Annotated in this window: 45 protein-coding genes (1 of these 45 running past the window's edge); 38 read left to right on the top strand and 7 right to left on the bottom strand. The window is 69.1% G+C overall.

Translation table 11 applies throughout. The annotated features are described in order from the left end of the window. Positions 1-499 carry the 5' portion of a glycosyltransferase 87 family protein gene (locus NGR01S_RS12550; protein ID WP_063036389.1) on the bottom strand. 788 nt of this gene lie to the left of the window's left edge, so the window shows 499 of its 1,287 coding nt (coding positions 1-499); it begins with the start codon at positions 497-499; its stop codon lies beyond the left edge, outside the window. Positions 500-667: 168 nt separating this feature from the next. On the opposite strand from NGR01S_RS12550, the gene pheS reads away from it, so the two are divergent. From pheS to NGR01S_RS12530, 4 genes are all read left to right on the top strand, one after another. Further along, entirely contained in the window at positions 668-1,741 is a 1,074-nt protein-coding gene (pheS, locus tag NGR01S_RS12545; protein ID WP_063036388.1) for a phenylalanine--tRNA ligase subunit alpha, read from the top strand. A gap of 30 nt (positions 1,742-1,771) precedes the next feature. Continuing rightward, positions 1,772-4,273: a phenylalanine--tRNA ligase subunit beta gene (gene pheT / locus NGR01S_RS12540; RefSeq protein WP_063036387.1), complete on the top strand. Its 2,502-nt coding sequence runs from the start codon at positions 1,772-1,774 to the stop codon at positions 4,271-4,273. 68 nt (positions 4,274-4,341) lie between these two features. After that, positions 4,342-4,854, top strand: coding sequence for a hypothetical protein (locus NGR01S_RS12535; protein WP_063036386.1), 513 nt, complete (start codon positions 4,342-4,344; stop codon positions 4,852-4,854). A gap of 38 nt (positions 4,855-4,892) precedes the next feature. Continuing rightward, on the top strand, positions 4,893-5,933 hold the full coding sequence (locus NGR01S_RS12530; protein ID WP_063036385.1) for a hypothetical protein: 1,041 nt from the start codon (positions 4,893-4,895) through the stop codon (positions 5,931-5,933). A 9-nt stretch (positions 5,934-5,942) separates the two neighbouring features. Here NGR01S_RS12530 and NGR01S_RS12525 read toward each other — a convergent pair whose 3' ends face one another. Together NGR01S_RS12525 and NGR01S_RS12520 are read right to left on the bottom strand one after the other, a co-directional pair. Beyond that, positions 5,943-6,218 carry a hypothetical protein gene (locus NGR01S_RS12525; RefSeq protein ID WP_157107237.1) on the bottom strand — a complete coding sequence of 92 codons (276 nt, stop codon included), beginning with the start codon at positions 6,216-6,218 and terminating at the stop codon, positions 5,943-5,945. Further along, positions 6,202-9,585, bottom strand: coding sequence for an FHA domain-containing protein (locus NGR01S_RS12520; protein ID WP_063036383.1), 3,384 nt, complete (start codon positions 9,583-9,585; stop codon positions 6,202-6,204). The genes NGR01S_RS12525 and NGR01S_RS12520 overlap by 17 nt, the downstream gene beginning before the upstream one ends. Positions 9,586-9,770: 185 nt before the next feature. Between NGR01S_RS12520 and NGR01S_RS12515 the strand changes: the two genes are divergently transcribed. Then, positions 9,771-11,444, top strand: coding sequence for a WXG100 family type VII secretion target (locus NGR01S_RS12515; protein ID WP_063036382.1), 1,674 nt, complete (start codon positions 9,771-9,773; stop codon positions 11,442-11,444). A 208-nt stretch (positions 11,445-11,652) separates the two neighbouring features. Here the strand turns inward: NGR01S_RS12515 and mscL are convergent, their stop codons facing one another. Then, positions 11,653-12,087, bottom strand: a complete 435-nt coding sequence (gene mscL, locus NGR01S_RS12510; RefSeq protein ID WP_063036381.1) for a large conductance mechanosensitive channel protein MscL — start codon at positions 12,085-12,087, stop codon at positions 11,653-11,655. A gap of 258 nt (positions 12,088-12,345) precedes the next feature. On the opposite strand from mscL, the gene NGR01S_RS12505 reads away from it, so the two are divergent. The 5 genes from NGR01S_RS12505 (at position 12,346) to NGR01S_RS12485 (ending at position 18,678) form a co-directional block, all read left to right on the top strand. After that, positions 12,346-12,702, top strand: coding sequence for a PNPOx family protein (locus NGR01S_RS12505; RefSeq protein ID WP_063036380.1), 357 nt, complete (start codon positions 12,346-12,348; stop codon positions 12,700-12,702). 264 nt (positions 12,703-12,966) lie between these two features. Continuing rightward, positions 12,967-14,124: a Cmx/CmrA family chloramphenicol efflux MFS transporter gene (locus NGR01S_RS12500; RefSeq protein WP_063036379.1), complete on the top strand. Its 1,158-nt coding sequence runs from the start codon at positions 12,967-12,969 to the stop codon at positions 14,122-14,124. Positions 14,125-14,322: 198 nt separating this feature from the next. Then, on the top strand, positions 14,323-15,129 hold the full coding sequence (locus tag NGR01S_RS12495; RefSeq protein ID WP_063036378.1) for a hypothetical protein: 807 nt from the start codon (positions 14,323-14,325) through the stop codon (positions 15,127-15,129). 165 nt (positions 15,130-15,294) lie between these two features. Further along, a complete protein-coding gene (ppc, locus tag NGR01S_RS12490; RefSeq protein WP_063036377.1) occupies positions 15,295-18,096 on the top strand; it encodes a phosphoenolpyruvate carboxylase in 2,802 nt (933 codons plus the stop codon). 90 nt (positions 18,097-18,186) lie between these two features. Further along, the gene (locus tag NGR01S_RS12485) at positions 18,187-18,678 is read left to right on the top strand and encodes a pyridoxamine 5'-phosphate oxidase family protein (RefSeq protein WP_063036376.1); all 492 of its coding nucleotides are present in this window, start codon (positions 18,187-18,189) and stop codon (positions 18,676-18,678) included. A 13-nt stretch (positions 18,679-18,691) separates the two neighbouring features. On the opposite strand, the gene NGR01S_RS12480 is transcribed toward NGR01S_RS12485, so the two are convergent. Together NGR01S_RS12480 and NGR01S_RS32485 are read right to left on the bottom strand one after the other, a co-directional pair. After that, complete coding sequence (locus tag NGR01S_RS12480; protein ID WP_063036375.1) at positions 18,692-19,015, bottom strand: AzlD domain-containing protein; 324 nt, start codon at positions 19,013-19,015, stop codon at positions 18,692-18,694. Then, entirely contained in the window at positions 19,012-19,611 is a 600-nt protein-coding gene (locus tag NGR01S_RS32485) for an ABC transporter permease family protein (protein ID WP_245664560.1), read from the bottom strand. The genes NGR01S_RS12480 and NGR01S_RS32485 overlap by 4 nt, the downstream gene beginning before the upstream one ends. Positions 19,612-19,845: 234 nt before the next feature. Here NGR01S_RS32485 and NGR01S_RS12470 point away from each other — a divergent pair, with 234 nt between their 5' ends. The 24 genes from NGR01S_RS12470 to NGR01S_RS12350 all read left to right on the top strand — a co-directional run bounded on the left by NGR01S_RS12470 (position 19,846) and on the right by NGR01S_RS12350 (position 48,440). Then, positions 19,846-20,238 (top strand): SAV_6107 family HEPN domain-containing protein, encoded by a 393-nt coding sequence (locus tag NGR01S_RS12470; RefSeq protein WP_063036374.1) that lies wholly within the window; start codon positions 19,846-19,848, stop codon positions 20,236-20,238. 193 nt (positions 20,239-20,431) lie between these two features. Further along, on the top strand, positions 20,432-20,863 hold the full coding sequence (locus tag NGR01S_RS12465; RefSeq protein WP_063036373.1) for an SCO2097 family morphological protein: 432 nt from the start codon (positions 20,432-20,434) through the stop codon (positions 20,861-20,863). Positions 20,864-21,348: 485 nt separating this feature from the next. After that, entirely contained in the window at positions 21,349-21,780 is a 432-nt protein-coding gene (gene mraZ / locus NGR01S_RS12460; protein ID WP_063036372.1) for a division/cell wall cluster transcriptional repressor MraZ, read from the top strand. Positions 21,781-22,060: 280 nt separating this feature from the next. Continuing rightward, positions 22,061-23,038, top strand: a complete 978-nt coding sequence (rsmH, locus tag NGR01S_RS12455) for a 16S rRNA (cytosine(1402)-N(4))-methyltransferase RsmH (protein ID WP_063036371.1) — start codon at positions 22,061-22,063, stop codon at positions 23,036-23,038. Between the two features lie 229 nt (positions 23,039-23,267). Beyond that, a complete protein-coding gene (ftsL, locus tag NGR01S_RS31520) occupies positions 23,268-24,173 on the top strand; it encodes a cell division protein FtsL (RefSeq protein WP_245664558.1) in 906 nt (301 codons plus the stop codon). Next, entirely contained in the window at positions 24,170-26,137 is a 1,968-nt protein-coding gene (locus NGR01S_RS12445) for a peptidoglycan D,D-transpeptidase FtsI family protein (protein ID WP_157107236.1), read from the top strand. Before ftsL ends, NGR01S_RS12445 begins: the two co-directional genes overlap by 4 nt. Positions 26,138-26,226: 89 nt before the next feature. After that, positions 26,227-27,843 carry a UDP-N-acetylmuramoyl-L-alanyl-D-glutamate--2,6-diaminopimelate ligase gene (locus NGR01S_RS12440; protein WP_084480784.1) on the top strand — a complete coding sequence of 539 codons (1,617 nt, stop codon included), beginning with the start codon at positions 26,227-26,229 and terminating at the stop codon, positions 27,841-27,843. Beyond that, entirely contained in the window at positions 27,840-29,393 is a 1,554-nt protein-coding gene (locus tag NGR01S_RS12435) for a UDP-N-acetylmuramoyl-tripeptide--D-alanyl-D-alanine ligase (RefSeq protein ID WP_084480783.1), read from the top strand. Before NGR01S_RS12440 ends, NGR01S_RS12435 begins: the two co-directional genes overlap by 4 nt. After that, positions 29,390-30,466, top strand: a complete 1,077-nt coding sequence (mraY, locus tag NGR01S_RS12430; protein WP_030523849.1) for a phospho-N-acetylmuramoyl-pentapeptide-transferase — start codon at positions 29,390-29,392, stop codon at positions 30,464-30,466. Before NGR01S_RS12435 ends, mraY begins: the two co-directional genes overlap by 4 nt. Before the next feature lie 49 nt (positions 30,467-30,515). Further along, positions 30,516-31,982: a UDP-N-acetylmuramoyl-L-alanine--D-glutamate ligase gene (gene murD / locus NGR01S_RS12425; RefSeq protein ID WP_063036370.1), complete on the top strand. Its 1,467-nt coding sequence runs from the start codon at positions 30,516-30,518 to the stop codon at positions 31,980-31,982. Next, positions 31,979-33,415, top strand: coding sequence for a putative lipid II flippase FtsW (gene ftsW / locus NGR01S_RS12420; RefSeq protein WP_063036369.1), 1,437 nt, complete (start codon positions 31,979-31,981; stop codon positions 33,413-33,415). Before murD ends, ftsW begins: the two co-directional genes overlap by 4 nt. After that, positions 33,412-34,557 (top strand): undecaprenyldiphospho-muramoylpentapeptide beta-N-acetylglucosaminyltransferase, encoded by a 1,146-nt coding sequence (gene murG / locus NGR01S_RS12415; RefSeq protein ID WP_063036368.1) that lies wholly within the window; start codon positions 33,412-33,414, stop codon positions 34,555-34,557. The genes ftsW and murG overlap by 4 nt, the downstream gene beginning before the upstream one ends. Positions 34,558-34,568: 11 nt before the next feature. Beyond that, the gene (murC, locus tag NGR01S_RS12410; protein ID WP_063036367.1) at positions 34,569-36,065 is read left to right on the top strand and encodes a UDP-N-acetylmuramate--L-alanine ligase; all 1,497 of its coding nucleotides are present in this window, start codon (positions 34,569-34,571) and stop codon (positions 36,063-36,065) included. Positions 36,066-36,071: 6 nt separating this feature from the next. Beyond that, positions 36,072-36,764, top strand: coding sequence for a cell division protein FtsQ/DivIB (locus tag NGR01S_RS12405; protein ID WP_084480781.1), 693 nt, complete (start codon positions 36,072-36,074; stop codon positions 36,762-36,764). Between the two features lie 385 nt (positions 36,765-37,149). Then, positions 37,150-38,442, top strand: a complete 1,293-nt coding sequence (ftsZ, locus tag NGR01S_RS12400; protein ID WP_063036366.1) for a cell division protein FtsZ — start codon at positions 37,150-37,152, stop codon at positions 38,440-38,442. A 125-nt stretch (positions 38,443-38,567) separates the two neighbouring features. Beyond that, entirely contained in the window at positions 38,568-39,299 is a 732-nt protein-coding gene (pgeF, locus tag NGR01S_RS12395) for a peptidoglycan editing factor PgeF (protein ID WP_063036365.1), read from the top strand. Between the two features lie 160 nt (positions 39,300-39,459). Further along, positions 39,460-40,278 (top strand): YggS family pyridoxal phosphate-dependent enzyme, encoded by an 819-nt coding sequence (locus tag NGR01S_RS12390; RefSeq protein ID WP_084480841.1) that lies wholly within the window; start codon positions 39,460-39,462, stop codon positions 40,276-40,278. A 268-nt stretch (positions 40,279-40,546) separates the two neighbouring features. Then, entirely contained in the window at positions 40,547-41,323 is a 777-nt protein-coding gene (locus NGR01S_RS12380) for a cell division protein SepF (RefSeq protein ID WP_063036363.1), read from the top strand. A 90-nt stretch (positions 41,324-41,413) separates the two neighbouring features. Next, positions 41,414-41,716, top strand: coding sequence for a YggT family protein (locus tag NGR01S_RS12375; protein WP_030523839.1), 303 nt, complete (start codon positions 41,414-41,416; stop codon positions 41,714-41,716). A gap of 63 nt (positions 41,717-41,779) precedes the next feature. After that, positions 41,780-42,625 carry a DivIVA-like cell division protein Wag31 gene (wag31, locus tag NGR01S_RS12370; protein WP_063036362.1) on the top strand — a complete coding sequence of 282 codons (846 nt, stop codon included), beginning with the start codon at positions 41,780-41,782 and terminating at the stop codon, positions 42,623-42,625. A gap of 56 nt (positions 42,626-42,681) precedes the next feature. Next, on the top strand, positions 42,682-42,879 hold the full coding sequence (locus tag NGR01S_RS12365) for a hypothetical protein (protein ID WP_063036361.1): 198 nt from the start codon (positions 42,682-42,684) through the stop codon (positions 42,877-42,879). A 362-nt stretch (positions 42,880-43,241) separates the two neighbouring features. Beyond that, positions 43,242-46,379 (top strand): isoleucine--tRNA ligase, encoded by a 3,138-nt coding sequence (gene ileS / locus NGR01S_RS12360; protein WP_063036360.1) that lies wholly within the window; start codon positions 43,242-43,244, stop codon positions 46,377-46,379. A 323-nt stretch (positions 46,380-46,702) separates the two neighbouring features. Continuing rightward, positions 46,703-47,644 (top strand): hypothetical protein, encoded by a 942-nt coding sequence (locus NGR01S_RS12355; protein ID WP_157107235.1) that lies wholly within the window; start codon positions 46,703-46,705, stop codon positions 47,642-47,644. Between the two features lie 316 nt (positions 47,645-47,960). Beyond that, positions 47,961-48,440 carry an NlpC/P60 family protein gene (locus NGR01S_RS12350; protein ID WP_157107245.1) on the top strand — a complete coding sequence of 160 codons (480 nt, stop codon included), beginning with the start codon at positions 47,961-47,963 and terminating at the stop codon, positions 48,438-48,440. A 33-nt stretch (positions 48,441-48,473) separates the two neighbouring features. Here NGR01S_RS12350 and NGR01S_RS12345 read toward each other — a convergent pair whose 3' ends face one another. Further along, positions 48,474-49,349, bottom strand: coding sequence for a UTP--glucose-1-phosphate uridylyltransferase (locus NGR01S_RS12345; RefSeq protein ID WP_063036358.1), 876 nt, complete (start codon positions 49,347-49,349; stop codon positions 48,474-48,476). Positions 49,350-49,746: 397 nt separating this feature from the next. On the opposite strand from NGR01S_RS12345, the gene NGR01S_RS12340 reads away from it, so the two are divergent. The 4 genes from NGR01S_RS12340 to NGR01S_RS12325 all read left to right on the top strand — a co-directional run bounded on the left by NGR01S_RS12340 (position 49,747) and on the right by NGR01S_RS12325 (position 57,595). Next, entirely contained in the window at positions 49,747-51,183 is a 1,437-nt protein-coding gene (locus tag NGR01S_RS12340) for a DNA polymerase IV (protein WP_245664572.1), read from the top strand. A 96-nt stretch (positions 51,184-51,279) separates the two neighbouring features. Beyond that, positions 51,280-51,786 (top strand): WKL family lipoprotein, encoded by a 507-nt coding sequence (locus NGR01S_RS12335; protein WP_063036542.1) that lies wholly within the window; start codon positions 51,280-51,282, stop codon positions 51,784-51,786. Between the two features lie 135 nt (positions 51,787-51,921). Then, complete coding sequence (locus tag NGR01S_RS12330; RefSeq protein ID WP_084480777.1) at positions 51,922-55,134, top strand: arabinosyltransferase domain-containing protein; 3,213 nt, start codon at positions 51,922-51,924, stop codon at positions 55,132-55,134. Positions 55,135-55,168: 34 nt separating this feature from the next. Beyond that, on the top strand, positions 55,169-57,595 hold the full coding sequence (locus NGR01S_RS12325; RefSeq protein ID WP_063036356.1) for an HAD-IC family P-type ATPase: 2,427 nt from the start codon (positions 55,169-55,171) through the stop codon (positions 57,593-57,595). Positions 57,596-57,671 lie beyond the last annotated feature (76 nt).

The following is a 57,671-nucleotide window of genomic DNA, read 5'->3' as shown; positions in this document are numbered from 1 at the left end:
GGATCAGATTGACCTGGCCGAAATCCAGGGTCGACCAGACCGGCTCCAGCAGTAGTGCGAGCGGAGTCGCGGTCGCGGTGACCACCAGTGCGAGTTTGCGCTGGTCCTGGCGGGGCCAGAGCTGCCGGGCCACCAGGAACAGGGTCATCGCCAGCGCGCCGATGGAGACCACCAGATAGGTGATCACCGACGCGGCCCACGGCAGCAGTGCGTAGAGCCCGAGCGCCAGCGCGGCGAACGGCGGGTAGATGAACGGGAGGCTGATATCGGCGGCCGTCTCCGGGAGATGGCCGTAGAGATCGCCGCCGGCCCGCCATTCCTCGACCCCGAGCCGATAGACCTCGAGGTCGATGTACTCGCCGCTGATGCCGCGGAACGGATCGATCGGGCGCGACATACACACCCACGTCACGACCACCGCCAGCAGCGGCAGCAGCCAGACCGCCTGCCGGCGGGCACGTCCGGCGAGCGTCTCGGTGCGGGTCAAGGCGTTCGTCATCGGAGGGGACTTTACCGGTTGAAGGTGTCGGAGTACCGGGCAGTGAGCGGCGGGGGATATCGGCGTGAGCCCGGCGGGGGCCATCGAATACGATTCCACCAGCAGCAATACGGGCGTCGGAGCCGACCGCGCCCGCTCACCGATGCCCAGGGGAGAGACGAGTAGACCGTGGCCGACGACACCGACGCAGGCGCAGCGACCGGCGGGCAGGAATCCGCCCTCACCGAAGAAGCCCTGGCCGCCGCGGCCGCGGCGGCCGAGAAGGACTTCGCGGCCGCTGCCGATCTGGAGGCGCTCGCGGGCGCGAAAACCGAGCATATGGGCGGCCGGTCGCCGATCGCGCTGGCCCAGCGGTCGCTGGGCTCGCTGCCCAAATCGGAGAAGGCCGACGCCGGTAAGCGGGTGAACAAGGCGCGGGCGCGGGTTTCGGAGGCGTTCGAGGAACGGCAGCGGGTGCTGCTCGCCGAACGTGATGCCGCGGTACTCGTCGCCGAGGCGATCGATGTCACGCTCCCGGCGGACCGGCGCCCGGTGGGTGCCCGGCACCCGATCACCGTCATCTCCGAACAGGTCGCCGATGTGTTCGTCGGAATGGGCTGGGAGATCGCCGAGGGACCGGAGGTGGAGACCGAGCACTTCAACTTCGACGCGCTCAACTTCCTGCCCGACCACCCCGCCCGCACCATGCAGGACACCTTCCACATCGCACCGGCCGGTTCGCGCCAGGTGCTGCGCACCCACACCTCGCCGGTGCAGGTGCGGTCCATGCTGGAACGCGACCTGCCGATCTATGTGGTGTGCCCGGGGCGTACCTTCCGCACCGACGAACTCGATGCCACCCACACTCCGGTGTTCTCCCAGGTCGAGGGGCTGGCCATCGATAAGGGACTGACCATGGCGCATCTGCGCGGCACGCTGGACGCGTTCGCGCGGGCCCTGTTCGGCCCCGAGACCACCACCCGGATCCGGCCCAACTACTTCCCGTTCACCGAACCCTCGGCCGAGGTCGATGTCTGGTTCCCGGACAAGAAGGGTGGCGCCGGCTGGGTCGAATGGGGCGGCTGCGGCATGGTCAATCCGAAGGTGCTGATCGCCAGCGGGATCGACCCCGACGAGTACAGCGGCTTCGCGTTCGGTATGGGTCTGGAGCGCACGCTGCAGTTCCGCAACGGCATTCCCGATATGCGCGACATCGTCGAGGGTGATGTGCGGTTCACCCTGCCCTTCGGTATCCGGTCCTGACCTTTTTCGAGCGAGAGAGCGAACGTCACAGTGCGAGTAGCGCAGTCCTGGCTGACCGAAACGATCCGCCGCACCGTCCCCGACTGGGAGGTGACGCCGGAGGAACTCGACGCCGGATTCGTCCGGGTCGGGCTCGAGGTCGAAGAGGTCGACGAGCTGGAACGGGTGAGCGGGGATATCGAACACCCGCTGGTGGTCGGCCGGGTCGCCGAGATCACCGAGCTCACCGAGTTCAAGAAACCCATTCGGTTCTGCAAGGTCGATATCGGCGCGGAGCAACTTCAGGAGATCGTCTGCGGAGCCACCAACTTCGCGGTCGGTGACCTGGTCGTCGTCGTGCTGCCCGGCGGTGTGCTGCCGGGCGGTTTCGCCATCTCCTCCCGCAAGACCTACGGCCATATCTCCCACGGCATGATCTGCTCGGTCGCCGAACTCGGGATCGGCAAGGACCACTCGGGCATCCTGGTGCTGGAACCCGGTACGGCCGAACCCGGTACCGACGCCAACGACCTGCTCGGTCTCGGCGATACCGTGATCGAACTGAACATCACGCCCGATCGGGGCTACTGCTTCTCGGTGCGCGGCCTGGCCCGCGAACTGGCCTGCGGTTTCGATCTCGACTACGCCGACCCGGCCGTGCGCACCCTGCCCGAGGGGCCCGATGCGTGGCCGGTGGATGTGGCACCGGAATCGGGCTGCACCCGCTTCGGTGTCCGCCGGGTCACCGGGATCGATCCGCACGCCGTGAGCCCGTGGTGGTTGCAGCGGCGGCTGCTGCTGGCGGGTGTGCGGCCGATCTCCCCGGCGGTCGATGTGACCAATTACGTGATGCTGGAACTCGGGCAGCCGCTGCACGCCTTCGACGCCGCGAAACTCGGCGGCGGCCTGGTGGTGCGCCGCGCGCACCCCGGTGAGACCCTGCGCACCCTGGACGAGGTCGAACGCGAACTCGACGCCGAGGATGTGGTGATCGCCGACGACACCGGGGTGGTCTCGCTCGCCGGCGTGATGGGCGGCGCGTCCACGGAGGTGAGCGCGGAGTCCACCGATATCGTCCTCGAGGCCGCCACCTGGGATCCGCTGTTCATCTACCGCACCGCCCGCCGCCACAAGCTGGTGTCGGAGGCGAGTAAACGATACGAGCGGGTGGTGGACCCGGAACTGAACCTGGCCGCGCTGGACCGGGCCGCGTCCCTGCTCGCGGAGATCGCCGGCGGCACGGTGGAGCCCACGCTCACCGATATCCGGCTGCCGCTGACCCCGCCGGAGCCGATCCGGATGGATATCGATCTGCCCGACCGGGTGGCCGGTGTCCAATACGCCCCCGGTACGTCCGCGCGGCGCCTCACGCAGATCGGCTGCCATGTCGAAGTGGCGGTCGACGAGACCAGCGGCCACGGTCAGCTGGTGGTGACCCCGCCGAGCTGGCGGCCGGATCTCGCCCAGCCGGCCGATCTGGTGGAAGAGGTGCTGCGGCTCGAGGGCCTGGAACGGATTCCGCTGGTGCTGCCGCAGGCGCCCGCCGGGCGCGGCCTCACCGCGGTGCAGCGCCGCCGCCGCGCGGTGAGCCGGGCGCTGGCCTTCGCCGGCTGTATCGAGGTGCCGCCGCCGGTGTTCCTGCCCGCGGATGTCTTCGATACCTGGGGGCTGGACGCTGACGACCCCCGCCGCACCACCACCCGGGTACTGAACCCGCTGGATGTCGAACGCGCCGAACTCGCCACCACGCTGTTGCCGGGTCTGCTGGAGATCGCGGCCCGCAATATCTCCCGCGGCGCCCGTGATCTATCGCTCTACGGGATCGCCCAGGTCGTCCTGCCCGGCCCGGACACCGCACCGGTGGCACCGCTGCCGGTGGACCGACGTCCGACCGACGCCGAGTTCGCCGAACTGCTGGCCTCGCTGCCCGATCAGCCCCAGCACGTCGCGGTGGTGCTCACCGGCCGCCGGGAACCCCGCGGTCCGTGGGGTCCGGGGCGGGCGGCCGAAGCCGCCGACGCGTTCGCGCTCGCCGATGTGGTCGCCGAGGCCGCCGGGGTCGAACTCGTACGCCGGCCCGGTAAACATCTGCCGTGGCATCCGGGGCGGTGCGCGGAGCTGACGGTGGACGGTGTCGTGATCGGCTACGCCGGCGAATTGCATCCCGGAGTACTGGAACGGTCGGGCCTGCCGCCGCGCACCTGCGCCCTGGAACTGGATCTGGACGCCCTGCCGCTGCGCGAAGCGCGGCCCGCGCCGGCCATTTCCCCGTTCCCGGCCGTGCTGCAGGATGTCTCGGTGAGCGTCGCGCACGATATTCCGGCGGCGGAGGTGGAGACGGCGCTGCGATCCGGTGGCGGGGAGCTGCTCGAAGATATCGCACTGTTCGACGTGTACGCGGGCACACAGGCCGGGGAGGGCCGTAAATCGCTCACCTACGCCCTGCGTTTCCGGGCTGCCGACCGGACACTCACCGAGGACGAGGCCAGCGCGGCGCGCGATGCCGCGGTGGCCGCCGCGTCGGACGCGGTGGGCGCGGTGATCCGTTCCTAGGAGAGCCGTTCTCCGGCAACGTGGTCGGTCCGTCCGAACGGGCGGACCGGACGTCGTAGGCTGGTCGCATGACTGAATCCAGCACAGGCGATCCGGGGGCGCTCGCCGCGCGGTTGGCGGCCCTGCCCGACGAGCAGTTGCTGGCCGTCCTGGTGGTGGCCGCCGCGGGCCGCGACAAGCTGGCCCCGCTGTACGAAGCCGCCACCCGGCTGCTGGCGGAAACCGGGCAGAGCGCGGCGGTGCCCGGTGTGATTCCCGGCACCTCGGGCACCCCCGGCTATGGGACCGCGGCCGACCTCGGTTCGTCCGCGCAGGTGGGCGGGGGTGTCGGCGCGGCCGCCGGGCCGGGCGGGGGAGCGGCCGGTTCGGCCGCCGGCTACAGCGCTTCCGGTGTGCCGACGTTCGGGTCCGTACGCGATAAGGTCGAGCGGCGTTTCGGCACCGCGTTCGGTGCGCGGGCACTCGGTAGGCAGAGCCCGGCCGGCCGCGGCGCCGACGAACAGTGGGAAGCGCGTGAACAGGCCGCGCGGGAACGTCTGGCACAGATTCGCACCTCCTTGCACGAGGGCGAAGGGTCCTGATCCCGCCCGGCCCGCGCCGGAGCGACAGGGATGGACCCATGACCGACACCGCCGATACCGCACGCGTACTCGCCGGCCGGCTGCTCGACGCCCAGGTGCAGTGGCTGCTCGACGAGGTGAGCGGGGACCGGTTCGCCGAAGTCGTCGCCCGGGACGTGGCGGCCGCGCTCGAGGTCGCGGGTACGGTGCGCGCGGGCGAGGTGGTCGACGTCGAACAGCTCGAGCAGACCGTGGCCACCGTGGTCGACAGGGTCGGCGGCAGCGCGGTCCTGGCGGAGACCGCCGGTCTGTTCGCCGACGCGATCTATGACAGTATCGCCGCCAACGAGGATCACACCTTGGGTGAACTGGTCGAACGCGAACCGGTCGAGGCGCTGCTGCAGAAGATCGTGGATATGCACCAGACCCAGGAACGGCTCCTGGAACGATTGACCGACAGTCCTCTGGTGGCCACCGTCGCCTCCAAGTTCGTCGACAAATTGGTCGGCGATTTCGTCGAGGCCAACCGGCAGCGCGCGGAGAAGATCCCCGGTATGGGCACGCTCATGTCGATCAGCCAGTCCGCCGCCGATCGCGCCCGTAAGGTGGCGGAATCCAACTCCATCCTCGGCGATATCGCGGGCAGGGGCGCCCTGTACGCGCTCAAACGCACCAACAACGCGATCCGCGAAATGTTGCGCGAAGCCCCCGTGCACGACGCCACTATGGAGTTCTGGGATCTGCACGCCGACGAACCGATCAGCGGTCTGCGGGAGTACCTGACGAAACAGGATCTCCACGAACTGGTCGGGTTGTGCTACCGGATCGCGGTGACCACCCGGGAGAAGGAGTACTTCGGCCTGCTGGTGGCCGAATGCGTGCAGGTGTTCCATGAGAAGTACCGGGATCACACGCTCGCCGCGCTGCTCGCGGAGGTCGGGCTCACCGGTGACGATATCGTCACCGAGATCCTTCGGTACGGTCCGGCGGTGGTGGAGACCGCCAAACGGGACGGCGTGCTGGCGGGATTGATCCGGAAACGGTTGGAACCGTTCTACTATTCCGATGAAATCTTGAAGATTCTGGCCCCGGCCGGGTAGGCACAGCTATCAGGAATCCGCACCGCGTTCGACGTCGAAACCGGAATCCCGCAGGATGAGCTCGCGGGTTTCGGGATCCACCGGACGCTCTGGTGGTTCCTCCGGCTCGACGGGATTGGACCGCGCGATCGGCAAAAGTTCGTCGTAGCCCTCCTCGCCGGGGCGCAGTTCCTCGTACCCGCGGTAGTAGATACCGTTTTCGGTCCTGCCCCGGAGCGGGAGCCGGATGGTGACACCGTCCGGGGCGAGCATGGGCGGGCTGCTGTCGTCAGAGTAAGCGGTCAAAATAGGCTTTCAGTCGGTCGGCGAGGGCTCTGTCACCCAGGGTGAACTCCCTCAGTTTAGAGTCCCCACCATGCATCCAGGCGGTGAAGGCCTCGGCGAATGCTTCCGACCTTCTGTCGTAATAACTGTTCCAACCCCGCTTGACAAAAGGGATCCATCCCCAGCGTCGCATATCCGAGTGGATGCCGATCCACTCGGCGCTGTCGCTCAGCCGTTGTCCGTCTGTCCCGAAGGCGGCATCTGTGGCATGCCCGTACTCGTGCCACACGACGTTGGCACTACCGGAGTTGCCGCCGCTATTGATGATGATCCGCCGCGACTCGGTCAGGTACACGCCTTGGACGGTGTTCCAGCTGGTCCCCGGCTTCCGGCCGTATGGTGTGTGTCCACGCAGCTCGTACCCACCGGGTAGGTCCAGCAACTGTCGATTGCCGATGACGATCCCGCCTGTGGGGACGGCGTTCATATATTCGCTCACCCGCTGGTAGATGGGAGAGGGCACGCGGGTGAGGTTTTCCCGCATCTGCTTCGACGTGACCGTCTCGTCGATTACGTCGATGAGCGGTCTACTCTCCGGCGCGGTTTCACCGGAGAAGAATTCAGCACTGCCCACCCAGTCCCCGAAGCGGACGAGATCGCCCGACCGCATCGGCACCGGTGGCCCGGCCGGGTCGACTCTCACCCCGTTGAGATAGGTACCGTGCTCGGAATAGTGGTCCCGCAGCATCAGGTTGCCGTATTGATCCCGGAAGATCGTCGCATGCCTCGGCGACACCGAAGGGTCCGTGGAAAGCTGTTCGGCCATCGGTGAATTCCGGTCCCGGCCGATAAGTAATTCTTCGCCGCGGCGCAGATGCAGTGGCGGTATGCGCTGGTTGTCGGCGAGACGCAGCGAGAGCGGGCGCTCCTCGCCCACTTCGAGCCGGGATCGCGAACCGCCGAACGACAGACTGTCCTCGGGACCCACATAAGTTTTCTCCCCCGTCGCCAGCGCTCGGTCGTTCACCCGGGTGGGCGGACGCAGTTCCGGCTGCGGGTCGCGTACCCATACCCGGCCGTCCGGATCTCGTCCGACGAAGACGTCGCGTTCCCCGATTCTGGCTCCCTGCGGACCGCCCCCACGGGCATCCGCTTCGCCGACGATATAGCGCACCGGAACTGCGATTTCCTGTCCCGGTGCCAACCGCATCGGCTCGAGCCGCAGGTGCGGTGCGAAATGCAGGACTGCGGGGGGCTGGTCGGACTCGCGACCGATATGCGCCGTCGCCATGATGCGGGCACCGAGTGCGTCCTGATCCCCGTCCTTCAGAGGCGCCCGGTGGTCCGAGGAATCGGCGTACGACTCTTTCCTCGGTGCCGTGCCCGCGGTGTGTTCGTCTGGTGCGAAACGTACGTCGACAGTGCCGGGCGGCCGGGTGGATCCGGAGCCACTGGTGCGATCTCCGCGCGAGTGGTTGTCTCCGGTGTCGACTCGGGGCACCGCGCGATCCTGCCGCGCGGGTGGCCGGACCTGGTTGCGCTGGTCTCCGGCCTCGGGCCGGCCGTCCCGCGCCGGGGTCCGGTTGGTGCTCCGATCGGCCGGAACAGGCTGCTGCGAATCCACTGTCGTCGGGCGGGCCTGCCCGGAGGCGTCGCCGGGGCCCTGGTGCGGTGGAACGACGAACCCCGAGTCCGCGGGATGTGGGGGCGGGGCTGCGTCCGCCATCCCGTCCAGTCGCTGGACAACTCCTGCGTGCCAGTCGTTGCGCCCCAGAGCGGAGAAAACCGGCTGTAGCTCTTCGACGCGTTGCCGGATCTCCGCCACCTCGGTGCGCGAGTAACCGTGCTCTTTCCACTGCACCGTTCCCTCGGCCGGCCCGTAATCCAGGAACTGCTTCGCGAAGGCGCCGATACGGCCGTCCGGCGCAAAGGCCAGGCTGTGGTCGATGCCCCAGACATCGCCGGTCGGATCGATCATCCAGTTCTCGGCGCCGCGATCGGGGACATCGATCAGGGCGTCGAGCAGGCCGAGCCGGTTCCCCGAGGGCGTTCCGTGGAACTGTGTTTCCGGCGTCCAATCGCCCGGATACGCGTCCTGCGCGTTCTTGCCGGGAACAACCTCCATGTAGACGTGGCGCCCGTCGATGTGTACGGCGGGTACCCGGGCGCCGACCGCGTCGCCGACGACCGAGGCGAGGAATTCCGCGTGCGCGTGCCGCGGGTCGGAGACGACCTTGTGCACCACTCGGGTGCCGTCCGGGAAGGTCAGCACCTCCGCGGTTCTCGCGGAATTCTCCTGAGTGCTGTGTCGTGCCAGGGGTTCCGCGGCCGGGGGCTCGCCCGTGAGCAGCCGGTCGACACGCCTGCCGAAATCCGATTGCCGCCGAGCTATCGGCGGCAGGTCGGTATTCCCGCGCACGCCGTCGACCCCGGCCCGGTGTACCCGCAGCGCGCTACCGGCCGCGCCGACGAAACCGCCCCCGAAGCCGACGACCGCGGATTCGCGCACCATCTTGAACATATCGCCGAAGTTGTGGATGTCCTTGTGGTGGATGATCAAGGACGGGACCGCGCCCGCGATTCCACCGGTGATGCCACCCGCGCCGCCGATCAGCATGGTGCCGCCGAGATGAGCGGTGAAACGGCCGATATCACTGGTGGCCCGGCCGCCCAGGCGTTCGAGTACCCGTGGTGCGGCCCGCCGTCCGACTTCCGCGCCGACAATGCCACCGATGACGCCGCCCGCGACCATCTCGGCCAACGAGCCCATATCGAATTCATCGCGGACCCCGGTCTCGAGATCCCAGACCTGTGCGCCGACACCGATCGCCACGCTGGTGAGGGCGCCTATCTTGGCAGCGTGGATCGCCCCGTGCAGGGCCGCCCGGCGCGCCGCCCCGGCCGCGGCGCGGGTGGCCACGGTCGTCGTCAGTCTCGTGATCGCCGCGCGCATCGCCTGCTCGGCCGCCAGACGGTCGGCCAGTGCTTTGAACCCGCCGCCGTAGAGGAACAGCAGCGCGTCGTAGGCGAGCTGCACACCGAGGACTATGCCGGTGACGATGAGCAGATGTTGCGTCTGCTCGGTGACATCGGCCACGTCATGGCACTGTCGGCCCATGTCCTCGCAGACCGCGGCTTGGTTGCGCATGGTGGCGACCACGGTGCGATTACGCTCGGACAGAGCCGACCGGGTAGCCCCCCCGACCGACTCTTCGGCGTCCCGGCATTCCGTCTCGTAACTGACCGCCGCCGCACCGAGTCCGCGGCCGGTGTCGAGGTAACAGTCACCACGGGCGCGCATGCAGTCCACGTCGAGTTCGGGCCAATGTCCGATGACCAGGTCGCGCACCGCGGCCGGGACCTCGGCCAAGAGTGCGCTCGTATTCATCCCGGCCCGCCTCCCGGGATCCGTCGGGCCTGCTCAGGTGCCCTCGTCATTACCTGTCAAGAAGTCGATACTCGCATATCGGCCGGGGTGCTGCCTGATTTGCCTGCCTCCTGTCAATTCCTGCGGGTGGGGATATGGCATCATCGGCAATGAATTCATGCGTCGGTCGGAAGGCGGGCCGCATTGTGGGAAATGAATTTCGCGCCGATCCCGACCGGCTACGCGCGAAGGCTCCGGCCTTCGAGCAGCTGGGTGCCGAGGTCGAGGCACTCGTACAGCGTTTACACGACCTGGTTTCCGCGGATTCCGCTCCCTGGGGCGGTGACGATTCCGGCAAGGCCTTCGCCGAGAGTTTCGTCCCCGAAGAGGAGCGGACGATATCCAATCTGCACAGCCTCACCGAGGTGGTGCGGCAGGCAGGTCCGGATCTGCGGCAGGTGGCTGCGAATTTCGAGCAGCAGGACCTGATGAGCGCCCGAGAGGTGCGGAGGGCCGATCCGGTCCTCTCCTCCCACCCGGATATCGCCTCGGACGGCCCCGCCGCCCCGGTCGGCGATCGAGGATCCGCTACGTCGGCTGCCGCCACCACAACTCCGGCGGCCGATGTCGCGCCGGCCCGCGAACCGGGTAGCGACCTCGCCGGCCCGCGGAGTCGAGAGTCGGCGAACGCACCCGTGGAAGGAGCGGCGGCGCAGCGGTTCCCCCTCGGCGGTTCGGGCTCGCCGGATGACGCATCTGCTGTATCCGATTCGCGGCAGCGGCCGGTCGAATCGGCACAGCACCCCGCCGACCTGGGCCGCGGGAATCGGGCGCAGGCCGAGCGTGACGGCGCGCCTACCGCACCGCACCCGACCGCGCCCCCCGCGGCGGTCGCGGCACAGCCTGCGACCGCGGAAGCGCAGCGGACCCAGGTGCCTCCGCACCGCACACCCATACCGGCGAAGGCGGCTGTAACCGCACCCTCCGGAACCGTTCCCGCCACCCCGACCTCCCCGTGGTCGAAATCCGGTTCCGGCGGACCCCCTCGGGTCACCGCCCCCGGACCGGGCAGCTCCGATGCTCCGCCGCGAATGCCGAATCGCGCGCCACAGCGACCCGTCGACAAACCCGCGGAACCGGAACGCCGGCCCGGTGAAGCGGCCGTCGAGCCGATTGCTTCGCGCCTGGCGCGGGAACTCGCCGAGCGGCACGGCATTCTGGCTTTCGGATTCGATACACCCGGAATCCCCCGGGAGGTGTTGATGGAGATGGTCGCCGCGGTGAACGACGTCCTGCCCCGCCATCCGGCCCTCCCGCTGGGCGCCATCGGTATCGATGATCTGCCGGAAGGAACGACGATACGACTGGATTCGGAGCCGGCGGATTCCGGGTCGCGACGGTCGGGCGCTGCGACCACCGGCTACACGGCCCGCATCACCCTGGCGGCTCGGGCGGCCGTCGATCCGGTGGGGCTGGAGCGCGCGGTGCGCGCGGACGAGGCGGCAGGTCTGCTCGCCCCCGGTTGTGCCCAACGGCCCGTGTACTCCTCCGTGGTGCGTGAAATGGGGCGAGCACTCGACGCGGCAGGCGACTTCCGGGCCCGCGCCGCGACCAGGCGCGCGCTCGTCGCCGCCTACCTTCCGCTAACGAGCCGGGACACCGTCGGTTCGCTGGCGCGCACGGTCGCCGGGTTCGCGGTATGGCGAGCGCAGCTGGCCGGTGGTGTCCGGGCCGGTCGATTCGATCCGGAGGCGGCGTTGGCCGAGGCATTCACCGAGGTGGTATTGGACGCGTCCCGGGCCTCTCAGCCGGCCCACACCCTGCACAGGCTGCTGGTCGATACCGCGGACGCTGCGCGGACCCGGTCGGATTCGCCGTGAGCGGCCGGGACACGACCACCGCACATCGCGGCCGTGACCGTCCGATCCACCGCGTCGACGGCGATATCGCCGATTCTGCCGGTCCGGCCGCAGCACGGTCACCGGCACCATGAAGTCGGTGCGGTCGGCGCCCGAGGCGTCGATCAGCGGGAACGAGCCGTGTTTCGAGCGGTCGGATGGTTACCGCCGGCACCAGGACGTCCTGCGGCTAGGAGGAGCGCACCTGCGCGGTGTCCTTCTTGTCCAGTTCGGCACGTTCGGCGAGCAGATCGCGAATTTCGGTGAGCAAGGCGATATCGGCCGGGGTGGCCGGTTCGGCATCCACATTGTTCCGGGCATAGAAGCGTTTCTGCATGGTCTTCATCGGCAGGATGAGCGCGAAGTACAGCACCGCCGCGACCATGACGAAATCGATGGCAGCGCTGATGATCGGACCGAGTGCGATGAAGGTCGCGGGTTTGCCCGCGAGCAGCGTGATACCGAAACCGAACTGGCCGCTGCCGCCGAGTACGGCCAGCAACGGCTCCACCACGCCCTTGGTCACCGAACTCACCACCGCGGTGAACGCGGTGCCCATGACGACGGCGACGGCCAGATCGATGACGTTCCCGCGCATAAGGAAGTCTTTGAAACCTTTGAGCATCAATCCACTCCGTATCGAACGCTGCTGTTCACCGCCGGTCCCGGTCCCGGCCGCTGAGCGGTACCGCGGCGATCGAGGTTTCCGGCGCTACACCGCAGGTGATAGTCGCAGCCGGGCTTGCGCCGCGCAAACCGGCGGCGACCGGATGCGCGCTGTCCCCGCCGGTATCCGCGCCGGGTGGCGTCGCCGGACCGGCGGCCCGCGCCGAGCCACACTAGAGTCGAGGCAGCTCGGGGGAACAGCTATCAGGAGGAAACCGTGGCATCGACGACACTGCTGGGCCGGGCGGTCCGGGGCTTCAATGCGGGAGTGGTCGCTCTGCTCGACGCGCCGGTGCTCGGCCCGCTGCTGGGTAAGGGGTTCGTGGAGATCGAGTATGTGGGGCGCCGGTCGGGCCGGACGTTCCGGACCCCGGTGAACTACCTGCAGAAGGACGGCGGCCTGCTCATCGGTGTCGCCATGCCCGATAAGAAGACCTGGTGGCGCAACTTCCTCGGTGAGGGCGCGCCCATTGTGCTGCACTTCCGCGACGGCGATCGGCGCGGGCACGCGACCGCCCGGCGTGACGAGAAGGGTCGGGTCGGCGTGCGGGTCCGGTTCGACGAACCGGGCTGAGTCCCGCGCGGGCATGGAGAGCGCGGGCGGATCGTTTCGGGGAGCGCGAGAAACAGGCATGCGGCAGGACGCGCGAGCCGGTAGTGTTCCGGCCGTGTCGAGCCCGGAGGCATCCAGAGCAGGGCTGCCGGTCATCCCCGTCAGCCCCTGACCTTCCGCTACCCGTTCGCCGTGTCGCCTTCCGGCCGCACGGTAATGCGGTGATTCCCGGGCGCTGACCGGGGTGACGAGATGTTTCCTGTCTCTTCCACCTCGGAGCCCTTCATGCCTTTTGCTCTCTACCTGCTCGCCCTGGCGGTTTTCGCCATGGGCACTTCGGAGTTCGTGCTCGCCGGTCTCGTACCGGATATCGCGGCCGATCTCGGTGTGGGTCTCGGTGCCACCGGCCTTCTCACCTCGGCGTTCGCCATCGGAATGATGGTGGGCGCACCGCTGATGGCGGGTCTCGCCCGGAACTGGCCGATCCGGTCGACCCTGCTGTGTTTTCTGCTGCTCTTCCTGGCCGCGCATATCGCCGGAGCGGTAACCGGCAGTTTCGCCGTCCTGGTGGTCACCCGGGTGGTGGCCGCCGTCGCGAACGCCGGATTCCTCGCGGTCGCGTTGACCGCGGCCGCGGCGCTGGTCCCCGCCGGACGGCAGGGCCGGGCGCTGGCGATCCTGCTGGGTGGCACCGCCCTGGCCACGGTGGCGGGGGTGCCGGGCGGGGCGCTGCTGGGGACGATGCTCGGCTGGCGGGCCACCTTCTGGGCGATCGTGTTGCTGTGCCTGCCGGCCGCGGCCGGTGTTCTGGCCGGAATCCCCGGGCGCTCGGGGCAGGCCGCCGCCCCCGACCTCCGTGGTGAACTCGCGCAGTTGCGACGTCCGCGATTGCTCACGGTCATGCTGCTGGCGGCGCTCGTGAACGCGGCCACGTTCGGCAGTTTCACCTTCCTCGCGCCGTTGGTCACCGGGACGGGTGAGCTGGGCCCGCTCTGGGTGCCGGTGGTGCTGGTGCTGTTCGGCACGGGTTCTTTCGCCGGCGTGACGGTCGCCGGGCGGTTGTCCGACCAACACGCCGCGGCGGTGATCGCGGTCGGCGGCCCGCTGCTGTGCGGTGGCTGGTTCGCGCTCGCGCTGACCGCCGGCTGTCCCGTCGCCCTGCTCTTCCTGGTGTGCCTGCTGGGAGCGCTGTCGTTCGGGGTGGGGAGCACCCTGATCGCGCGCGTGCTCTACGAGGCCGCGGATGCCCCGACCATGGCGGGCTCCTATGCGACGGCGGCGTTGAATGCCGGTGCCGCGGCGGGACCCGCGATGGCGGGGTTCGCCCTGGCGACCGGTTGGGGCGACCGGGGGCCGATGTGGGTGAGCGGTGTCCTGGTGGGAGTGGCGCTGCTGCCGGCGCTGCGGTTCCGCACGATACTCACCGCGGCGGCGGACCGATAGGACGGCAGAGCCGCTGCGCGAGTGTGGTGTACCGGCCGGTTGACAGCAGGTGGTGTAAACGGAACGTAACAGTGTCCAGAGTTCGACAACACACGACCGGGATCGGTGTGCCGACCCCCTGCCGTTCGTTGATCTCACCCCACCATCCGGATCGGCCGAGTGGTGTGGCGCAGCGGCCAGGGGTGATGGAGGTCGAGCGTGTCGCGGGCGGGGCGCGACGGCAACGAATCCGGGGGACCCGGCCGTCCGCGGGGAGAATCCGACGGCCGCGACGGCAGTATCCTGGCCACCGGTCCCGGCCCACCGCGGCCGGAAAGGATTCCCGTGCTCGCCTCCCTGCTCTTCGCAGTACTCGCCGCGGGTCAGCTGGCGCTCGCCGGCCGGTGCGTGCTCCGGTATCGGGTAACCGGTGACCGGCTGCTCCTCGTGCCCGCCGTGGTGTGCGCGGCCCTGGCCTACGACAACGGGGTACTCGCGGCGGGCCGCTGGATCGGCGCCGGTGCGACGCTGGAGAGCTGGTCGACGCCCCGGTTCATCGCCCATATCGTGCTCACGCCGCTGTTGATGCCGTGGGCGTGCGCCGCCGCGGCCCGAGCCGGGGTCGGCTGGGCGCGGACCCGGTGGACGCGGACGACAATCGCGGCGGTGACGGCGGTGGTGATCGTACTGGGGGTGGCCGCCGAACTGACTCCGCTCACGCTGGCACCGCGGGAGTGGGCGGGCACCATGCGCTACACCACCGCGCACGCGTCGGTGGCCGGCCTGTTGTCGCCGGTGGTGACGGTGGTGGTCGTGCTGGTGGCGGCCGTGGCGGTATGGCGGGCACGGGGCTACCGACTCTGGACCGTGACCACGGTGATCATGACCGTGGTCGCGGCGGCGATGCCACCCATGTTGCTCACCAATGGCGCCGAACTGGTGTTCACGGCGGGCGTGGTCGTGACCGCGGTATGGCTGGCGGAGCCGTTCCGGGTGCCCGGTGCCGCCGCGGGTGCTGCGCACTGAGCGAATCCCCCGGGGAGACTTCCGGCGTTTTCTCCCGGCCTGGGCCGAGGGACGGGGTCGGACCTGCGCCGATAGCCGGATTCCGCGCCGTCCGGCGCCTACAGTCGGCCCCGGCCGTGTGCGTCGTCACAGCTACCGGTGCGGTGGCCGTCCATACTTCTGATCATGGGCGATGCGCAGACCGCTGAAGGAAACGACGCGACCCTGCCGTTGCGCGAGGATATCCGGTTCCTCGGCGGCGTGCTCGGCGACACCATTCGCGATCACGAGGGCCCCGAGGTCTTCGACCTCGTGGAGCGGGTGCGGGTGGAGGCGTTCCGGGTCCGGCGGGAGGAGGTGGAGCGCAGCGCGGTCGGTGAAATGCTGTCCGGGGTCGACATCACGGTGGCACTACCGCTGATCCGGGCATTCAGCTATTTCGTCCTGCTGGCCAACCTCGCCGAGGACATCCAGCGTGACCGCCGCCGCGCCGCGCACGAGGCGGCGGGCGAAGCCCCGCAGGACTCCTCGCTGGCCGCCACCTACCGGAAAATGGACGCGGCCGCGGTACCGGGGGACCGGGTCGCCGAACTGCTGGACGACGCGCTGGTGTCCCCGGTGATCACCGCGCACCCCACCGAGACCCGGCGCCGTACGGTGTTCGACACCCAGGCCCGGGTCACCGAACTGATGCGCCGCCGGCAACGGGCCCCCGAATCCGAACGGGAACAACTCGAGCTCGAGATCCGGCGGCAGGTGCTCACCCTCTGGCGTACGGCGCTGATCAGGTTGTCGCGGCTGCGTATCCAGGACGAGATCGCCGTCGGCCTGCGGTACTACGAACTCACCTTGTTCGATGTCATCCCCGCGATCAACGCGAGCGTGCGTACGGCGCTGGGGTCGCGCTGGCCCGAACATCGGTTGCTGGTCAAGCCCATGCTGCGGCCCGGTTCGTGGATCGGCGGGGACCGGGACGGTAACCCCTATGTCACGGCGGACGTGGTGCGCACGGCGGCGGCGCAGGCCGCGGGTGTGGCGTTCGCGCGCTACCTGCGCGAACTGGTGCAGTTGGAGAAGACGCTGGCGCTGTCGGCGCGGCTGGTCCCGGTGACCCCGGAACTGCGCGCACTCGCCGACCGCGGCTATCCGGACCCGAAGACCTACGCCGACGAACCGTACCGGCGGGCACTGTACGGCATCCGGGTCCGGCTCACCGCGACCGCGCGGCGGGCCGTCGCCGCGCTGGATCCCGAAGCAGCGGGTCCCTGGGAGTTCGAATCGTCCGCCGCCGGTGAGGGCACCTCCGGCACTCCGTACGACACACCCCAGGATCTGCTCGACGAGCTCGACACCGTCGATGCCTCGCTGCGCGCCGGCGGGGACGCGCTGCTCGCCGACGACCGCCTCGCGGCGCTGCGCTGTGCGGTGGAAACGTTCGGATTCCATCTACAGGGCCTGGATATGCGGCAGAATTCCGAGACCCATGAGCAGGTCGTCGCGGAACTGCTGGCCTGGGCGGGCGTGCATCCGGATTATCCGAGCCTGTCCGAGTCCGAGCGGGTGGACCTGCTCACCCGGGAACTGCGTACCCGCCGACCGCTGCTGGGGCCCCGGGCGCGGATCGGTGAGCCGGCGGCCAAAGAACTGGGAGTGGTGCGCGCGGGCGCCGCCGTGGTGGCCGCGCTGGGCCCGGACGCGGTCCCCAACTACATCATCTCGATGTGCACCTCGGTCAGTGATCTGCTCGAGGCCGCCCTGCTGCTCAAAGAGGGGGGGCTGCTGGACCCGGGGGACGCGGACAGCGGACCCTCCTGCCCGGCCGGGATCGTGCCGCTGTTCGAAACCATCGAGGATCTCGCGGCCGGTGCGTCGACACTGGCGGCGGCCCTCCGGGTGCCGGAGTACCGCGAGCTGGTGGCGGCGCGCGGAATGCGCCAGGAGGTGATGCTGGGTTACTCCGATTCGAACAAGGACGGCGGATATCTGGCCGCCAACTGGGCGCTGTACCGGGCGGAACTGGACCTGGTGGAGCTGGCGCGCGAACACGGGATCCGGCTGCGGCTCTTCCACGGCCGCGGTGGCACGGTCGGGCGCGGCGGCGGCCGCAGTTACGACGCGATCCTGGCACAGCCCGCCGGCGCCGTGCGAGGGTCCCTGCGACTGACCGAACAGGGTGAGGTCATCGCGGCGAAGTACGCCGAACGCGGGTCGGCGCACCGCAATCTCGAATCGCTCATCGCCGGCACCCTCGAATCGACACTGCTCGACGTCGAGGGCCTGGGCGCCGACGCCGAACCCTCCTACGCGCTCATGGACGAACTCGCGGCGCGGGCCCGCGCCGCCTACGCGCGGCTGGTGCACGATACCCCCGGTTTCGTGGAGTACTTCCGGCAGTCGACCCCGGTCGCCGAAGTGGGCGACCTCAATATCGGCAGCCGTCCGGCCTCCCGTAAACCCACCGATTCGGTCTCGGATCTGCGGGCCATTCCGTGGGTGATGTCCTGGAGCCAGGCGCGGGTGATGCTGCCCGGCTGGTACGGCACCGGGACCGCACTCGAGGAGTGGATCGACGGCGATCCCGACCGGCTCGCCCGGCTCTCGGATCTGTACCGGCGCTGGCCGTTCTTCCGCACCGTGCTGTCCAATCTCGCGCAGGTGATGGCCAAGAGCGATCTCGCCATCGCCGCGCGGTACGCCGAGTTGGTCGACGATGTCGAACTGCGTGAGCGCATCTTCGGGATGATCGAACGCGAGCATGCCCGCACGGTCGCCGTGCACGCCGCCATCACCGGCAACGATCATCTCCTGGCCGACAACCCGTCGCTGGCGGAGTCCATCCGCAACCGGTTCCCGTATCTGGAACCGCTGAACCAGATGCAGGTCGAACTGCTGCGCCGGTTACGCGCCGGCGACGATTCCGAACTGGTGAAACGCGGCATCTTGCTCACGATGAACGGGCTGGCCACGGCGTTGCGCAACTCGGGCTGATCCGGGTCCGCCGGCCGGGTGGCGGACCCGTTCGTCTCGGATCGGGCTCGGCATCCCCGCGGCGGCGCCGGTCGTCGTACCGTCGGCTGTATGACGACCTGGAGTGAATTCACCGCCGAGGCGCCGCGGATCAGCGAGATATTCCGTCGTCGCCACGCCGCGACCAGCAATCTGTGCATGCTCGCCACCCTGCGTTCGGACGGCTTCCCCCGGATCAGCCCGGTGGAGCCACTCATCTTCGAGGAGAAGCTGGTGATCGTCGGGATGCCGGGCACCACCAAATTCCGGGATCTCGCGCGCGATCCGCGCTTCTGTCTGCACACCGCCACCGAGGACACCATGGTCGCCGACGGTGACGCCAAACTGTTCGGCCTGGTGATCGACGACCCGGATACCGCGCTGCATGCCCGTTTCGCCGAGTACCTGTACGAGGACAACGGTCTGGACCTGCGGAACCAGCCGTTCGAGCATTTCTTCGTGGCCGATCTGACCTCGGCGTCGTCGGTCGAGGTCGGCGACGACCTGCTGCGGGTGACCATCTGGAAGCCGGGTGAGGGCGAGCGCGTGGTCGAGAAGCGGTAACTCGCGCACCGGGTCACGGCACGCCCGCCAGCCGCAGCACGGTCGTTGTCGCGGCCGCGGCCCCCAGCGCCGCGGGCAGCGGAGTCCGGAACCGGTAGCACACCCCGGCGACCAGAACCCCGGCCGGGCGCGCGATACCGGCCGCGGCGCCGTCCTCGGTCAGGGCGGTGGTGCACACGAGGGCGGCGAGCACGACGACCGACGCGTTCTCGAGGAAAGCGGTGGTCCGATCGGAGACAGTGATCCGTGACCCGAGCAGGGGTCCGGCGAGGCGGAAGGCGAACGTTCCGGCCGCCAGTGCGAGGGCGGCGCCCATCAGGTATCCGAGGTCGTTCATGGCGATCCCCGTCGTGGGATTGTGAGCGCGGCGGCCACGGCGGCCAGCAGAACCGGCAGGCCCGGCGGCAGCAGCGCGGTCGTGAGCAGCGCCAGAACACCCCCGGTGAGGGCGCCGCGGCGGACCGCGGGCTCGTGCAGTGCGGGCATGATCAGGCCCAGCAGTACCGCCGGGAACACCGCGTCCACCCCGAAGACACCGGGGTCGGGCACCGCGCTGCCGAGTAGCCCGCCCAGCAGCGTCCCGCCGGGCCAGACCACCAGGATGCCTGCTCCGCAGGCCAGATAGGCCGCCCGGCCGTGCGCGGTCGTGCGCTGGGCAAGCGCCACCGCCACGGTCTCGTCGTTGAGCAGGTGGGCGCCGCGCAGACCGCGCAATTCGCCGTTGTCCTCGGGTACCACCGCGGCGACCGCGTGCCAGCCCGCGCGGTGGGTGTGCTCGGTCCACATCGGTGCCCGATGGTGCTCGGTGCCGTGTGGATAGTCCATGGCTGCGATATAGACCGCCAGTGCGTCGTGCAACCGGGCGCGCAGCGCGGCTACCGAGAGGTCGACGACGACCGGGACGGGAAGGTGGTTCGACTTGACGGCTGTCATTGCGATATCGGTGGGCTCTTTCGCGGTCGGCAGGGCGGCGGGTTTCGGCGCACGAACATGTCGGTGGTCGTCTCTATATTCAAGCTCGAGCCAAACGTTCGAAAACTTGTTCGCCCCCGCGGTGCACGCTCAGCCTGCCATACCGGTGGACCGCCGCGGGGGTGACAGGCGAGATACGGAGGGACGGCTATGTCGGATCGAAGCGTGCACCCGGTGCAACCGGGACGGGCGGGGATGCTCTTGCGGCGCGCCGACGGGCTGCTCATGGAAGCGGCGGGGGAGCGGGATCCGCGGGAACGTTTCCGCGGGGCCTATCTGGCGGCCCTGCGCGGGGCCGGCGCGGTGCTGGCGCTCACCGGCGCCGATACCGCGCCGCGGGCCCGCTCCCGTAACGCGTGGGTGATGTTGCAGCGCGCCGCCCCCGAATTCGTGATGTGGGCGGATTATTTCAGCGGCCATTCCGCGACCCGGGCGGCGCTGGAGGCCGGGCTGCCCCGGGCGATCGACGATCCGGCGGCCGACGAGTTCTCCTCGCGGGTGGCCGCCTTCCTGCACGACGTCGAGGATCTCATCGCCCCGGCCGCCCGGCTGCGCGCCGCCGGTGACGGAGACGACTCGCTCCGATAGGAACCGCCGCCGCCCCCGGACCTCTGGATTCGGCCGTCGCCGGATTCGATCCGGCGACGAACTTCGTTCGGCTGCACCCATATGGTGGTACCACTCTTGGCGAACTCGTATCATTGATGACAGATAGCCGCCAAGGGGTTATCTGTCGCCTACCCGGAGGCGACAGCCACGACCTAGTGCCGGGGGAGGTACCGTGCCACTCTCCGAGCACGAGCAGCGCATGCTCGAACAGATCGAGAGCGCGCTCTATGCTGAGGACCCGAAGTTCGCGTCGTCCGTCCGTGGTGGACGTCTTCGTACAACCTCGAGTCGCCGTCGACTCCAGGCCGCGGCCTTGTTCGTACTCGGCCTCGTCCTACTCGTCGCGGGCGTCGCCCTTCCGGTGCGACCCGGCGGCTTTCCGATCATCAGTCTGATCGGGTTCATCGTCATGTTCGGTGCCGGAGTGCTGCTCCTGCTCGGCGGCGCCAAGGGCGCCACGCCGGACCGCGGCAGCGGTACATCGAGCGATTCCGGCGGTACCGGATCATCGGAGCGGGCAGCCGGCGGGCGTGGGCGTCCGCGTCGTTCCGGTGGATTCACCGAGCGCATGGAGGATCGTTTCCGCCGAAGGTTCGAGGAGTAGGCCACCCGGCGTTCGCGCCGACCCGGTAATCGACGGACAGCGGTGCCGCACCCATCCCGGTGCGGCACCGCTGTCCGTGTATGCGCCGGACCGTTCGCTCGCGGGATGCCCGGGTGCCCGCGGCCCGGCGCTACGTGCCGGGGGCCACCTTTTCCCATCTCCCCCCACCGTGTTCCTCCACCGCGCCCCACTGCTCCGGCCGCACAGGCGTGAACAGTGGGTTTGCTGGAAGTTGACGGGGTCCGCCGGAGTCGGTGGCCGGGGACGCGCGCAGGGAGGCAGGGCCTGCGAAATGTTCGCTCGGCCGGTGATAGCTGGGGTGACCTGCGAAATCGAACGGCCGGGGAGGCACATCACCCCGTGTTTCGATTGAAAGTGGGGGAAAGTGGGGTAATGTGGAGCGCGCACTACAGGAGAGGCCGTGAGGCACTCGACCGGCGTAGCCGGTCAACACCATTCGAGGTGGTCCGGTAGGAGGTATCGGGTTGTTTCTCGGTACTTACACACCTCGTCTGGACGACAAAGGGCGACTCACGTTGCCCGCAAAGTTTCGAGACGATCTGGCGGGAGGGTTGATGGTCACCAAAGGACAGGACCACAGCCTTGCCGTCTATCCGAAGGACGAGTTCAGTGTGCTCGCCCGGCGCGCCGCGTCGGCATCCCGGAGCAACCCGCAGGCGCGGGCCTTCGTCCGGGCGCTGGCAGCGGGCACGGACGAGCAGCGGCTCGACTCGCAGGGCCGGATCGTGTTGTCGGCCGAACATCGCCGGTACGCCAACCTCACCCGCGACTGTACGGTCATCGGTTCGGTCGACTTCCTGGAGATATGGGACAAGCAGGCGTGGGAGACCTACCTCGCCGAGCACGAGGAGGACTACGCACAAGCGAGAGACGAGGCACTGGGCGGAATCTTCTAGCCCGCGCGAGTGCCACGCGGCCTCTGCCCGGACGCGGACCCTGACGTACTTCCCCGACGCCAGGTGCCGCTTCGGTCAGAGACCCCGCGGCATTCGTCACGTCACCGATTTTCCTTCTGTCGCTCACCCCGTGGACGCGCCGGATCGAACGGTGGCGCGGCCGCATCTCGCGCAATCAATTGTTCGCCCGCTTCGGCGCCGGTGATCCGCATCCACCTGAGGTGCGGATGCGACCCGAATCGGGTCGTCACGGAGCGAGGCACGGATCCGGGAGGCCGATTTGAACCGTGAGCAGCACGGCACGCGACACGTCCCTGTTCTGCTCACCCGCGCCGCCGAATTGCTCGATCCGGTACTCGGCGGCCCGACCGCCGTCTACCTCGATGCGACGCTGGGGCTCGGCGGTCATGCCGAGTACTTCCTGCGCACCCACACCGACCTCCGGCTCGTAGGCCTCGACCGCGATACCCGCGCGCTCGAGCTCACCACCGACCGTCTCCGGCCCTACGCCGACCGAATCACCCTGGTACACACCCGGTACGACGGGATCGCCGCCGCACTCGCGGAGGCCGGTCTGCCGGCCACCGGTTCGGTCAGCGGCATCCTGATGGATCTCGGGGTCTCGTCCATGCAGCTGGACGAGGCGGAGCGAGGTTTCGCCTACTCCGTGGACGCTCCGCTGGATATGCGGATGGACGCGACCACCGGCCCGACCGCCGCGGATGTGCTCAACACCTACAGCCAGGGCGAGATCGCCCGGGTGCTGAGGGTCTACGGCGAGGAACGGTTCGCGAACCGGATCGCCGCCGAGATCGTGCGACGCCGCGTCCGGCAGCCGCTGCGTACCAGTGCCGAACTGGTGAGCCTGCTCTACGACACCATCCCCGCGCCGGCCCGCCGGACCGGCGGGCATCCGGCCAAGCGCACCTTCCAGGCACTGCGGGTGGAGGTGAACGGGGAACTGGATTCGCTGCGTGCGGCGCTTCCGGCCGCGCTGGCGGCCTTGCGCCCGGGCGGCCGGATCGTGGTCATGTCCTATCAGTCGCTCGAGGACCGGGTGGTCAAGCACGAGCTGGCCGAGCGCGCGAAATCCCGCACACCGGTGGGGCTTCCGGTCGAACTCCCGGGTATGGGGCCGGAGTTCCGCATGCTGACCCGGGGCGCCGAACAGGCCGGCCCCGCCGAGATCGAGGAGAATCCCCGCGCCGCGCCGGTCCGGATGCGCGCCGCCGAGAAGATCGTGCAGGAGGCGGGATGACACCGGGCACCGGCACCGGCCACGCCGCAGCGGTGGCCCGCGGAGCAGCGAATTCGCTTGTCCGCGTGGCGCGACCGCGGTACGACGGTGTGGGTGCCGGATGCGGATATCACAGTGGTGTCCGCGAAATCGTGGTGTCAGGGGAGCACCGGCTGGGCATTACGGACCACAGCACAGGCGTACGCGGGCCGGAACCGCGGGCCATCACACCGATACGGGGGTGTCAGGTATGAGCGTGAGCACACGTACCGAGACCGGGCGGCCGGCTCGGCGGGTACACGACGCGGAGCGGGTGAAATCCGGTGCCGCGCAGCGGGCCTACGCCCGGCGGCGGCAGCGCACCGGGCCGTCCGGTACAGCGCCGGCGGTCGCGCCGCGGTCGGAACTGGCGGGTCGCGGACCGTTCGTCGCCGCCATTCTGGCCATGTTCGGCTGTGGTCTAGCGCTCACGCTGGTACTGACCACCCGTGCCGCCGAGGACAGCTACCAGCTCAGCGACGCGCGTGAGGCCAACCGGGTGCTCTCCGACGAACGCGCGGCCTTGCAGCGGGAGGTCGCCGCCGCCGATTCGGCGCCCGAACTCGCCACTCGTGCCCGGGAACTGGGCATGATCCCGGCCGTGGATCCGGCGCGACTGGTCGTCGCCCCCGATGGAACGGTCACCGTGGTGGGCGAACCGAAACCCGCCCAGGGGCCGCCGGCCCCGCCGCTGAACGCACCCCGCGGCGGAGCTCCGCGCTCCGGTGGGGATCCGGGCGAACGGATCGTGCCGGTTCCGACGCTGCCGCGATCGGACTCGGCCGCGCCGGGCTCGGGCGGTGTGCTCGCGGCCCCGGAGACCGATCTGACGCCCGTGCCGCAGCCGGGCGAGGACGTCCCGGGCGCTGCCGCCCCGGCCGATGGCGCGGAACCGCCGGTCGAGGGTGCTGCTCCGGCCGAGGCGCCTGCGCCGCCCGACGGAACCGCTCCCGCTCCGGTCGAGGGTGCTCCCGCTCCGGTCGAGGGTACTGCTCCGGCCGAAGCGTCCGTTCCGGTCGAGGACGCGTCCCCGGCGCCGGCGGATACGCCCGGCGCTGTCGAACCCACCTCGGTCGCGCCGCTGCCGCCCGTTACGGCGGGTGAGGAGATCCGATGAACCGGCGCGGGTCGGGGCGTGGGCGCGATTCCGCGCCGAGATCCCGGGCCGCGACCGATCGCGGAAAATCGAAGAAGCGATCCGCCGAGGTCGCCCGGTCCACGCCCGGGCGGTCCCGGCAGCCACCCGGGCGGTCGCGTCCGGGTGGGCGATCCGCGCCGAACGGGCCGGTGCGGATCCGGCTCGGCGTGGGCCGGTTGATCATGCTGGTGGCACTGACCGTGGTGGCCCTGCAACTGCTGTGGATCCAGACCATCGCCGCGCCCACGCTGTCGGCGCAGGCGGCCGGGCAGCGCACGGCCTACCAGGATCTTCCCGCCACCCGCGGCACCGTCACCGACCGCAACGGCAAATCCCTGGCCTTCACCATCACCGCCCAGTCGCTGAACTTCCAGCCCGTCCGGGTGCGCAAGGATCTCGCCGACGCCCGGGCGAAGGACGACTCGGCGCCCGACCCGGATCGGCGGCTCGAGGATATCGCCGGGACCATCCATCGGATCCTCGGTGACGAAGGGCCCAAGGAATCCGATCTGCTGGAGAAACTGCGCAGTGACCAGACCTTCGTGTACCTGGCCCGCAACGTCGACCCGCGGAAGGCCGACGAGATCACCGCGAAGTTCCCCGAGGTCGGTACCGAACGCCAGGACCTGCGCGAATACCCGGGGGGTTCGCTGGCGGCCAATATCGTCGGGGCCACCGGCTGGGACGGCCACGGCCGGGTCGGGCTGGAGGCCTCGCTGGATTCGGCGCTCGCCGGCACCGACGGCTCCTACACCTATGACCGAGGCTCCGACGGGGCCGTGATCCCCGGCAGTCTCCGTGACCGTCAGCCCGCCGTCGACGGCAACAATGTCGAACTCACCCTGGACTCCTACCTGCAGAACCATGTGCAACAGCAGGTGCAGCAGGCCAAGGACCGCTCGGGCGCGAAATCGGCCTCCGCGGTGGTGCTGGACGCCAAGACCGGCCAGGTGCTGGCCATGGCCAACGACAACACATTCAATCCGGCGCTCGGTCCGCAGCACTGGGATCCGGCCGGGCTGGACAACCCGTCGGTGACCCAGCCCTTCGAACCCGGATCGGTCAACAAGGTGGTGACCGCGGCCGCGGCCGTCGAATACGGCCTCACCACGCCGGACGAGGTGCATCAGGTGCCCGGCCGCATCGATATGTCCGGAGTGACCGTCGGTGACGCCTGGGAACACGGTGTGGCCCCCTACACCACGACCGGGATCTTCGGTAAGTCCTCCAATGTGGGCACCCTGATGCTGGCGCAGCGGGTCGGCGAGGACCGGTTCGCCGATATGCTCGAGCGCTTCGGGCTGGGCCGGCGCACCGAGGTCGGGCTGCCCGGGGAGAGTTCCGGCCTGCTGCCCGCCCGGGACCAGTGGTCCGGTGGTACGTTCGCGAACCTGCCCATCGGGCAGGGCCTTTCGATGACCACCCTGCAGATGACCGGTATGTACCAGGCCATCGCCAACGACGGGCTCCGGATGCCGCCGCGTATCGTGCGCGCCACCGTCGCCCCCGACGGGACCCGCACCGAGGAACCGGCGCCCGACGGCGTGCGCGTGGTGAGCCCCGACACCGCGCGCACACTACGCACCATGTTCCAATCGGTGGTGCAGAACGATCCGACCGGAGTGCAGATGGGGACCGGCGCCGCCGCCGCGGTCGACGGCTACCGGATCGCCGGGAAGACCGGGACGGCGCAGCAGGTCGACCCGAACTGCGGGTGTTATTCGAGCTCCTCGTACTGGATCACCTTCGCCGGTATCGCACCCGCGGACAACCCGCGCTATGTCATCGGACTGATGCTCGACGCGCCGGTCCGCAGTTCCGACGGCAGCGGCGGGCAGTCGGCCGCACCGCTGTTCCACGACATCGCCTCCTGGGCACTGCAGCGGGATCGGATTCCGCCGTCGAGCGAGCCGGAACGGCAGTTCGTCCTGCAGGCGTCGTGATTCGGCGAACCGGCTTACCCGACCGTGACCCGGCGTCGGTAACCTGACTCGTCGTCGTATCCGCGCTTCATCATGCAGAGAGGAATCCTGTGCCCGCGCAGTCCAGCCAGCCCTCGCTGCGGCCGGCCCGGCCGCTGTCGACACCGCTGCCCGACCTGCTGGATCTGATCGACGCCGAACTTCGGCCACCGGTCGCCACCGACCTATCCGTCACCGGGATAGAACAGCGCTCCGACGCGGTTCTACCCGGTGATCTGTTCACGGCGTTACCCGGCTCCCGGGCGCACGGCGCCCGGTTCGCCGCGGACGCGGTGGCCCGCGGCGCGGTCGCCGTACTCACCGACGCCGCCGGGGCGGAACTGGCCGGTGACCTGCCGGTGCCGGTCCTGGTGCGGGAGAACCCGCGCGCCGTCCTCGGCGAGTTGTCCGCGGCGATCTACGGTCATCCGTCGGAGCGGTTACGGATCATCGGGATCACCGGTACCTCCGGTAAGACCACTTCGTCCTATCTGGTGGAGGCCGGACTGGCCGCCGGGGGTCTGTCCACCGCCCTGATCGGCACCATCGAGACCAGAATCGGGGGCCGCCGGGTCCCGAGCGCGCTCACCACGCCCGAGGCGCCGCAATTGCACGCCATGTTCGCGCTGATGGTGGAACAGGGTGTGGACGCGGTGGTGATGGAGGTCTCCAGCCACGCCCTGACCCTGGGCCGGGTGGACGGGGTGCGGTTCGCGGTCGGCGCGTTCACCAACCTGTCGCAGGACCATCTGGACTTCCACGCCGATTTCGAGGACTATTTCGCCGCCAAGCGCCGGCTGTTCGAACCGGAGTCCCCGGTCGCCGCTCGTACCGCCGTGGTGTGTGTGGACGACGCCTGGGGCCGCCGCCTCGCCGACGGCCTCGACGCGCCGATCCGAGTGGCGACCAGCGGACCGGCGGACTGGTCGCTGGCCGGTCCCGCCCGCGCCCACGGCGGGGAACAGGAGTTCACCGCGGCCGGACCGGACGGCGAGACGCCGGTGCGGCTGCGCCTGCCCGGTGACTACAACGTCGCCAACGGTCTGCTCGCGGTCGCGGTGTGCGCGGCCGCCGGAGTGGCGCCGGGGACCGCCGCGCCCGCGCTGGCCACGGTGGATGTACCCGGCCGGATGCAGCGGGTGGAACGCGGGCAGGAGTTCCTGGCCCTGGTGGACTACGCCCACAAACCCGCCGCCGTGGAATCGGTGATCGCCACGATGCGCACCCACCTGGCCACGGCGGGCAGCCGGGGCCGGTTGGCGGTGGTGGTCGGCGCCGGCGGCGACCGGGACACCGGTAAACGCGGCCCGATGGGCGCGGCCGCGGCCCGCGGCGCGGATCTGCTCATCGTCACCGACGACAACCCACGGACCGAGGATCCGGCGGCGATCCGCGCGTCGCTTATCGCGGGCGCGCAGAGTGTCGCCGACGAGCAGCGTGGCGAGGTCCGTGATATCGGTGACCGGGCCGCGGCCATCGCGGCCGCGGTCGGTTGGGCGCACCCCGGCGATGTGGTGCTGGTGGCCGGCAAGGGCCACGAAGCAGGGCAGGAGATCAACGGGGTGAAGTATCCGTTCGACGACCGCGAGGTACTCGCGGCGGCGATCGATTCGGCATTGGGACACAGTTCCGGGGGCGCGGACAACGGTTCGTGGTCGACGGGCGCGGAGGACTTGACAGTTTCATGATCGAAATGACACTGCGGGATATCGCCGAGGTCGTGGGCGCAACGCTGCACGACGTCGGTGACCCGGAGGTGAGGGTGACCGGGTCGGTCGAATTCGATTCGCGCCGAATCGGTCCCGGCGATATCTTCCTGGCGATCCCGGGCGAGCGCGTCGACGGCCACGACTACGCGGCCGCCGCGATCGAGGCCGGCGCGGTTGCCGTACTGGCCGCCCGCCCGGTCGGCGTGCCGGCCATCGTCGTGCCTCCCGCGCCGGGATCGGTGCCGTCGAGCGCGCTCGCGCTGAGCCATGATTCGACCGGCGCCGGCGCCGCGGTGCTGACCGCGCTGGCCGCGCTGGCCCGGGAGAGCGTGTCGCGGCTGGTCGCGGCCGGGGGGCTGACCGTGGTCGGCGTCACCGGATCCTCGGGTAAGACCTCCACCAAGGACCTGCTGGCGGCGGTGCTCGCACCGCTGGGACCGGTGGTGGCCCCACCCGGCTCCTTCAACAACGAACTCGGGCATCCCTGGACCGCCCTGCGTGCCGGTCCGGACACCCGGTTCCTGGTACTGGAGATGTCGGCGCGCGGGCCCGGGCATATCGCCGCGCTGGCCCGGGTGGCGCCCCCGAGTATCGGGGTGGTCCTCAATGTGGGTACGGCGCATCTAGGCGAATTCGGTAGTCGCGAGGCGATCGCGCAGACCAAGGGTGAACTCGTGGAGGCGCTGCCCGAAACCGGTCTGGCCGTGCTGAACGCCGACGATCCGAAAGTCAGCGCGATGGCCGCGCGTACGGCGGCCCGCGTGGTAACCGTCGGGCACGCCGCCGGCGCGCAGATCCGGGCCGGCGCAATCACTCTGGACGAGCAGGCCAGGGCGTCGTTCACACTGCACACCCCGCTCGGCGCCCGTCCGGTCACCCTGGCCGTGCACGGGGAACACCAGGTCGGTAACGCGCTGTCGGCCGCCGCGGTGGCCCTGGAGTGCGGCGCCGACCTCGACACCCTCGTCACCGCGCTCACCGACGCCCGCGCGGCGTCGGCGCGTCGTATGGACGTACGCACCAGCGCCGCCGGGGTCACGGTGATCAACGACTCCTACAACGCCAACCCGGATTCCATGCGGGCCGCGCTCAAAGCGCTGGTCACCATGGCCCGGACGGGCGACACCCCCCGGCGGAGCTGGGCCGTCCTCGGCGAAATGGCCGAACTCGGCCCGGAGTCGGTGGTGGAACACGACGGGATCGGCCGCCTCGCGGTCCGCTTGGATGTGGACCGGCTCATCGTGGTCGGGACCGGACGACCCTCCCGGGGCATGCACCAGGGAGCGGTCATGGAAGGCTCATGGGGTGAGGAATCGGTGCTCGTCCCGGATATCGAAGCGGCCGTGGAGTTGCTCGCCGCCGAAGTCGGCGCGGGTGACGTGGTGCTGGTGAAGGCATCGCAATCGGTCGGCCTGTGGGCGGTCGCCGAACAACTGCTGGCCGAGGGTGAGCAGAACACGGGTGCCGGCACACCGGCATCCGGCGGCGCCGGCGCCGCCGACGGGGTGAGCACGGAGGCAGTGCGATGAGACAGATCTTGTTCGCGGCGGCGATCGCACTGACGGTGTCGATCCTGTTGACGCCGCTACTGATCCGGATATTCGCCCGGCAGGGTTTCGGGCAGGAGATCCGGGTCGACGGACCGGCCAGCCATCAGTCCAAACGCGGTACTCCCACCATGGGCGGCGTGGCGATCATCATCGGCATGTGGGCGGGGTATCTCGGCTCCCATCTGATCGGAATCGGTTACGAGGCCGAAGGTCCCACCGCCTCCGCGCTGCTGGTCCTGGGCCTGGCCACCGCGCTGGGCGTGGTCGGGTTCATCGACGATTTCATCAAGATCCGCAAGGGGCGCAATCTCGGGCTCACGGCCGCGGGCAAATACCTGGGCCAGATCACGGCGGCAGTGGTGTTCGGTGTGCTGGCGCTGCAGTTCCCGGGTGGCAGCGGACTGTCCCCGGCGAGCCGGCAGCTGTCGTACGTGCGCGATATCAACACCGTCTCGATGAGCGTGGTCGTATTCCTGGCCTTCGTCTGCCTCATCGTGGTGGCCTGGTCGAACGCGGTGAACCTCACCGACGGCCTGGACGGTCTGGCCGCGGGGTCGATGAGCCTGGTGCTCGGCGGCTACGTCGTCATCACGTTCTGGCAGTACTACCACTCGTGCGAGACCAAACCCGAGACCGGCTGCTACAACGTCCGCGACCCACTGGATCTGGCCCTGGTCTGCGCGGCCGGCACCGCGGCGTGCATCGGATTCCTGTGGTGGAATGCCGCGCCCGCCAAGATCTTCATGGGTGATACCGGATCGCTGGCCCTGGGCGGGCTGCTCGCCGGGCTGTCCATCACCACCCGCACCGAACTGCTGATGGTGGTCATCGGTGCGCTGTTCGTCGCCGAGGCGGCGTCGGTGGTGCTGCAGGTGGCGGTGTTCCGGACCACTCGCAACCGGCTGTTCAAGATGGCGCCGTTCCACCACCATTTCGAATTGAGCAAATGGGCGGAGACCACGGTGATCATCCGGTTCTGGTTACTGGCCGCGATGGCCTCGGCCGCTGGACTCTCCCTGTTCTACAGCGAATATCTCTCCGCGGTCGGGTGAGTTGACGATGGAGGAACATACGCCCAGGGCCCTGCGTTCGCCGGGCCCGATGCTGGAATTCCTGCGCGGCCGCGAGGTGCTGGTCGCCGGTTGGGGTGTTTCGGGTCGTTCGCTGGTCACGCCGCTGCGCGATATCGGCGCCCGGCCCGTGGTGACCGACAGCGGCGCCGCGGCTCTGGCCGAAGCCGCCGGACTGGGGCTGGATATCGCGCCCGCGGCCGAAATGGAGAACACCGACTGGTCGCGGTTCGCGCTGGTGATCACCAGTCCGGGCTGGCGGCCGGACTCCCCGGTGCTGGCCTCGGCGGTGTCCGAGGGTATCCCGGTCTGGGGCGATGTCGAATTCGCGTGGTGGGTCGATCAGGCCCGGATCTACGGTCCGGTCCGCAAATGGCTGGTGGTGACCGGGACCAACGGGAAGACCACGACCACGCAGATGACCCATTCCATTCTGCGGGCCGCCGGTATCCCCAGTGTCGCCTGCGGCAATATCGGACTGCCGATCCTGGACGCCTTGCGCCGCAATCCGGGACCGCAGGTGCTGGCGGTGGAGTTGTCGTCGTTCCAGCTGCACTGGGCGCCGTCGGTACGACCGGAGGCCGGGGTGGTGCTGAACGTGGCCGAGGACCATCTGGACTGGCACGGTGGGCTCGACGCTTACGCCGCCGCCAAATCGCGGGCCCTGCTGGGGCGGGTCGGGGTGGTCGGACTCGACGACCCGGTGGCCGCCCGCCTGGCCCGCCGCTCGAAGGCGCGCCGCACGATCGGGTTCCGGATCGGTGTTCCGGCCGACGGTGAGCTCGGCGTGGTCGACGGCAAACTGCTGGACCGGGCCTTCACCAAGGCGGCGATCCTGGCCGAGGCCAAGGAGATCAGCCCGCCCGGCCCGGCCGGTGTCGCCGACGCCCTGGCCGCGGCCGCGCTGACCCGGGCCATCGATGTGGCGCCGCAGTTCGTCCGGGAGGGCCTGATCGAGCACAAGGTCGGCCCGCACCGGTCGGCGCTGGTGCGTGAACTGGGCGGCGTCGAGTTCGTCGACGATTCCAAGGCCACCAACCCGCATGCCGCGCGGTCGTCGATTTTGGGCCATCAGCATGTCGTCTGGATCGCCGGCGGCCAGCTCAAGGGTGCCGGTGTCGAGGATCTGGTGGAGGAGGTCGCCGAGCGGCTGGTCGCCGTCGTGTTGTTCGGTGCCGACGCCCCGGTGATCGCGGCCGCGCTGGCGCGACACGCGCCGGAAGTCCCCGTGGTCGAGTTGGATACGCGGGATCATGCCGGTATGGGGCAGGCAGTCATGGACGAAGCGATCACCGGGACCCGCAATACCGATATCGCCGACGCGGTGATGGAGCGTGCGGTGCGGGAGGCGGCGGCGTTCGCCGGACCCGGCGATACCGTCTTGCTCGCGCCCGCGGCGGCATCGCTGGACATGTTCACCGACTACACCCACCGGGGCCGCAGCTTCGCCGGTGCGGTGGAGGACCTGAAGGACGAGGACCTCGGGCGGCGGTTATGAGACCGCGCGGCACGCGACAGGTACAGGTGGGCCGATTCGGCGCCTGGCTGGCGCGGCCGCTGGCCTCGTTCCATCTGGTCGTCACCATCGCCACCCTGCTCACCGTGCTGGGTCTGGTGATGGTGTTGTCGGCCTCCAGTGTGGAGTCCTACGCCGACGGCGGGTCGGCGTATTCGCTGTTCGTACAACAGATGATGTACGCGATGGTCGGCGCGGTGCTGTTCTATCTCGCGCTGCGGATACCGTTCCGGCGGCTGCGTCAGCTGTCCTTCCCGGTGTTCGCGATATCGGTACTGCTGCTGGTCCTCGTATTGATCCCGGGGGTCGGCAGTACGGTCAACGGCGCCCGCCGCTGGATCGATCTGGGGTTGTTCTCGATCCAGCCCTCGGAGCTGGTGAAGGTGACGTTCGTGGTGTGGGGCGCGCACCTGCTGATCTCGCGGCGCGCCGCGGGGCGGGCGGCCAACGATCCGGGTGGTTTGAAGAATCTGCTGGTGCCGCTGGTTCCGGCCGGCCTGCTGGTGTGCCTGTTGATCGTGCTGCAGCCGAACCTGTCCACCACCATCGCCCTCGGGATCGTCCTGCTGGCGCTGCTGTGGTTCGGCGGCCTGCCGGTGCGACTGTTCGTGGCCATCCTCGCCTCGGGCGCCATCGCCGCCCTCGCGCTCGCGCTCTCGGCGGGCTACCGCTCCGACCGGATGCGCGCCTTCTTCAATCCCGCCGACGACCCCCAGGGCATCAACTATCAGGCCCGCCAGGCGATGTACTCGCTGGCCGACGGCGGTCTGTGGGGTCGCGGGCTCGGGCAGAGCCGGGCCAAATGGAGCTATTTGCCCAACTCGCACAACGACTTCATCTTCGCCATCATCGGCGAGGAACTCGGGTTCCTTGGCTGCGCGCTCGTGCTGGGCCTGTTCGCGCTGTTCGTCTACGCCGGTCTGCGGATCGCCGCCCGCTCGGTGGACCCCTTCCTGCGTCTGCTCACCGCGACCGCCACCACCTGGATCACCGGGCAGGCACTGATCAACATCGGTTACGTGGTGGGTCTGCTGCCGGTCACCGGACTGCAGTTGCCGCTGGTCTCGGCGGGCGGTTCGTCGCTGGCACTGACCCTGTTCATGTTCGGCATCATCGCCAACGCGGCCCGGCACGAACCCGAGGCGGTGGCGGCCCTGCACGCCGGACAGGACGGGCGGGTCAGTCGCCTGCTGCGACTGCCGAAACCGGAGGTCTACCATCCGGTGCGGGCCCGCGCCGCGGCCGGCCGTGACCGGGGCCCGGCGCGCCGCCCGGCCCGCACCGAGCCGCGGGACGAGCCCGTACGGGCCCGGCCGCGCGCCAACAGCCGCGGTACCGACACCCTGCGGGCCACCCGGGCCTGGGAACCCAGCTATTCGGTGACACACGCACGAGAACGGGGAAGAAACAGGTGAGCGCACCTCAGTCCGCAGGCGAGCACACGGCATCGCGCACGGACGGGATATCGGTGATCGTCGCCGGTGGCGGTACGGCCGGGCATATCGAACCGGCCCTGGCCGTCGCCGACGCGTTGCGGCGACTGGATCCCGGGATCCGGGTGACCGCGCTCGGCACCGCGCGCGGACTGGAAACGACCCTGGTACCCGAACGGGGATACCCGCTCGAACTGATCCCGCCGGTGCCGTTGCCGCGCAAACCCAGTGCGGATCTGCTGCGGCTGCCCGGCCGGGTCCGGGCCTCGGTACGCCGTACCCGCGAGATCATCGACGCGGTCGAGGCGGATGTGATCGTCGGGTTCGGTGGTTATGTGGCATTGCCCGCCTATCTCGCCGCGGGCCGCGGGGCCCTGCGGCGGCGGCGCGCGGTGCCGGTGGTGGTGCACGAGGCCAACGCGAAGGCAGGTATCGCCAACAAGGTCGGCGCGCGGCGCGCGACCCGGGTACTGGCCGCGGTACCGGATTCCGGGCTCGACGCCGAGATTGTCGGCATCCCGGTACGGGCCGCGATCACTTCACTCGACCGGGCCGGGCTGCGGGCGCAGGCGCGGGAGCATTTCGGGCTGCCCGCGACCGGTCCGGTGCTCCTGGTGTTCGGCGGTTCCCAGGGGGCGCGGTCGCTCAACGACGCGATCTCGGGCGCGGCCCCGCAACTGGCCGCGGCCGGTATCTCCGTCCTGCACGCCCACGGTCCCAAGAACACGCTGGATATCGGATCGGTAGATCCCGCCGCGCCCTATGTGGCGGTGCCCTACCTGTCGCGGATGGATCTCGCCTACGCCGCCGCCGACGCGGTGGTCTGCCGGTCCGGGGCGATGACCGTCGCCGAGGTATCGGCGGTGGGATTGCCCGCGATCTACGTACCACTGCCGCACGGAAACGGTGAACAGGAACTCAATGCCCGGCCCGTCGTCGCGGCCGGTGGTGGCAGAATCGTTGCCGACCCCGAACTGTCCCCGAAATATGTGATCGACGAGGTGATACCGCTGCTCACGGATCCAGCACGCATAGCCGAGATGGGCCGTGCCGCCGCCGGCGCCGGCCATCGCGATGCCGCCGACGAGGTCGCCCGGATCGTGCTGCGGGCGGCGGGCCGGTGAGCGGGGAGCAGATGACCGCACCGGAGACCGGTCCCGGCGCGCTGCCGCCGGAGTTGGCCCGGGTGCATATGGTCGGTATCGGCGGCGCCGGCATGTCGGGGATCGCCCGCATCCTGCTGTCGCGCGGTGGCGAGGTCTCCGGCTCCGATGCCAAGGAGAGCCGCGGTGTCCTCGCCCTGCGGGCCCGGGGCGCCCAGGTGCGGATCGGGCACGACGCCGGTGCGCTGGATCTGCTGCCCGGCGGGCCGACGGTGGTGGTGACGACCTACGCGGCCATCCCCAAGACCAACCCCGAACTGGTGGAGGCGCACCGACGCGAGATCCCGGTGCTGCTGCGGCCGACCGTGCTGGCGGCGCTGATGAGCGGGCATCGCACGCTGCTCGTCTCGGGGACGCACGGGAAAACCTCCACCACGTCGATGCTCATCGTCTCCCTGCAGCACTGCGGGCTGGACCCGTCGTTCGCGGTGGGTGGTGAACTCAACGAGGCGGGCACCAACGCCCATCACGGCAGCGGCGATATCTTCGTCGCCGAAGCGGACGAGAGCGACGGCTCCCTCCTACAGTACGACCCGGATGTCGCGGTGGTCACCAATATCGAATCCGACCACCTGGATTTTTTCGGTTCCGACGCCGCCTACGTGCAGGTGTTCGACGATTTCACCGATCGCCTCGCCGACGGCGGACTGCTGGTGGTGTGCCTGGACGACCCCGGCGCCCGGGAGCTCGCCGAGCGCACCGGGCAGCGGCTGGCCGACCGCGGCGTGCGGGTCCTCGGGTACGGCACCGGGGAGTTGCCCGACGCGCCGGTTCCGGTCGGGGTGCGGCTGCACAGCTGGGAACCGCGGGATGTCGGCGGTATCGCTCACTTCCAGCTCGCCGACGAACCCGCCCCGCGCACCCTGCGGTTGTCCGTGCCCGGTCGGCATATGGCGCTCAACGCGCTGGCCGCGCTGCTGACCGCGCGGGCCGCCGGCGCCGACGTGGACGAGATCATCCAGGGGCTGGAGGGTTTCGGTGGTGTCCACCGCCGCTTCCAGTTCGTGGGCCGCGAGAACCGGGTGCGGGTCTTCGACGACTATGCCCACCATCCCACCGAGGTCCGGGCGGTACTCGGGGCCGCCGCCGAACTGGTGGAGCAGGAGGCGCGCGATGGCGCGCTGGCCCGTCGGGGCCGGGTGATCGTGGTCTTCCAGCCGCATCTCTACAGTCGCACCGCGACCTTCGCCGCCGAATTCGGCGCGGCCCTCGATCTGGCCGACGAAGTGGTGGTGCTCGATGTCTACGGGGCGCGTGAAGAGCCACTGCCCGGGGTCAACGGCGCGCTGGTCGCGCAGGCGGTGCACAAACCCGTGCACTACCAACCCGATATGTCGCGGGTGGGCCGCCAGGTCGCGGGTCTCGCCCAGCCCGGTGATGTCGTGATCACCATGGGCGCCGGCGATGTCACCATGCTCGGCAGCCAGGTCCTGGACGGACTACGCGCGCGTCCGCAGTACGGGCGGTGAGGCGGGGTGCGGGCCGGAACGCGACGATTCGGGGTGGGCGGATTGCGGCGTTTCCGGCTGTGGGCGTTGCCCGCCCTCGCCCTGGTGATCACACTGGCCGCGCTCGCCTGGTTCTCGCCGCTGCTCTCGGTCCGCGAGGTACGGATCGACGGAGCGGGCGAGATCCCGGCGGAACAGATCCGCGAACTGCTCCAGGTCCCCGAGACCGGTTCGATCCTGCGGATCGATACCGCGGCGATGGCCGCGCGGGTGGCGACCATCCCGAAGGTCCGCAGCGCCCGGGTGCAGCGGGTGCTGCCGTCGACCGTGCGGGTGCGGATCGAGCCGCGAACCCCGGTGCTGTACTACGACTCTCCCGAGGGCGCGCATCTGCTGGACGCCGGCGGTATCGAGTACGCGATCGAGCCCGCGCCGATCGGGGTGCCGCAGTTGGTCACCGCCCGGCCGAGCAGTACCGACGAGCTCACCCGGTCCGCGGTCGCCGTGGCCCGGGTGCTGCCGCCGGCGCTGGAGGTGCAGGTGAAAACCATCCGTGCCGCGGGCGCGTCGGATATTTCCCTGACATTGCGCGACGGTCGCACGGTACTGTGGGGCAACAGCGAGGACGGCGAACGCAAATCGGCGGTGGTGCTGCCGCTGCTCACTCAGCCGGGAACCGTGTTCGACGTCTCGAGTCCCAGTCTGGTCACGGTAAAATGATTCCCAGCAATCTTGTTCGGTTCGACCCTGTTCGGTACGCAGCTCCGCCTCGGCCCCGGACGCTCACCCGGAGACCGCATGTGGCGGGAGCCGGGGGCGTCCCACGATGTGGGCGCGGGCCGCTGGGCAACCGTTCACGATACGTCGCGTACCGCCTTGGTAGAAGGAAGTTCGCCGAAGAAACTGGTTATCGTCTCGGCGCGCCTGCGAGCGGATCGCGACGGCGGCGAATAGCGTTCCGCACCAGTCGGATACTTGACATAACTCCAACCCTATGGTTGAGGTTCAGGGTTTGCTCGGATCGTGGTCCGCGGATAGTGATCGCGCGGAACGATATCGGGCATCCGAAAACGACAGACTTTGGATCGAAGGAAGGCGAGAGCTCATGACGCCCCCGCACAACTACCTTGCCGTGATCAAGGTCGTCGGTATCGGCGGCGGCGGCGTGAACGCCGTCAACCGAATGATCGAGCAGGGCCTCAAGGGTGTCGAGTTCATCGCGGTGAACACCGACGCCCAGGCACTGCTGATGAGCGATGCCGACGTGAAGCTCGATGTCGGGCGGGAGCTCACTCGAGGGCTCGGCGCCGGCGCCGACCCCGAAGTAGGTCGTAAGGCCGCCGAGGATCACAAGGACGAGATCGAAGAGGTGCTCAAGGGCGCCGATATGGTCTTCGTGACCGCCGGTGAGGGCGGCGGCACGGGCACCGGCGGCGCGCCCGTCGTAGCGAGTATCGCGCGCAAACTGGGTGCGCTGACGATAGGTGTGGTCACCCGGCCCTTCTCCTTCGAGGGGAAGCGCCGCGGTAATCAGGCCGAGGTCGGTATCAACCTGCTACGCGAATCCTGCGACACCCTGATCGTCATTCCCAATGATCGGTTGCTGCAACTCGGCGATGCCGCGGTGAGCCTGATGGATGCCTTCCGCTCGGCCGACGAGGTGCTCCTCAACGGTGTGCAGGGCATCACCGACCTGATCACTACCCCGGGTCTGATCAACGTCGACTTCGCCGACGTCAAGAGTGTGATGTCCGGGGCCGGTAGCGCGCTGATGGGTATCGGATCGTCCCGAGGGGAGGGCAGGTCGGTCAAAGCGGCCGAGGCGGCGATCAATTCACCGCTGCTGGAGGCCTCGATGGACGGTGCGCACGGGGTGCTGCTCTCGATCGCCGGTGGTTCCGATCTGGGCCTGTTCGAGATCAACGAGGCCGCCTCGCTGGTGCAGGAGGCCGCGCATATCGAGGCCAATATCATCTTCGGTACGGTGATCGACGATTCGCTCGGCGACGAGGTGCGCGTCACCGTGATCGCCGCGGGATTCGACGGCGGTGGTCCCGCCCGGCGGACGTTCGATCCGGCGACCACTCGGGGATCGCTGGGTTCCGGACGGACCGCGGAGATCTCGGCGCAGTCGCGAACCGCCGAACTCGGCCAGTCCCGGACCGCCGAACTCGGCGCGGCCCGTGGCCATTCCGAGGAGCCGGCCTCGACCCGATCATCGGATCCCGGTTCGGCGATCGCGCGCGGTCCGGCACCGAGCTACCGCGATACCGAACGCACTCGTCCGCCGGTGGATCCGACGCTGACCCACAACAGCCGGTCCCATATCCAGCCGCCGTCGGATCTGCCCGACGATGACGACGACGATGTGGACGTCCCGGATTTCATGCGCCGCTGAGTCAGGTGCCGTGGCACCGACGGTGATCCGTCCGCGCCGAGTGCGCGGGCGGTAGGCTGTCGTGAGTGCGCGTGCCGCCGCCGGAGGAGAAGGGGTCGCTGCGAACTGCCACTAGGCTCGGTGGCATGACAGCGGCATCGGTACTCACCGTTCGACGGGTCGTCACCACGCGCGCGGGAGGCTCCTCCGCGCCGCCCTACGATTCGTTCAACCTCGGCGATCACGTCGGCGACGATCCGGCGGCGGTGCGGCGCAACCGCGCCCGGCTCGCCGCGACGCTCGGCCTTCCCGCCGATCACGTGATCTGGATGGAACAGATCCACGGCCGCACGGTCGCCACGGTGGACGGGCCCCGTACCGAACCGTTTCCCGGTACCGATGCCCTGGTCACCACACGGCCGGGACTGGCGCTGGTGGTGCTGTCCGCCGATTGCGTCCCGCTGCTGCTGTCGGACGAGGAGGCGGGAGTCGTGGCCGCCGTGCACGCCGGGCGGGTGGGCGCGCGTATCGGTATCGTGCCGCGGGTGCTCGAGGCGATGGTCGCCGCCGGCGCCCGGCTCGATCGGATCGGTGCGCTGCTCGGTCCCGCCGCCAGCGGCCGGCAGTACGAGGTGCCGGCCGAGATGCGGGCCGACGTGGAAGCGCACCTGCCCGGTAGCGCCACCACCACGGTGCGCGGCACCCCCGGCCTGGACCTGCGCGCGGGTATCCGGCGCCAGCTCACCGCGGCCGGGGTTGCCGCGGTCGCCGAGGATCCGCGCTGCACCATCGAGGACACCACACTCTTCAGTCACCGCCGCGGCGCGCCGACCGGACGATTGGGCAGTGTGATCTGGATGGAATCGGGTACAGCGTGAAGGGCCGAGCGGTCCGCGGCGCCGCGTCCGGCCGTCGCGACCGCGCGGTCGGCGCGAAACATCAACTCGCGCATAATGTTCGAGGCACGGCCGATGCTCGGTCACTGGGAGATGGGAGACCGATGACGGCGCAGAGACCGTGGCGGATCGGCACGTGGAGATGAGTGGGGGCCGTAGCGAGCCCGAATCCACCCGAACGGCGGCGGATTCCACCGACCGGCCGGGGCAGTCCGTCCCGGACAGTCACGGCACGGGGGCTGGAAACGACTCCCGTACCGCGGAACTGGCCGATAACCTCGCGCGTCTGCTCGCACGTATCGATGCAGCGTGCGCGGCTGCCGGCCGGGATCCGGGGGAGGTCCGGCTGCTGCCGGTGACGAAATATTTCCCGGCCTCCGATATCGCCGCGCTGTATCGTCTGGGCCGCCGCGACTTCGGGGAGAGCCGCCCGCAGGAGGCCGGTGCCAAGGCCGCGGAGCTGGACCGCCCCGGGATGCGCTGGCATCTGATCGGCCGGCTGCAGCGGAACAAGGCACGCCAGGTGGTGCGCTGGGCGCATGCGGTGCATTCGGTGGACAGCGAACGTCTGGCGACCGCGCTCGCCGCGGCCACCGCGGCGGCCCTGGATGCCGGGGAGCGGAGCACTCCGCTGAAGGTGCTGATCCAGGTGAGCCTGGACGCCGACCCGGCGCGCGGTGGGGTGGATCCGGCCGCCTTGCCGACGCTGGCCGACCGTATCGCGGACGCCGCGGAACTGCGCCTGGCCGGGATCATGGCCATTCCACCGCGGGCCGCCGATCCGGACGCGGAGTTCGCCCGCTTGGCCGAATTGCACGCCCGGCTGCGTACCGGACATCCAGGGGCGACGGCGTTGTCCGCCGGAATGTCCGATGATCTTGAAAGAGCTATTGCCCATGGATCCACGTGTGTGCGTGTCGGTACCGCTCTCATGGGTGCCCGGCCGATAACCTCGGCGTAGCAAACAAACCTCATCAGTCACATTCGACACATATGCTGGGACACGACGAGGGCTGAGCAAGACTTCAACACCCGGCCGCCACCGGGGCCGAAGGAAGGTCGACCAGAATGAGCGAGCGCAGCGAGCGAGTACTCGACGCAGCCACGAGCGTGATCATGACGGAGCCGAGCGACAGCGCGGCACGGTCATCGAGCGAGCGCAGCGAGCGAGTTGTGGGCGCAGCCACGAGCATGCTCGTGACGGGGCCGAGCGGCAGCGAGGCACGATCATGAGCACGCTGCACAAGTTCAAGGCGTACTTCGGCATGGTTCCGCTCGAGGATTACGAGGACGACTACGTCGACGATCGCACCCCGCGTGGTGTCGAGGATCGTGGCGGGCGCCGGCCGCGTGACTACTCCGACCGCGCCCCCCGTGACTACGACGATCGCCCGGACTACGACCGGTACCCCGAGGGCCGCTACGACGCTCCCGACTACCGCGACGTGCCCTACAAGTCGTCCTACCAGCCCAGCTACCCCGCGCCGCGCCGGGACGACTACCCGGGCGACGCCTACGACGACGATTACGAGGGACCACGCCGCCCCACCCGGATCGACGCCGCCGCCTCCGGCCGGTATCGTCCGGGCGGCGGTTCCTCCCTGCGCGGCGCGACCAGGGGAGCGCTGGCAGTCGATCCCGATGCCGAGGAGCGACGGCTGGCCGAGCGGGTCCGCCCCGAGCCGGTTGCCGCCCGCCGTCCCGCGATCTTCGAGGACGGAGGTCCCTTGTCCAAGATCACCACGCTGCGTCCGCGTGATTACAGCGAAGCCGCGATCATCGGGGAGCGGTTCCGTGAGGGCAACCCGGTGATCATGGATCTGGTCGACCTCAGCAATGCCGATGCCAAACGCCTCGTCGACTTCGCCGCCGGGCTTGCCTTCGCCCTGCGTGGGTCGTTCGACAAGGTGGCGACCAAGGTGTTCCTGCTCTCCCCGGCCGATGTGGACGTATCGGCCGAAGAGCGTCGCCGCATCGCGGAAACCGGGTTCTACAACCAGAAATAGCGAGCGGCTCGCCCGGCCGGGCGCCGCATGGTACGAACAAGATCGGCGCGGGCATTTTGCACCGCGCCGATTTTGCGGCAGAGTGAGGTCGTGGCCTTGTTCGCGGTGCTGTACTTCGTACTGTTCATCTTCTGGCTGTTGCTCATCAGCCGGGTGATCGTCGAGTTCATCCGGAGCTTCGCCCGCGACTGGCGTCCCACCGGGGTGGTCGTCGTGATCCTCGAGGTGATCTTCACCATCACCGATCCTCCCGTGAAGCTGCTGCGGCGGTTGATCCCACCGGTCTCCCTGGGCGGAATTCGGCTCGATCTGTCGATTATGGTTCTGCTGTTCCTGGTCTTCATCCTGATGTCGGTGGTGAGCCGGCTCGGACAGCCGGTAGCTCCGGTGTGACAGAATGGGCCGTGAAGACTTGCCAGAGCCGCTAGATCTGCCAACGCGCGAAGGGATCCTTCCATGCCGCTGACCCCAGCCGATGTGCACAACGTCGCGTTCAGCAAACCGCCTATCGGCAAACGCGGCTACAACGAGGACGAAGTCGATGCCTTCCTGGATCTGGTGGAGCAGGAACTTTCCCGGTTGATCGAGGAGAACGCCGACCTTCGCCAGCGGGTTGCCGAGCTCGATGCCGAATTGGCCGATGCCAAGGCAAGCCGGGGTCCGGCCGGGCCGGGCCTGGGCAAACCGGTGCAGCAGGCCCCGCCTCCGGAACCGATCAAACCCCCGGTCCAGGCGCCACCGTCGGCACCCATCCCGGTGGTTCCGGCCGCCCCCTCGGCCGCCGATGCCGCGGCCGATGCGAATATGCAGGCCGCCAAGGTACTGAGCCTGGCGCAGGAGATGGCCGATCGGCTCACCAGCGATGCCAAGAGCGAAGCCGAGAATTTGCTGGCGAACGCCCGGGCCAATTCCGAGCGGATGGTCAACGACGCACGGGTGCGCTCGGACGAGATGATCGCGGACGCGCGGCACAAGTCCGATGCCATGCTCAGCGACGCCCAGACCCGCTCCGACAGCCAGTTGCGCCAGGCCAAGGAGAAGGCCGACGCGCTGCAGGCCGACGCCGAGCGCAAGCACACCGAGATCATGGGGACCATCACCCAGCAGCGCAATGTGCTGGAGAGCCGGATCCAGACCCTGAAGACCTTCGAACGGGAATACCGGGTGCGGCTCAAGTCGTATCTGGAATCGCAGCTCGAAGAGCTGGAGAACCGTGGTTCGGCGGTGCCCGTCGATGAGGGTGACTCCTTCGATACCGGGGCCAACCAGCTCGCTCCCGCCTCGTTCGGCAAAGGCGAGTAAACGCCCGATACCGCTGGGAGCGCACGGGCGCCCGGCCTGCTGTTCTGGGGGTCATCATGCTTGTCCTGACACTGGCGCTGGCCACGATCGGCCTGGCCCTGCTGATCCTGTCCCTGGCGACCGGATCGGTGGTCTGGGCGTGGGGCTGTATCGCGGTGTGCGTTGCCGGCGCCGTGGTGTTGCTGGCGAGCGCGCTGTCCATGCGCGCACCCGATGAGGAACTGCCCCCGCGGGATCAGCACGCGAAGCGCTGACGAGAAAAACGGGCGAGAACCAAAACGTCCTTCCGGGTTGCGAGATGCTGCGGCTCCGCGGGCGGTTGTATAAGTGGTTGACCGTCCTGGTTAGAATCAAACCTGTAAGTCGGCGACGATCCGGCCATCACCGGGGAGCTTTCGGAAGAACGGCGTCGTGCGGCGCTTCCCAGGTCGCGCACGCTCAGTAGAACCGAACGGGTGAGCCCGTCACAGCTCGTAACGAGAGGTCCACCCGGTTCGCCGGGGCCGGACAAGCGGGGTGGTACCGCGGTTCCGGCGCACCCGCTGCGCCGCGATCGTCCCCGTGCCGAGATATCGCGCCTCAAGGCGCGCCGGGCACGAGGAGATGTGTATCCGCGATGGCGGACGAGAAATCCAGTAGCAGCGCATATCCGCGCGTCGATCTCGGCGGCGGATCCGGTGTGTCCTTCCCCGAGCTGGAGCGGGCCGTGCTGGACACCTGGGCCGCCGACGGAACCTTCCGCGCCAGTATCGACAACCGGGCCGGCGCCGAGGAGTTCGTCTTCTACGACGGGCCCCCGTTTGCCAACGGTCTGCCGCATTACGGTCATTTGCTGACCGGCTATGTCAAAGATGTCATTCCGCGTTTCCAGACCATGCGCGGTAAGCGGGTCGAGCGACGTTTCGGTTGGGACACCCACGGGCTGCCGGCGGAAATCGAAGCGGAAAAGCAGCTCGGTATCACGGACAAATCACAGATCGACTCGATGGGGCTCGCGGAATTCAATGCCGCGTGCAAGTCTTCGGTGCTCCGGTATACCGGTGAATGGCGCGATTATGTGACCCGGCAGGCCCGCTGGGTCGACTTCGACAACGACTACAAGACACTCGATCTCGACTTCATGGAGTCGGTGATGTGGGCGTTCAAATCGCTCTATGACAAGGGCCTGATCTATCAGGGCTTCCGGGTGCTGCCCTACAGCTGGTACGAGCAGACACCACTGTCGAACCAGGAGGCCAAGCTCGACGACGCCTACCGGATGCGCCAGGATCCGGCGGTGACGGTGGATATGGTGCTCGCGGTTCCCGCGGACCATCCATTGCGGGATCTGGACGGCGCCAATGCGCTGATCTGGACCACCACGCCGTGGACGTTGCCGTCCAACCTCGCCGTCGCGGTACACCCGGACCTGCGCTACGTGCAGCTGCGCGGGGCGGATGGCAAACGCTATGTCCTCGCGGCCGAGCGGGTCGGCCACTACACGCGAGAACTCGGTGAGCAGCCCGAGGTGCTCGGGGAGTACGACGGGGCCGCGCTGGTCGATCTGCGCTACACGCCGCCCTTCGACTTCTTCGCCGGGCATCCGAATGCGCACCGGGTGCTCTCGGCCGACTATGTCACCACCGATTCCGGTACCGGCATCGTGCACATGGCACCCGCCTTCGGTGAAGAAGATATGGATGTCTGTAGCGCGAACGGTATCCAGCTGGTGCAGCCGCTCGATCCGGGCGGCAAGTTCACCTCCATGGTGCCGCCGTACGAGGGCCTCATGGTGTTCGACGCCAATCCGGTGATCATCAAAGACCTCAAGGCCGCCGGAAAACTGTTGCGGCAGGAGACCGTCGACCACTCCTATCCGCACAGCTGGCGTTCCGGCCGGCCGCTGATCTATATGGCCGTGCCCTCCTGGTTCGTGGCGGTGACGCAGTTCCGCGAGCGCATGGTGGAGCTGAACAAACAGATCAGCTGGGTACCCGAGCACATCCGCGACGGGCAGTTCGGAAAATGGCTCGAGAACGCGCGTGACTGGAACATCAGCCGGAACCGGTACTGGGGCAGCCCGATCCCGGTGTGGATGTCCGACGATCCCGCCTATCCGCGGATCGATGTCTACGGTTCCCTCGACGAACTCGAACGCGACTTCGGAGTGCGGCCCACGGATCTGCATCGTCCCGCGATCGACGAGCTGACCCGGCCCAACCCGGACGATCCGACCGGGCAGTCCACCATGCGCCGGGTGCCGGAGGTGCTGGACTGCTGGTTCGAATCGGGGTCCATGCCGTACGCGCAGGTCCACTTCCCGTTCGAGAACACGGAGTGGTTCGGCTCGCACTTCCCCGGCGATTTCATCGTCGAGTACAACGGCCAGACCCGCGGCTGGTTCTACAACCTGCACGTCCTGTCCACGGCGTTGTTCGACAGCCCGGCGTTCAAGAACGTCGTCGCGCACGGCATCGTGCTCGGCGACGACGGGCTCAAGATGAGCAAGTCCAAGCGCAACTATCCGGATGTGAACGAGGTGTTCGACCGGGACGGTTCCGACGCCATGCGCTGGTTCCTGATGAGTTCACCGATCCTGCGCGGCGGCAATCTCATCGTCACCGAGCGCGGTATCCGCGAAGGCGTGAGCCATGCGCTGCGGCCACTGTGGAACGCCTGGACGTTCCTGCAGCTCTACGCCGCCGAGCCGGGGGTGTGGCGGACGGATTCGACCAACGCGCTGGATCGCTACATCCTGGCGAAGCTGGCGCAGACGCGCGATGTGATGACCACGGCGCTGGAGGAGTTCGATATCGCCGGCGCCTGCGAGGAACTGCGCACCTTCGCCGACGCGCTGACGAACTGGTATGTGCGCCGGTCGCGGGCCCGGTTCTGGGCCGAGGACCGCGACGCCGTCGACACCCTGCACACGGTGCTCGAGGTGGTGACGCGGTTGGCGGCTCCGCTGCTGCCGCTGATCACCGAGGTCATCTGGCGGGGTCTGACCGGTGAGCGCTCGGTGCACTTGACGGATTGGCCGGCCGCCGATGCGCTGCCGCACGATCCGGAACTGGTCGCCGCGATGGACGAGGCGCGCAGTGTGTGTTCGACCGTGCTGAGCCTGCGCAAGGCGCAGAAACTTCGGGTCCGGCTGCCGTTGGCGGAGGTGACGATCGCCGCCTCCGATGCGGAACGGCTGGCGCCCTACGCCGATATCATCGCCGACGAGGTGAACGTCAAAAAGGTCGATCTGACCACCGATGTCGCCGCGCACGGTCGGTTCGAGCTGGCGGTCAACGCGCGTGCCGCCGGCCCCCGCCTGGGCAAGGATGTGCAGCGGGTGATCAAGGCGGTCAAGGCGGGCGACTGGTCGGAGAGCGCCGACGGTGTGGTCAGTGCCGCCGGCATCGAACTGCTGCCCGAGGAGTACACCCAGCGACTGGTGGCGGCCGAACCGGAATCGACCGCCGCCCTGCCCGGTAACGCGGGCCTGGTGGTGCTCGATTCGGTGGTCACCGAGGAGCTGGAGGCCGAGGGCTGGGCCCGCGATGTGATCCGGGATCTGCAGGAGACCCGGAAATCGCTCGGCCTCGACGTTTCCGATCGCATCACGGCGACCCTCGAGGTATCGGCCGACCGGGAGGACTGGGCGCGCACCCATCGCGAGTTGATCGCGGGGGAGATCCTGGCGGTCGAGCTGGACTTCGGGCCGGCCGGTCCGGACGCCGCGGAACTCACCGGCGGGGCGCGGGCCCGGATCGTCAAGGCGGGCTGAGCCAGTGCTGCCGGCCGGATCACCGCTCCGGCCGGCAGCGTGGCGCCGGTGCCGTTCGGCGGAGACGAGACGGCGACGCCTCGCCGGAACCACACTGCCGTCGCGTCCGTTTCGACGCCCTTCGACTGTTCGGTCACCCGAGAATTCTCATATGGGGGCTGCCGGCGAGGAGGCCGCCAGTGGCCCCCGGCACCAGGTTCTGTGCACCAGGTCCCGGCCACGTCCCAGCAGTTCGCGCAGGTGGCTGTCCGGCCGGCGAACAGAATGAGCTGCGGTATCCGTGCCCCTGACCGGGCCGGTGGCGCGCACTAGGGTGAAGGCTTATGGCTTCGGACAACCCCGACGAGTGGTGGCAGCATTCCCCCGAGGGACAACAGAAGAGTTCTCCGTCGGGTCAGTGGCAGCAGGGGTACCCGGCCCAGGGGGGACAGCAGAATCCGGGCGTGCCGTGGGGGCAGGCCGCGGGCCACGGGCCGCATCCCGCTCCGCAGCAGGGCGCGTGGGAGATGCCGCCGCTGGGGAGCGGAGGATACGGCGGTCCGCCGCCGAAGAACAATGGGCCCTTGATCGGGGTGCTCGTCGCGGTGGTGGTGCTGGTCCTCATCGGTGTCGTCGGGCTGGTGGCACTGCAGTCGCGGGGGTCGGCGGAGAACACCGCGACCGGAACATCCACGGAGGTGACCGGTTCCGCGCCTGTGTCGAGTTCGGTGCGCGCTACCTCCACCACCGCCACCACCAGTGCCCTGCCCTCCGTGGGCGAACCGGTACTACGTGAGGGGCTGGCGCCGGTCGCCGTGCTCGGCCCTACCTGGCAGGCCGGTGAGAGTACGTACACGATGGCGTTCGAGGACTGGCCCTTCGCTTTTCGGGCGCCCGGTTCCTGGGGATGTATGAAGGGGTCGATCGAGAAGATCCCGGATGCCCAGGCGTGGGGTTGTGTGGACGAGAGCAATTCCGCTGCGGGACAGAGGGTCAACCTCATCCTCCGCAAATGCCCAGCGATCTGCGATGCCGCCACGCAGGCCCGGTTCGATGCCGACTGGTTCGATGCGCCGGACAAGGCGCGGAAGTTCGACGACCGTACCTCCTACGTGGAGACCGCGACCAATGACGAAGGCAAGCTCACGGTGGATTTCAGCCGATTCTTCGCCGCGGAACCGGGTGGTGATCCGGTCTGGCAGGTGGGGGTCTACCTGGAGTCGCCGACAGCCACCAAGGATGTGGTTCTCAAGACGCTGAATGATGTGGCCACCCAAACGCAATAAACATTTTTGTGATGTTCATCACACGCTAGATGTTTGCTAGAAGCTTGTCGACCCCCTGCGGGCCGGGCAAAATCATCCTCGATACCGCTGAGTCCGGTTCCTCGGACCACCGGGAACGGTGATCATTTCGTTCGGTTCTACCTGAGTGAAGTTGCGCCGGAGCCGATTCACCCGGCGTGACCCCTGTGGTTGGCGGTGTCCCCACCCCCGTGACGGATGCCGCGAGAAAACCGGGATGCCGCACGGTGTCCCGGGCACCGACGGGCAGAAGGGTGGGCAAGTGATCGGAATTGCACTGCGCCGGGGTATCGCCGGCATGCTTTTCGCGACGGCCGTCGGCGCTGTCGCCGCCGGCCCCGGGTGGGCGCAGACCGGCAGCGGGGCCACTGGATCGGCCTCCGGATCCGGATCGCTCAGCGCCAGCGGCTCGGCCGCGCTACCGGTCTCCAGCAGCAACGGGCTCGGCGCGCTGGCCGCCGCGACCTCGCAGACCGGGAAGATGTATGAATGGGGCGCCACCGGCCCGGATACCTGGGACTGCTCCGGTCTCGTGCAGTGGGCCTTCCGCCAGGTGGGTGTCACGCTGCCGCGCACCACGTGGGAGCAGGCCGAAGTGGGTGCCTCGGTGCCGCGGTACGCCCTCTCGCCGGGTGATGTGATCATCATCAATTCCGACGCTTCCCATGTCGGGATCTACGCCGGCTTCGGCCAGGTGCTCAATGCCTACGGCGCCGGGGTACCGGTCGGGCTCACCCCGATCGACCAGTTCTACATCTACAGCATCCGCCGTTTCTGAGGCTGCGGCGGCAGCGTCGCCGCCGAACCGTGGTCAGTCGACCTGCCGGCGCAGCAGTGGCCCATAGTCGGGGTGGGCCAGCGCCGAGGCGAACTGTGCGATGAGATAGTCGCCGGGGTTTCCTGTGTCGTACCAGCGGCCCTGGATGACCTGCCCGTAGACCGCATGGTTGGCGGCATAGGCGTTGATGGAATCGGTCAGATAGACCTCGCCGGTGCGGTGGGTGTACCAGTTCTCCGTCTGCGCCCGCAGTTCGTCGATGATCCCAGGCGTCACCACATAGCCGCCGATCGCGGCGAAGGCCGAGGGGGCATCCTCGGGTTTGGGTTTCTCCACCAGGCCCGATATGCGCAGCAGACCGTCGTCCAGGTCCTCCCGGACCACCGGGACGCCGTAGCGCTGCGATTCGTTCGGATTCATCGGCATCAGTGCCAGCACCGGGCAGCCCGTCGATTCGTAGGCGCGGATCAGCTGCTGGGCCCGTGGCTCCTCGGCGACGAAGACGTCGTCGGGCCACAGCACCAGCATCGGTTCGTCGGCGGCGGTACGGGCCGCATTCAGTACCGGGGTCCCGTTCCCGTATGGGCCGTGCTGATCCAGATAGGTGATGTGACCCAGCCGGGACAGTTCGCCGACCTCTTCCACCGCGTCCGCGTAGGCGGTCTTGCCGTCGGCGCGCAGCTGGGCCACCAGCGCGGGATTGGGCCGGAAATGGTCCTGGATCAGCGATTTTCCGCCGCTCACCACAATGGTGATATCGGTGATCCCGGAGGCCACCAGCTCACGTACCGTGTGTTCGATCACCGGCTTGTCGCCGACCGGCAGCATCTCCTTGGGGATCGCCTTCGTCAGCGGAAGTAGTCGGGAACCGATACCGGCAGCGGGAATGACGGCCTTACGGATCTTCATCGTCCGATCATCACATATCCGTCGGCCGGGGCGCGGTATCCCGGCCGGGTCCAGCGATCCCGGAAACGCCGGGTGGCCGGGTCGATCGTGGCGGGCGGGCGGCCCGGCGGCAGGGCCCCGTGACAGGTCGGCGGGCCGAGAGAACTCGTGGCAACCGGGCGGGGACCGCTTCGCATCCTGTCTCCTGTCGGTACGGCCGCGTACATTCTGCGCTCATGGACTCCACGGTCACCTGCAGCGGCCGCGGCGGGCGCGGCCGCCGCCGGGTGCCGCAGTGGCGGCCGGCCGGTGCATCGCGAGCCGCCCCGTGGTGACCGACCGGCATCCCGGCACCGGCGCCGGGCCGGCCCTGCCGCTGCTGGGCGAGACTTCCCGGCGCTGGGTGCTCCATATCGATATGGATGCCTTCTTCGCCTCCTGTGAACAGCTCACCCGCCCCACCCTGCGCGGCCGCCCGGTGCTGGTCGGCGGGACCGGGGCGCGTGGGGTGGTGGCCGGGGCCAGCTACGAGGCTCGGGTATTCGGTGCGCGTTCGGCCATGCCGATGCAGCAGGCGCGACGGCTGGTCGGGGTGTCGGCGGTGGTGGTCCCGCCGCGCGGTGCGCTGTACAGCGTGCTGAGCGGCCGGGTTTTCGAAACCTTGCGCGCCCGGGTCCCGGTGCTGGAGACCCTGTCGTTCGACGAGGCGTTCGCCGAGCCGGCCGAACTGGCCGGGGCGAGCGCGGCGGAGGTGGAAGCGTTGTGCGCCGGACTGCGGGCAGCGGTGCGGGAGCGCACGGGCCTGGTCGCCTCGGTGGGTGCCGGTAGCGGGAAACAGCTGGCCAAGATCGCCTCCGGGATGGCCAAACCCGATGGGATCCGGGTGATCGCACCGGGCGAGCAACAGGCATTGCTGTCCGCCCTGCCGGTACGCAAACTCTGGGGTATCGGCCCGGTGGCCGAGGGCCGCCTGCGCACCCTCGGGATCGAAACCGTGGGTGCCTTCGCCGCGCTGCCCGAGGCCGAGGCGGTATCGATTCTGGGCGGCAGTATCGGCGCGGCGCTGCACCGCCTCGCCCGCGGTATCGACGACCGCCCGGTCGCCGAACGCGCCGAGGCGAAACAGATCAGCGCCGAGACCACCTACGAACACGACATCATCACGCTGGAGCGGCTGCGACCGGCGATCGGTGAGATGGCCGCCGCCGCGCACCGCCGGCTCACCCGCGACGGCCGCGCCGCCCGGACGGTGGTGCTGAAACTCCGGCGCGCCGATATGGGTATCACCACGCGCTCTACCACCCTGCCCTACGCCACCGAGGATCTGCCCACCCTGACCGCCGCCGCGCAGCGGGCCGCTATCGATCCGCGGGAGCTGGGGCCGATCCGGTTGGTCGGCGTCGGCTACGCCGGGCTGTCCACCATCCGGCAGGAATCGCTGTTCCCGGAACTGGACCGACAGGGTGGCGAGCTCACCGGATCGTCCGGCGTGGCCGCCGGTGGGCCGGCTTCTCTGACGGCAGCCGAAGAGACCTCTGTGGATTCGGTAAGACATCCGGCGGGACCGGCGAGTTCCGTGGACAGGACGGCCGGTTCGGCTCCACCGTCGGGTGGGGAGGCCGAAAACCCGCCCGGCCCGCGGGCTTCCAGCGTTTCCGCTGGTAGCGCTACGATCTGGCGGCCGGGCTCGGATGTGCGACATCCCGAATTCGGATTCGGCTGGGTGCAGGGGGCGGGCCACGGACGAGTGACCGTCCGGTTCGAGACCCGCTCGACAGGACCGGGGATCGCGCGTACTTTCGCTGCCGACAATACGGAGTTGTGCTCAGCGGATCCGCTCGCCAGCTTGTCCTGAAGGCCCGCCGGGTAGGTTGGTCCGGGCAGCGTCGCCGGTTCCGGTGGCTCTGTCGTAGTGCACGACACCGAACCCTCGAACGCAAAGGACGAGCAGTTGAAGCTTCGCAAGACCGGACGTATCGCGATCGCCGGCGTGGCCGCCGTGGCCGTGCTGACCCTGACGGCGTGTGGTAGCGATGATTCCGACTCGGACAGCAAGGCCGCGAGCACGACGTCCGCGTCGGTGGCCGCCTCGGAAGAGATGTCCGACCTGCCGCCGGTGCCCACCGTGGCCGACCTGAACTCTCAGCTCCAGCGCGCCCTCGACCCGGCCGTGCCCAACGAGGAGAAGCTGGAAATGGTGCAGGGCGCCGAGGCCGATCCGGAACTGCCGGGCAAACTGGCCCAGTTCTACACGGATTCGGGCGCCACCATCGAGGTCACCGAGGTCAACGATTTCGCCGACACCATCAACGCCAAGGCCGACTTCAAGCTGGGCGACACCCAGAACGTGGTCGATGTCCCGTTCGTCGCCGAGGACGGTGTGTGGAAGGTCGAGAAGACCTGGACCTGCAATATGCTCGCCCAGGCCCAGGTGCAGTCCCCGGCCTGCGTGGCCTGATCCCGCAGCGTACAGACCAGCCGGTCCGCTACGGGCGGACCGGCTGGTCTCGTTCTATGGCTGCGACGGTATCGGTGAGCGCAGCCGCAGCGGTGCGTGCGGTCCCGGCTAGGATTGCGCCCCGTGGCTGACACGATGGTGGTGGCGGCGCCCGAGCCGACAGATCTCTCCGACCGTCCCCGATCCCGATCGCGGGGTGGCTGGGCACGGCCGGTCGCGCTGGTGTCGGCGCTCATCGGAGCACTGCTGGCGATAGCGGTACCGCTGCTGCCGGTCCGCGTCGACGCCGCCACATTGTCCTGGCCGCAGGACGATTCCGCCGCCTCCGTCGAGGCCCCGCTGGTCGCGTACGCGCCGTTGGACTACACGGCCACGGTGCCGTGCGCGGCGATCCAGCAACTCGGGCCGGGCGGCGGGGTATTGACCGCCACCGCCCCCTACGGCGCACCCGACCTGGAACGCTACGGCTTCCTGGCCCGGGTCCGGCCCGCGACACCGGAGACGGGTGCGCAACTCGATGTCGTCCTGCGTAACCAATCGCTGTTCAGCGTCCCGGTCGCGGAACTGCCCCCGAACTGCGAACTCGACGTATACGCCGGGATGACCGAATCCGTGGCCTCGCTCACCGGATCCGAGCCGGTGGTGCTCAGCGGGGACTTCCGCCCCCAGCTGGTCGGTGTGTTCAGCGATCTGGCCGACCCCGCGGGCACCCTGGTCACCGCCGAGGTCGACAGCCGGTTCACCTCCAGCCCCACTCCGCTGAAACAGATCGCGATCTGGGTGGCCGTCGCCGCGACACTGATCTCGCTGTTCGCGCTGCACCGGCTGGACGGTCTCGACGGGCGCCGCGCCCGCCGGTTCCTGCCGGCCCGCTGGTGGACCTTCCGTCCCGTCGATGTGGTGGTGCTCGGCACGCTGGTGCTCTGGCATTTCATCGGCGCCACCACCTCCGACGACGGCTACCAGTTCGGTATGGGCCGGACTTCGCAGGCCGCCGGATATATGGCGAACTACTTTCGCTACTTCGGGGTCCCGGAGAACCCGATCGGCACCCCGTACTACGACCTCATCGGCCTGATGGCCGATCTCACCACCGCCAGCCCCTGGGTACGGCTGCCGAGTCTGCTGGCCGGCATCCTGGCCTGGCTGGTGATCAGTCGCGAGGTGGTGCCCCGGTTCGGGGCCGCGCTACATCGCAACCGGTTCGTCCCGTGGACCGGCGCGCTGGTGTTCTTGGCCGTATGGCTGCCCTACAACAACGGGCTGCGGCCCGAACCCATCGTCGCGCTGGGCGTCCTGCTCACCTGGTGTTCGGTCGAGCGCGGGATCGCCACCCGTCGGCTGTTGCCGTTCGCGGTCGCCATCCTCATCGCCGCCTTCAGCTGCACCGCCGGCCCGCACGGCATCATCTGCGTGGCCGCCCTGCTGGCCGGACTGCGACCCCTGGTCAGGATCCTCGCCGCCCGCGCGCCGCGGATCGGCTGGTTCGCGCAACTGCTGCCGCTGGCCGCCGCGGGTGTCCTCGTGCTGGTGGTGGCCTTCGCCGACCAGCCGTTCAGCGCCATGATGGAGATGCGCCGGGTGCACGAACTGGCCGGCCCGCATGTGCTCTGGTTCGACGAATACTTGCGCTACCAGTACCTGTTCATGGGTACGGTGGACGGCTCGGTGGCCCGCCGCTTCGGGATCTTCGTGATGATCGCAGGGCTGGCGGTATGCCTGCTCACCCTGCTGCGGAAAGGCGGCCGGATCCCCACCACCGCGGTGGGGCCCTCGCGCCGCATCCTCGGCGTCACCGTCGGCGCCATGGCGCTGATGATGACCACACCCACCAAATGGACCCATCACCTCGGTGTCTTCGCCGGGCTGGCCGGAGCGGTGGCGGTGCTGACGGCCGTCGCGATCGGACCGCGGGTCATGCGCGCACCACGCAACCGGGCACTGTTCGCCGCAGCGGTATCGTTCCTGCTGGCTCTCGTGTTCGCCGGGCCCAACGCCTGGTGGTACGTCTCCTCCTACAGCATCCCGTGGTGGGACAAACAGCCCTCGGTGTCCGGTATCGCCTTCAACAAGGTCTTCCTGCTGGGCGCGGTGGTGCTGCTGGCACTGGCGGCGTGGTGGCATGTGCGGGCACCCGATGACGGACGGCATCGGATCTCGCGCTGGGGCTGGCGGTTCGCCAAGGTGCCGGCCCTGACGGTGGCCGCCGCGTTCATGGTGCTGTTCGAGGTGGCGTCGTTCGCGAAGGGCGCCGTCTCCCAGTACCCGGCCTTCTCGCTGGCGAGTTCCAACCTGAGCGCTCTCGCCGGGAACACCTGCGGCCTGGCCCCGCACGTACTGGTGGAGACCGACCCCAACCGCGGTATGCTCACTCCGCTCTCCGGTGATCCCGTGTCGGCCCTGGCCGGTACCGGAACGGGTTTCAGTCCCACCGGAGTCGCGGCGGACCTGAGCGCCGATGCCGAGGAAGGCGCCGATGCCGCCATCGCCGATTCGGTGGGCGCGGCGACCGCGGGCACCGGTGTCGCGACCGAAACCGACAGCCCCACACTGCCGTTCGGCCTGGATCCGGAGACTCCCGTCCTGGGCAGCGATCACGCCGACGGCCCGGCCCAACTGACCTCCGGCTGGTATCGGCTGCCCCCGGTCGCCGACCGCGCGGATATTCTCGCCCTCAGCGCCGCGGGCCGTATCTGGTCACAGGACGCCGACGGTGTGGTGACCCACGGGCAGTCCCTGGAACTGGAATTCGGTTCCACCACCGCGCCGGGTGGTTCGGCCGCGGACCCGGTCCCGCTGCGCCGGGTCAATCCGATCGATATCGGCCCGGCGCCGTCGTGGCGTAATCTGCGGGTTCCGCTGGCGCCCTACGCCGATGCCGACACCGTGCGGATCGTCGCCGCCGATCGCGACCGCGACCCACGCCAGTGGCTGGCCTTCACCCCGCCGCGGATACCGCGGACCCAGGATCTGAACACGGTCGTCGGATCCACCGATCCGGTGCTGCTGGACTGGGCGGTGGGCCTGCAGTTCCCGTGCCAGCGGCCCTTCGACCACCGCGTCGGGATCGCCGAGGTGCCGAAATACCGCATCCTGCCGGACCGGATCGGCGCGCACGACACCAATCTGTGGCAGAACCACGATGGTGGCGGCCCGCTGGGCTGGACCGGTCTGTTGCTGTACGCGCGCACCCTGCCGACCTATCTCGATCAGGACTGGGATCGCGATTGGGGCCAGCTGCAACAGTTCCTCCCCATCGCCCCCGACGCGGTCCCGGCCCGCCCGCGCACGACGCAGGAGGACCACTCCGGGACCTGGACACCCGGCCCGATCAACGTCGCCTGGTGAGCCGCGCGCCGCGGCGCTGGCTACTCTGACAGCCATGTCGACAACTGTGCAGTCCGTCGGGATGCCCGGTCTCAGCGCCGCGGAGGTGGCGCAGCGCCGGCGCGACGGGCTCACCAACGATGTGCCGGACCGGGCCAGCCGCTCGGTGCGCGATATCGTCCGGGCGAATGTGTTCACCCGGATCAATGCCATCCTGGGGGTGCTGTTCGTCCTGGTGATGGCCACCGGATCGGTGATCGACGGAATGTTCGGCCTGTTGATCGTGGCCAACAGCGCGGTCGGCATCGTGCAGGAGATCCGAGCCAAACGCACCCTGGACCGGTTGGCGATCGTCGGACAGGCAAAACCGACTGTGCGCCGGGACGGTAAGGCCGAACAGGTCGCGCCGAGCGAGGTAGTCCTCGACGATCTCATCGAACTCGGGCCGGGTGACCAGATCGTGGTCGACGGTGAGGTGGTCGAAGCCGAACTGCTCGAGATCGACGAATCGCTGCTCACCGGCGAATCCGATGATGTCGCCAAGGAATCCGGCGCGCAGGTGCTCTCCGGCAGCTACGTGGTGTCCGGTTCGGGCGCCTACCGGGCGACCAAGGTCGGCAAAGACGCCTACGCCGCGAAACTGGCCGACGAGGCCAGCAAGTTTACGCTGGTGAACTCCGAACTGCGCAACGGCATCGACACCATACTCAAGGTCATCACCTATCTGCTGATCCCGGCCGGTGCCCTGAGCATCTACAACCAGCTGGTGTCCAGCGGCGAAACCTGGCGGCCGGCCGTCACCGGGATGGTGGCCGCGCTGGTGCCGATGGTGCCCGAGGGCCTGGTGCTGATGACCTCGATCGCGTTCGCGGTCGGGGTGGTGCGACTGGGCCAGCGCAAATGCCTCGTGCAGGAGCTGCCCGCCATCGAGGGACTGGCCCGGGTGGATGTGGTGTGCGCGGACAAGACCGGCACCCTCACCGAGAATGGTATGCGCCTGGCCGAACTCCGGATGATCGACACCGGTCCGGACGCCGAGGACCAGGCCCGGCGGGCGCTGGCCGCCATGGCCGCCGACGATCCCCGGCCCAATGCCAGCGTCGCGGCCATCGCCGAAGCGCTTCCCGAGACACCCGGCTGGGAGTACACGGCCGTGGCGCCGTTCTCCTCGGCCAAGAAATGGAGCGGTTTCTCCTACGGAGAGCACGGCGACTGGCTGCTGGGCGCACCCGATGTGCTGCTCGACACCGGGTCGGCCGAGGCCCGCGCCGCCGAGGAGCTCGGCGCCACCGGCCTGCGCGTGCTGTTGCTCGCCCGCGGCGACCGCGCCGTGGATGCGACCGGCGCCCCCGGCACCATCACCCCGGTCGCCCTGGTGGTCCTCGAACAGAAGGTACGGCCCGACGCCCGCGACACCCTGGACTACTTCGCGAGCCAGGACGTGTCGATCAAGGTGATCTCCGGCGACAACGCCGTCTCGGTGGGCGCGGTGGCCTCCTCCCTGAACCTGCCCGGCGGCGACCACGCCGTCGATGCGCGCACCCTGCCCGAGGACCGCGCCGAACTCGCCGGCGTGCTGGAGGAGCGGACCACCTTCGGGCGGGTCCGCCCCGACCAGAAGCGGGCCATGGTAGGCGCGCTGCAGTCCCGCGGGCACACCGTGGCCATGACCGGCGACGGGGTCAACGACGTGCTGGCACTCAAGGACGCCGATATCGGTGTGGCCATGGGCGCGGGCAGCCCCGCCACCCGGGCGGTCGCGCAGATCGTACTGCTGGACAACAAATTCGCCACCCTGCCGTATGTGGTGGGTGAGGGCCGCCGGGTGATCGGCAATATCGAACGGGTCTCCAACCTGTTCCTGACCAAAACCGTCTACTCGGTGCTGCTGGCCTTCCTGGTCGGCGCCGCCGGGGTGGGCTCGCAGATCTTCGGCTACGAACCCATCGGCTACCCGTTCCTGCCCCGGCACGTGACGATCGCCGCCTGGTTCACCATCGGTATCCCCGCGTTCATCCTCTCGCTGGCCCCGAACAACGAACGGGCCCGTACCGGATTCGTCGGCCGGGTGATGCGGCTGGCGATCCCCTCGGGCGTGGTCATCGGCACCGCGACCTTCGTCGCCTACCTCATCGCCTACGCCGGCCCCGAGGCCGGTGAACAGCAGAAGATGCAGGCCGGCACCACCGCGCTCATCACCCTCATCATGATCGCGGTCTGGGTGCTGGCGATCGTCGCCCGCCCCTACACCTGGTGGAAAGTCGTGCTGATCGCCGTTTCGGTGGCGGCGTACCTTGTGCTTTTCACAGTGCCCTTCACCCGTGAATTCTTCGCGCTCGACCCGTCCAACCTGCGCCTGACCACGGCCGCGTTCGCCTGTGGTGCGGTGGGCATCGTGCTGGTGGAGGTCGCCTGGTGGGTTCAGGCGAGTGTGCGAGGCGAGTCGCACAAGCTGATCCCCGCGGCGCCGGGTGAATCCTGAGGTAAGCGCCGGCGAGACGGGCCTCAACCCTTTGAGGTGTCTCGTAGAACAGTGAGGATGGGTGTGGCCCCGCAGC

This window comes from Nocardia grenadensis NBRC 108939 (assembly GCF_001613445.1).
GTDB lineage: Bacteria > Actinomycetota > Actinomycetes > Mycobacteriales > Mycobacteriaceae > Nocardia > Nocardia grenadensis.
This window is presented reverse-complemented; position numbering and strand designations above follow the sequence as displayed.

What these genes read in the sequence shown, in the direction of transcription:
- NGR01S_RS12535 (WP_063036386.1), top strand. Translation starts at nt 4,342, where the DNA reads ATGACTGAATCCAGCACAGGCGATCCGGGGGCGCTCGCCGCGCGGTTG.
- NGR01S_RS12530 (WP_063036385.1), top strand. Translation starts at nt 4,893, where the DNA reads ATGACCGACACCGCCGATACCGCACGCGTACTCGCCGGCCGGCTGCTC.
- NGR01S_RS12520 (WP_063036383.1), bottom strand. Translation starts at nt 9,585, where the DNA reads ATGAATACGAGCGCACTCTTGGCCGAGGTCCCGGCCGCGGTGCGCGAC.
- mscL (WP_063036381.1), bottom strand. Translation starts at nt 12,087, where the DNA reads ATGCTCAAAGGTTTCAAAGACTTCCTTATGCGCGGGAACGTCATCGAT.
- NGR01S_RS12500 (WP_063036379.1), top strand. Translation starts at nt 12,967, where the DNA reads ATGCCTTTTGCTCTCTACCTGCTCGCCCTGGCGGTTTTCGCCATGGGC.
- ppc (WP_063036377.1), top strand. Translation starts at nt 15,295, where the DNA reads ATGGGCGATGCGCAGACCGCTGAAGGAAACGACGCGACCCTGCCGTTG.
- NGR01S_RS12485 (WP_063036376.1), top strand. Translation starts at nt 18,187, where the DNA reads ATGACGACCTGGAGTGAATTCACCGCCGAGGCGCCGCGGATCAGCGAG.
- NGR01S_RS12480 (WP_063036375.1), bottom strand. Translation starts at nt 19,015, where the DNA reads ATGAACGACCTCGGATACCTGATGGGCGCCGCCCTCGCACTGGCGGCC.
- NGR01S_RS32485 (WP_245664560.1), bottom strand. Translation starts at nt 19,611, where the DNA reads ATGACAGCCGTCAAGTCGAACCACCTTCCCGTCCCGGTCGTCGTCGAC.
- NGR01S_RS12470 (WP_063036374.1), top strand. Translation starts at nt 19,846, where the DNA reads ATGCTCTTGCGGCGCGCCGACGGGCTGCTCATGGAAGCGGCGGGGGAG.
- ftsL (WP_245664558.1), top strand. Translation starts at nt 23,268, where the DNA reads ATGAGCGTGAGCACACGTACCGAGACCGGGCGGCCGGCTCGGCGGGTA.
- NGR01S_RS12445 (WP_157107236.1), top strand. Translation starts at nt 24,170, where the DNA reads ATGAACCGGCGCGGGTCGGGGCGTGGGCGCGATTCCGCGCCGAGATCC.
- NGR01S_RS12435 (WP_084480783.1), top strand. Translation starts at nt 27,840, where the DNA reads ATGATCGAAATGACACTGCGGGATATCGCCGAGGTCGTGGGCGCAACG.
- mraY (WP_030523849.1), top strand. Translation starts at nt 29,390, where the DNA reads ATGAGACAGATCTTGTTCGCGGCGGCGATCGCACTGACGGTGTCGATC.
- murD (WP_063036370.1), top strand. Translation starts at nt 30,516, where the DNA reads ATGCTGGAATTCCTGCGCGGCCGCGAGGTGCTGGTCGCCGGTTGGGGT.
- ftsW (WP_063036369.1), top strand. Translation starts at nt 31,979, where the DNA reads ATGAGACCGCGCGGCACGCGACAGGTACAGGTGGGCCGATTCGGCGCC.
- murC (WP_063036367.1), top strand. Translation starts at nt 34,569, where the DNA reads ATGACCGCACCGGAGACCGGTCCCGGCGCGCTGCCGCCGGAGTTGGCC.
- ftsZ (WP_063036366.1), top strand. Translation starts at nt 37,150, where the DNA reads ATGACGCCCCCGCACAACTACCTTGCCGTGATCAAGGTCGTCGGTATC.
- pgeF (WP_063036365.1), top strand. Translation starts at nt 38,568, where the DNA reads ATGACAGCGGCATCGGTACTCACCGTTCGACGGGTCGTCACCACGCGC.
- NGR01S_RS12390 (WP_084480841.1), top strand. Translation starts at nt 39,460, where the DNA reads ATGAGTGGGGGCCGTAGCGAGCCCGAATCCACCCGAACGGCGGCGGAT.
- NGR01S_RS12380 (WP_063036363.1), top strand. Translation starts at nt 40,547, where the DNA reads ATGAGCACGCTGCACAAGTTCAAGGCGTACTTCGGCATGGTTCCGCTC.
- wag31 (WP_063036362.1), top strand. Translation starts at nt 41,780, where the DNA reads ATGCCGCTGACCCCAGCCGATGTGCACAACGTCGCGTTCAGCAAACCG.
- NGR01S_RS12365 (WP_063036361.1), top strand. Translation starts at nt 42,682, where the DNA reads ATGCTTGTCCTGACACTGGCGCTGGCCACGATCGGCCTGGCCCTGCTG.
- ileS (WP_063036360.1), top strand. Translation starts at nt 43,242, where the DNA reads ATGGCGGACGAGAAATCCAGTAGCAGCGCATATCCGCGCGTCGATCTC.
- NGR01S_RS12355 (WP_157107235.1), top strand. Translation starts at nt 46,703, where the DNA reads ATGGCTTCGGACAACCCCGACGAGTGGTGGCAGCATTCCCCCGAGGGA.
- NGR01S_RS12350 (WP_157107245.1), top strand. Translation starts at nt 47,961, where the DNA reads ATGCTTTTCGCGACGGCCGTCGGCGCTGTCGCCGCCGGCCCCGGGTGG.
- NGR01S_RS12345 (WP_063036358.1), bottom strand. Translation starts at nt 49,349, where the DNA reads ATGAAGATCCGTAAGGCCGTCATTCCCGCTGCCGGTATCGGTTCCCGA.
- NGR01S_RS12340 (WP_245664572.1), top strand. Translation starts at nt 49,747, where the DNA reads ATGGATGCCTTCTTCGCCTCCTGTGAACAGCTCACCCGCCCCACCCTG.
- NGR01S_RS12330 (WP_084480777.1), top strand. Translation starts at nt 51,922, where the DNA reads ATGGTGGTGGCGGCGCCCGAGCCGACAGATCTCTCCGACCGTCCCCGA.
- NGR01S_RS12325 (WP_063036356.1), top strand. Translation starts at nt 55,169, where the DNA reads ATGTCGACAACTGTGCAGTCCGTCGGGATGCCCGGTCTCAGCGCCGCG.